The organism is Agrobacterium sp. ST15.13.015 (genome assembly GCF_027871645.1).
Classification (GTDB): Bacteria; Pseudomonadota; Alphaproteobacteria; order Rhizobiales; family Rhizobiaceae; genus Agrobacterium; species Agrobacterium leguminum.
Genome location: NZ_JAQAHF010000003.1, coordinates 1 through 57,671, shown reverse-complemented (window position 1 = coordinate 57,671; position 57,671 = coordinate 1). Strand labels below are relative to the sequence as shown.

The following is a 57,671-nucleotide window of genomic DNA, read 5'->3' as shown; positions in this document are numbered from 1 at the left end:
TTCATCGGCCTTATCGAAACCCAGCAAACGGCTGCCGAACATCGTCACACACAGGACAAGCGCCAGCAGCAGGATATTGATGACGATGACCACACCGATATCCCTGAGCGAAAACGTGTGCCAGATGCCTTCGATGACCGCATCGGAAAAAGCGAGATAAACGACCATCAGGATGGAGCCGCGATCGACCGGAGCCAGCAGTTTCTTGCGCGCCCTGATCCAGTCGCCGATCCACGGCTGCAGCACCTGACCGACGATGAAGGGCAAAAGCAGCTGCAGGAAGATCTGCAGGAACGCATCCAGCGAAAATCCACCGCCATGGCCCCCCACCGTAAACAGCAGACCGACCAGCAGCGGGGTCAGGAACATGCCGAAAATATTCGAAGCGGAGGCCGAACAGATCGCAGCCGGCACGTTTCCGCCCGCCATGGAGGTGAAGGCAATGGAGGACTGCACGGTGGATGGCAGGACGCAGAGGAACAACACGCCCATATAAAGCGGCGCAGGCAGAATATTCTCGGGAATGAAGCCGATTGCCACACCGAGCAGCGGGAACAGGCCGAAGGTCACGAGAAGGATCGCCAGATGCAGGCGCCAGTGCAGGATACCGGCAATCACCACATCCCGGGAAAGCCGCGCGCCGTGGAGGAAGAACAACAAAGCGATCGCGAGTTTTGTCGCCAGCCCGAAGTACTCCGCCGGCTCACCGCTGATCGGCAAAATGGAGGCCAAAATCACGGTGGCCACCAGCATCATGGTGAAGCGATCAGGTAGGAAGCGGGTCATGGGAGATCTTTCCGGCATCGGTTTTGCTTGAAACGCGCGCTACTATCGCTCATCATGAATTCCGATGCAAAGATTAACAGTTATCGCGATTCAGGATAATGCTGAACCTTCAACATCTTGCGAGCTTCGTGATGCTTCAGCAGACCGGCAGCTTCACGCTGGCGGCCGAACGGCTGGGGATTGGCCAGTCCACTGTCAGCCAGCATATTCAAAGGCTTGAGGCCGTACTTGGCCGCCGGCTGATTGCCCGCAGCACCCATCAGGTGAAACTGACGGGCGAAGGTGAGGCGCTGCTGGGTTACGCCCGCAACATGCTGGAAATCGACAGCAAGGTGTCATCGCTATTCAGCGAGAACCGTCTGCGCGGACGGCTGAGGCTTGGCGTTTCGGAAGATTTCGTCGCCAGCCGGCTGACCGCCATTCTGGAAGAGTTCATCCGGCTTTATCCCCTCGTCGATCTGGAACTGACGGTTTCGCTGAGCGGCGTGCTTTACCAGATGCAGGACAATGGCGAACTGGATGTGGTGCTTGCCAAACGCCGTCTCGGCGACAAGCTCGGGCACTTTCTCTACCGCGAACCGCTCGTGTGGCTAGCGCGCGACCCGGAGCGAATGCTGAACCAGCCGGACGCCCTGCCCCTGATTGCCTTTCCGCCGCCGAGCATCACCCGAAAGGCGGCGCAGGAGGCGCTAGACCGGGCCGGCCTCGCCTGGCGGATCGTCTGCACCTGCGGCAGTCTCAGCGGACTGACCGCTGCGGCAAGAGCGGGCATGGGCATTCTGGTGCAGCCGCGCAGCATGGCGCCGGCAGGTCTGAAGGAGATTGCCGCAGGCGTGCTACCACCGCTGGAGGACGTGGAATTTGTGCTTCAGCCGAGCAAGGGCGCGGATGCGAAGCTGGTGCGCGCCCTTTCCGATCTCGTTTCCAGCAAGAGCATCGCACCCGGCAGTTTCGTATAGCCTGTTCAATTCTCCCGCCGCGACAGGCAGCGGCCGACACTGTCACGCCAGCCGGCAATGGCGTCTTTCCGTTTAGCCTCTTCCATTGCGGGGCTGAAACGGCGGTCACGCCGCCAATGTTCAGCAAAGGCCTTGCGATCCGGCCAGATGCCGGCGCGTGAGGCGGCAAGCCAGGCCGCTCCGAGAATGGTCGTTTCCAGGAAGACCGGCCGGTCGACGGGTGCCGCAAGAATATCCGCCAGCCGTTGCATGGTCCAATCGGAAGCGACCATGCCACCATCGACCCGGAGCACCGTCTTGCCATTGTCACCCGCCCAGTCCTTGCGCATGGCGTCCAGCAGATCGAAGGTCTGATAGGCGACGCTTTCCAGCGCCGCGCGGGCGAATTCCGCCGGACCGGTGCCACGCGTCAGCCCGAAAATAGCGCCACGCGCCTCCGCGTCCCAGTAGGGTGCACCAAGGCCGGTGAAGGCCGGAACCAGATAAACACGCTGATTGGCGTCGGCCTTTTCCGCAAGCGCGCTGACCTCGGAAGCGACCGAGATGAAACCAAGCTCATCGCGCAGCCATTGCACGGCGGCACCGGCAATGAAGATGGAGCCTTCCAGCGCATAGGTGGTGACGCCGTCGAGACGGTAAGCGATGGTCGTCAGCAGCCGGTTGGTGGAGGCGACGCGATCCGTGCCGGTGTTGAGCAATGCAAAGCAGCCCGTGCCGTAGGTGGATTTCATCATGCCCGGCTCGAAGCAGGCATTGCCGATCACGGCTGCCTGCTGGTCGCCGGCGACGCCAAGGATCGGAATTTCCGCGCCCAGAAGCGATTTATCCGTCACGCCGAAATCGGCGGCGCAATCCAGCACCTCCGGCAGCATGGCGCGGGGGATATCGAGGATCGACAGGAGTTCATCGTCCCATGCATTTTCCTCGATATTGTAGATCAGCGTTCGCGAGGCATTGGTGGCGTCGGTCACATGGCGGCGGCCGCCGGTGAGACGGTAGATCAGGAAACTATCGACCGTGCCGAAGCAGATTTCGCCCTTGACGGCTTTTTCGCGAAGGCCGCTGACACTATCGAGAAGCCATTTCAGCTTCGTGCCGGAAAAATAGGGATCGAGCAGCAGACCGGTCTTTTTCGAAAAAAGCGGCTCCAGCCCCCTTCTTTTCAGCTCCTCGCAGACGGGAGCAGCGCGGCGATCCTGCCAAACCACGGCCCGATGCACGGCCTCGCCCGTGTTCCGGTCCCACAGCACGGTCGTTTCGCGCTGGTTGGTAATGCCGATGGCCTCGATATCGGAGGCGGCGATGCCGGCATCGGCAAGCGCCAGCCGGATGGTTTCGAGCACGCTTTTCCAGATATCCTCGGCATCGTGTTCGACCCAGCCGGAGGCCGGAAAATGCTGCGGAAATTCTCGCTGTCCGACACCGATGACCCGCATGTCGCGATCAAAGACCATCGACCGTGTCGATGTCGTTCCCTGATCGATCGCCAGAATATAACCGCCCATCATGCTACTCCCTTTCAGACGCAATGACCGGGGCGGCAAGCCGCCCCGGTTTCAGATTTTACGCAGACATCACTTCTGCCAGCTTTTGACCAGTTCGTCGTAATTGACGGTGACCGGCTTTTCCTTTTCGTTGGCAATCTTCAGCTGCGGCGCCAGATTGCCCTTCGAAACGGCATCCTTGTTCCAGTATTCGATATCGTGCTCTTCCGCCAGTTTCGGGCCGATATCGCCCTGCACGCCAGCGCGTTCCAGACGGCTCATGACCTTTTCCTGCTCGGCGCAGAGAGAGTCCATCGCCGCTTGCGCGGTTTTCGCACCCGACGAAGCATCGCCGATCGCCTGCCACCAAAGCTGCGCCAGCTTCGGATAATCTGGAACGTTGGTGCCGGTCGGCGACCACTGCACGCGGGCTGGCGAACGATAGAACTCGATGAGACCGCCGAGTTTGGACGCCCGGTCCGTGAAGCTCTTGTGGTGGATGGTGGTGTCGCGAATGAAGGTCAGGCCCACATGGCTCTTCTTCACATCCACGGTCTTGGAGGTCACGAACTGCGCATAGAGCCAGGCGGCCTTGGCGCGGTCGTCGGGGGTGGATTTCATCAGCGTCCACGAACCCACGTCCTGATAACCGAGCTTCATACCGTCCTTCCAGTAGACGCCGTGCGGCGAAGGTGCGACGCGCCATTTCGGCGAACCGTCCTCGTTCACGACTGGCAGGCCGGGCTTGGCCATATCGGCGGTAAACGCCGTGTACCAGAAGATCTGCTGGGCGATGTTGCCCTGCGCCGGCACCGGACCGGATTCGGAGAAGGTCATGCCCTGCGCTTCCGGCGGCGCATATTTCTTCAGCCATTCGAGGTATTTCTCGATGGAATAGACCGAAGCCGGACCGTTGGTATCGCCGCCGCGCGCCACGCAGGAGCCGACCGGCTGCGACTTGTCGTTGACCTTGATGCCCCATTCATCGACCGGCAGACCGTTCGGCAGGCCCTTGTCGCCGTTGCCGGCCATGGAGAGCCAGGCATCGGTGAAGCGCCAGCCGAGCGACGGATCCTTCTTACCGTAATCCATATGGCCGAAGACCTTCTTGCCGTCGACATCGCGGCCGGTGAAGAATTCGGCAATATCCTCATAGGCCGACCAGTTGACCGGCACGCCGAGGTCATAACCATATTTGGTCTTGAAATCGGCCTTGTTCTTTTCGTTGTTGAACCAGTCGTAACGGAACCAGTAGAGGTTCGCGAACTGCTGGTCGGGAAGCTGGTAGAGCTTCTTGTCCGGCGCCGTCGTAAAGGCGCTGCCGATGAAGTCCTTGAGGTCGAGGCCGGGATTGGTGACGTCCTTGCCTTCATTGGCCATGAAGTCGGTCAGGTTGCGCACCTGCTGGTAGCGCCAATGCGTGCCGATAAGGTCGCTGTCGTTGACCCAGCCGTCATAAAGGTTCTGGCCGGTCTGCATCTGGGTCTGGATTTTTTCGACGACGTCGCCTTCCTGGATCAGGTCGTGCGTGACCTTGATGCCGGTAATGGCGGTGAAGGCCGGAGCCAGAACCTTGGATTCATATTCATGGGTCGTCAGAGATTCGGAAACGACCTTGATTTCCATGCCCGCGAAGGGTTTCGCGGCATCGACAAACCATTGCAGCTCCTTTTCCTGATCGCCACGCGAAAGCGACGAAAGATCGCCGATTTCCTTGTCCAGAAACTGCTTTGCTTCCTCCATTCCGGCGAAAGCGGAACCCGTCATTGCCAGCAGCATGGCCGCCGTCGTCGTCATCAAATGCCGTCGCATATCAGTCCTCCCAGGGGTTTGCGATTGCATGAAGTCTGCGGGTGCGGTTTTCCTCCGCCGCACCGTTTTCCTGCTCTAGACAAAACGGAAAACGCCGATGGCGTAAACCAAGGATAGAGCGAGAGCCCACCACAGGTTCGGGCCGACCAGCCCGAGCCATGCGAGATGAATGAAGGCGCTGCCGAGCAGCGAGATAAACAGCCTGTCGCCGCGCGTGGTCTCGAAGCGCAAAAGGCCGAAGCGGGGATTACCGCCGGGCGAGAGATATTCCCAGAACCACATGCCGACGAGCAGCAGCGCGATGGCGCCAAAAAAGGCCGCCGTCTGCCAAGTCCACGCCATCCAGGTAAAATCGGGCATCTTCGTCATGGTCAAACCCTCCCGAGCGCGAAGCCCTTGGCGATGTAATTGCGCACGAACCAGATCACCAGCGCGCCGGGTATCAGTGTCAGCACGCCGGCGGCGGCAAGCAGGCCCCAATCCATGCCGGCGGCAGAGACCGTCCGCGTCATGGTCGCGGCAATCGGCTTGGCGTCCGTCGTCGTCAGCGTGCGGGCGATCAGAAGCTCGACCCACGAGAACATGAAGCTGAAGAAGCAGGCGACACCGATGCCGGAAGCGATGAGCGGCATGAAGATCTTCACGAAGAATTTCGGGAAGGAGTAGCCGTCAATATAAGCGGTCTCGTCGATTTCCTTCGGCACGCCGGACATGAAACCTTCGAGAATCCACACCGCCAGCGGCACGTTGAACAGGCAATGCGCCAGCGCCACGGCGATATGCGTATCGATCAGGCCAAAAGCCGAATAAAGCTGGAAGAACGGCAGCGCGAAGACGGCGGGCGGCGCCATGCGGTTGGTCAAAAGCCAGAAGAACAGGTGCTTGTCGCCGAGAAAGCGATAACGCGAGAAGGCGTAAGCCGCCGGCAACGCCACCGCGACCGAGATCACCATGTTCATGACGACATAGATGATCGAATTGATATAGCCCGAATACCAGGATGAATCCGTGAAGATCGTCCGGTAGTTCTGCAACGTCGGCTGATGCGGATAAAGCGTCATGGAGGAGACGATTTCCGTGTTCGTCTTGAAGCTCATATTGACGAGCCAGTAGATGGGAACCAGCAGCAGCAGGATATAGATCGTCGGCACCAGCCAGGAAAAACGCGACGGCCCATGGTGGCGACGCCGTGCATTGACGGCAAGGCCGGATCGTCCCGTAGCAGTGGCTCTCACCGGCGAACTGCCGATGCCGTTGCGCTCCACGCTGGTGGTGACATTCGAGGCGCTCATGTCTCAAGTCTCCGCGTCGTGGCTGGTCATGACGGTGTAGAACACCCAGGACAGCAGCAGGATGATGAGGAAGTAGATCAGCGACATGGCCGCCGCCGGCCCGAGGTCGAACTGGCCGAGCGCCATCTTCACGAGATCGATGGACAGGAAGGTGGTGGAATTGCCCGGCCCGCCGCCGGTGACGACGAAAGGCTCCGTATAGATCATGAAACTGTCCATGAAGCGCAGCAGGAAAGCAATCAGCAGCACCCGCTTCATCTTCGGCAGCTGGATGAACCGGAACACCGCGAAACGCGAGGCGCCGTCGATCCTTGCCGCCTGATAATAGGCATCCGGAATGGAAACGAGGCTGGCATAACACAGAAGGACGACAAGGCTCGTCCAGTGCCAGACATCCATGATGACCACGGTGATCCAAGCATCGACCGGATCGTTGACATAGTTGTAATCGAGCCCGAGCTGATTGGCGTAATAACCGAGCAGGCCGATATCGCTGCGGCCGAAAACCTGCCAGATGGTGCCGACGACATTCCACGGCACCAGCAGCGGCAGCGCCATGGTGACGAGGCAGACCGGCACGCCGATGCCGGATTTCGGCATCTTGAGCGCGATGAAGATGCCGAGCGGAATTTCAATCGCCAGGATGATGCCGGAGAACAGCAGGTTGCGCCCCAGCGCATCCCAGAAACGGTCCGAGGCCAGAATTTCCTCGAACCATTGCGTTCCGGCCCAGAAGAACTGGTTATTGCCGAACGTATCCTGCACCGAATAATTCACGACGGTCATCAGCGGAATGACGGCGGAAAAGGCGACCAGCACCAGCACCGGCAGCACCATGAACCATGCCTTGTTGTTCCAGCTCTTTTCCATGGTCAGGCCCCCATCTTTACACGCCACGAGTCGGCAAAGACGCCGATGGCGGCCGGATCGAAGCGAACACCCGCTTCCGCCGGGATTTCCTCGTCTTCGGCAACGACGATCGCGAGTTTCTGGCCGGCGAACCGGGCGCGCACGATCTTCTGCCGGCCGATATCCTCGACCTTGTCGACAGTGATGGGCATGCCGCCCCGCTCCAGCCGGACGAATTCCGGGCGGATGCCGATCTCGATGCGTTGCGCTCCGTCAACCTTTGGCGCACCGGCGAGCGGCACACCAAGCCCGCCGACCATTGCGGTCGCGCCGTCGATACTGGCGGGCAGCACATTCATGCCCGGCGAGCCGATGAAATAACCGACGAAGGTATGTCCCGGCCGTTCGAAAAGCTCAGCCGGCGTGCCGATCTGGACGATCTGCCCGTCATACATGACCACAACCTTATCGGCGAAGGTCAGCGCTTCGGTCTGGTCATGGGTCACATAGACCATGGTGAAACCGGACTGGCGATGCAGCCGTTTCAGCTGCGAGCGCAGCACCCATTTCATATGCGGATCGATCACCGTCAGCGGCTCGTCGAAGAGGATGGCGTTGACATCGGACCGCACCAGCCCCCGCGCCAGCGAAATCTTCTGTTTTTGATCCGCCGTCAAACCACGCGCATGGCGTTTGGCCATGCCGGAAAGATCGGTCATTTCGAGGATTTCCCGCACCCGACGGTCCACCTCGGCCTCCGGCACATGCCGGTTGCGCAGCGGAAAGGCCAGATTGTCATAGACCGTCATCGTGTCGTAGACGACCGGGAACTGGAATACCTGCGCGATATTGCGGTCTTCCGTGGCGAAATCCGTCACGTCGGTTCCGTCAAAGGCGATGCGGCCTTCGGAGGGGCGCAGCAGCCCGGAAATGATGTTGAGCAGCGTGGTTTTGCCGCAGCCGGAAGGGCCGAGCAGAGCATAGGCGCCGCCGTCCTCCCATTCATGATGGACTTCCTTCAGCGCATAGTCGCCGGCAGCCTGCGCCTTTGCGTTATAGGCGTGGCGGATGTGATCGAGCGTGATGCGTGCCATGACCGATCTCCCTCAAGCCGCTTCGCCGATGGCGCGGCCATTCGCGTCAAAGGCCATCAGGTGTTTTGTATCGAGAAACAGCTCTATGTCCCTGTCCGGCTCGATGTCGTGAATGCCATGCGCGAGCATGACCCAGCGCCGACCCGAAAATTCCACATGCACGAAGCTTTCCGATCCGGCGATTTCCGAAATCAGCGTCCGCGCCCGGATTGACTGGCGGGCCTCACCCTTCGCCTGCGGGAAAAGATGATGCGGTTGGAACGCAATGGTCAAAGGTCCATCCGGCACGGCGGCAAGATGCGCCGGCACCGCAATCACCGTCTGGTCGGCACGGGTGAATGCACCGCCCGCCTTGATGACCTCGATGGTGTTGAGCGGCGGGTCTGCAAAAATTTCCGCGGTGACGATATCCACCGGACGCCGGTAAACCTCGATGGTACGGCTGAACTGCGTTACCCTGCCCTCGTTGAGCGTTGCGGTATTGCCGCCCAAAAGCAGCGCCTCGGAAGGTTCGGTGGTGGCATAAACGAAGATGGCCCCGGATTCGGCGAAAATGCGCGGCAGTTCCTCGCGCAGCTCTTCGCGCAGCTTGTAATCGAGATTGGCCAGCGGCTCATCGAGCAGCACCAGATTGGCGTTCTTGACGATGGCGCGGGCGAGTGCCGTTCGCTGCTGCTGGCCGCCGGAAAGATTGAGCGGCGTACGGTCGAGATAGGGCGTCAGCTTCAAAAGCTCGGCGGCCTTCCTCACTTCCCTGTCGATGGTCGCCTGATCCTTGCCGGCAACGCGCATGGGCGAAGCGATGTTTTCGTAAACGCTGAGCGCCGGATAGTTGATGAACTGCTGATAGACCATGGCGACGTTGCGCTTCTGCACCGGCCATCCCGTCACATCTTCGCCATTGAAAAAGATCGAGCCGGCGCTCGGCTTGTCCAGCCCGGCCATCAGCCGCATTAGCGTCGTCTTGCCCGAAAGTGTCGGTCCAAGCAGGACGTTCAGGCTTCCGCGCTGCAACGTCAGATCGGTCGGGTGAATATGATATTCACCGCCAACCATCTTAGAGACGTTTCGCAATTCAAGCATGGTGATCCAAAGCCTCCTCCGCTTTTATCCGGATCGTCAGATTGCCCTTAAGCGCCCACCTGCAATGTCTTCGACATAATGCTCCAGCCCACGCACCTCTTCCGGGGTAAAAAAGAGCCCCTGCTTGGTGCGGCGCCACAGAATATCCTCCGCCGTCAGCGCCCATTCCCGCGCCATCAGCCAGCGAACCTCAGCCTCGTACAGCGTACCGCCGAAATACCGCCCGAGCGCCGCCGCCTCCGTGGCATTGCCGATCAGCACCGCCGCATCCGTTCCGTAGCAGCGCACAAGCCGCTCCGCATGACGCTCTTCAAGAAAGGGGTAACGCGACCGCAGCGCCGAAACTTCCGCGGTGTAGGCCTCGGCGCCGAAATTTCCACCCGGCAAATGCGAGCCCGCCGTCCATGGCGCACCCTTTTCACCCAGCGCATCGCCGATTTTTTCAAGAGCATGTTCGGCAAGCCGCCGATAGGTGGTGAGCTTGCCGCCGAAAATATTGAGAAGCGGCGCTTCACCTTCCGCCCCTTCGGTTTTCAGCACATAATCGCGGGTCGCTTCCTGCGCTTTCGATGCTCCGTCATCGAACAGCGGGCGCACGCCGGAATAGGTCCAGACGATATCCGCCGGCTCCACCGGCTCAGCGAAATATTCGCTCGCCGCATTGCAAAGATAGCTGATCTCCTCGTCGCTGATCTTAACAGCCCGGGGGTCGGCGGTATAGTCGCGATCCGTCGTGCCGATCAGCGTAAAGTCCTGTTCATAGGGAATGGCGAAGATGATCCGCCCGTCCGGATTCTGGAAAAAATAGGCACGCGGATCGGAAAATTTCTTGCGCACGATGATGTGGCTGCCCTGCACCAGGCGGACATTATGGACATTGTTTTTGCCGAACGCCGAGGACAGCACCTTGTCCACCCAGGGACCCGCGGCATTCACCAGCATGCGCGCCCGGTAGGTTTTGGCCTCTCCGGCCGCATTTTTCGTTTCGACATGCCAGAAGGTGCCTTCGCGTCGGGCCGAAACCACCTGCGTGCGGTTGAGGATGAGCGCGCCGCGATTGGCAGCGTCGCGGGCATTCAGCACCACCAGGCGGGCATCGTCCACCCAGCCATCCGAATATTCGAAGGCGCGGGCAAAAATCGGTTTCAAAGGTTTCCCGGCGGGATCGCGGCGCAGATCGAGCGAGCGGGTCGCGGGCAGAAGCTTGCGGCCGCCGAGATGGTCGTACAGAAACAGCCCGAGACGCACGAGCCAGGCCGGGCGCACGCCACCTTTCTGGAACGGCAATACGAAGCGCATGGGCCAGATGATGTGCGGCGCCATGGCCCACAGCACCTCACGTTCCATCAGCGCTTCGCGCACCAGACGAAACTCGTAATGTTCGAGATAACGCAAACCGCCATGGATAAGCTTGGTAGCGGCGGACGAGGTGCCGGAGGCGAAATCGTTCATTTCCGCAAGCGCGACGGAGTAGCCCCTGCCGACGGCGTCACGCGCGATGCCGCAGCCATTGATACCGCCGCCGATCACGAAAATATCGTGGATTGCCTCGTCAGACATGGACCCTCCCGCGCTTTCATCGACGCTCTCCTCATCGATATACTGAAAGCACGAACATCTAATTCGAAGACAAAACGAATGTCAAACGAAATTCATGGGCTATCCCGATCAGGACTCGACCATCTCGGTTTCGATCAACCGGACGTCATGATCGGCACAGATGGACCGGATCGAATCCACCGGACAATGATCGGTGATGAAAGTATGCACCTGGGAAAGATGGCCGATACGAACCGGAGCCGTGCGCTCGAATTTGAGCGAATCCGACACCAGAATGACATGGCGCGCATTGGAGATGATTGCCTGCGCGACCTTGACCTCACGAAAGTCGAAATCCAGCAAAGCGCCATCCTCATCGATGGCCGAAACGCCGATGACCGCAAAATCCACCTTGAACTGGCGAATGAAATCCACCGCCGCCTCGCCGACGATACCGCCATCGGAACCGCGCACGACACCGCCGGCAATCACCACCTCGATACCGGGGAAGACACGCAACCTGTTGGCAACATTGATGTTGTTGGTAATGACCATCAACTCGTGATGATCCGCCAGCGCTTCGCCCACGGCTTCGGTCGTCGTGCCGATATTGATGAAGAGTGACGAGTTGTTCGGGATAAGGGCGGCGGCGGCGGCGCCTATCGCCTGCTTTTCGGAAGAGGCTATCGCCCGACGCGCCTCGTATTTGACGTTTTCATTGCCGCTTGGAAAAAGCGCGCCGCCGTGGATGCGGGTCAAAACCCGCGTATCGCAGAGATCGTTCAGATCCTTACGGATCGTCTGGGGAGTGACGGAGAACCGCGCCGCCAGCTCGTCGACCAGCACCCGCCCGTTCGCTTTCGCCAGCGCAACGATTTCATCCTGACGCGGTGTGAGCAGCATTTCACCCTCCCTCCTCTTTCAATTTTTTCGTTTTATTGAAGAGCGAACGAAAAACCAATGTCAAGGGACGGTTTTGCAGCAGCGATAGTGGCGGGATGAAAACAGGTCGTGAACCCCACGACGCCATTTGACGATATTATTTAGCCGACTTTCTGAATGAGCGGGCTGGAACGGGACATCGCCGAGGACGCGGCACCAAATGCATCGCCGATGCCGATTAGCACCGGTTCGTTTACACCCAGCCTCTCAACGGCCGCAGCCAGTTGCGTAAGCGAACCGCACCAACGCTGTTCGTTTGAGCGACTGACGGAAATCATGATGGCAACGGGCGTCAAGGCAGGCATGCCATGGGCAAGCAGGGCAGCTTCGATCTCGGCTGCGGTGCGCCCACCCATGTAAAAGACCGTGGTTACGGAAGGGTCAGACAGCGATTTCCAGTCGATATTCTCCGGCAGCCTTCCCTGCCGGGAATGGCCGGTGATGAAGCGTACCGACTGGGCATGGTCGCGATGGGTCAGGGACACACCCAGACGCGAGGCCATGGCGCTTGCGGCAGTGATGCCGGGAACGATCTCAACCGGGATATTTTCAGCCTCAAGCGCAGCGATTTCCTCGCCGGCGCGCCCGAAAATCATTGGATCGCCGGATTTCAACCGCACCACCCGTTTGCCTGCCTTGGCGAGACGGATCATCATGTCATTGATGTCTTCCTGCCTGCAGCTTTCCCGGCCGCCACGCTTGCCGACCAGCATGCGTTTCGCCTCCCGCCGCGCCAGTTCCAGCACTTCCGCCGAAACGAGATCGTCGAACAGGATGACATCGGCCGCCTGCAGAGCGCGCACCGCTTTCAGTGTCAGCAGTTCGGCATCGCCCGGTCCGGCGCCCACAAGCGTCACAAGGCCCCGCCCCGATCCTGCCCGCGCAGCCTGCATTCCGATATCCGCAAGCAGCCTTTCCTCGCTGCGCTCATCCAGCCTTTCGGTAAAAGCCCGATCGACGAATTTTTCCCAGAAAGAGCGCCGCGACGCACCGGGAGCGAGCCGCAGATTGACGCGCTCGCGGATTGTCTGGGCAAGCGCGCCCCAATCCTTCAGCGAAAGCGGCAGCAATGTCTCAATGCGCCGGCGGATAGCCTGCGCCAGAATGGGTGCTGCGCCATCGGTAGAGATCGACACCACCACGGGCGAGCGATTGACGATGGAGCCAAACTGGAACTGGCAGAATTCCGGCTTGTCGATGACATTGACGGGAACGCCGGTCGCGCGCGCGGCAGCGTAGAAGCTCGCGGCTTCCGCATCGGTTTCGCAATCCGCCAGCGCCAGTTCCGCGCCGCCGAAGATATCCGAACCCCACGGACGGTCATGCCATCTCAGCATCTGGCTTTTTGCGACAAGCACTGCAAAGCTTTCCGAAAGCTCGCTTGCCTCGCAATAAAGATGCAATTCCGCCCCGCAGGCCAGCAGCAGTTCCGCCTTCCAGGCGGCCCCGTCCGATCCGCCCGCCAGCACCACGCGCTTGCCCTCAAGCCCCCAGAAGACCGGCAACTTGGCTAATCTTTCCATGCGGGCCGGTTCATTCCGCTGCGGTTTTAAGGCATCCATCGATGATCCCCCTGATTTCGGCGCGGCAGGAGCCGCAATTGGTTCCGGCATTCAACGCCTTGCCGATGGCTTCGACGCTGCGGCAGCCTTCGCGGATGGCCGCGGTAATCTGGTTCACTCCGACGTTAAAGCAGGAGCAGACGGTGGCGCCCGGATCGGCGCGGCCGGCACCGGGGCGACCAGCGACCAGCGCAAAACGCATGCGCAGATCCTCATGACGCTCGGCAAGTTGCGAGATGGCCCAGTTGCGGGCAACGGCCACCGGCTGCCTGGCGACGAACAGCGCCGCCAGCAGGATATCGCGGTCGAAGAAGGCGAGGCGCAGGTCACCCGTCTGCCGGTCACTATAACCCAGCGGCTCGACCCTGGCCTCGATGCCGAAGACCTGTCGCGCCCAGAGTGTCCAGTCCTGCGGCTCCTCGGCAAAGGCAAGCTCCATGCGATAGCCGCCATCCGCTTTGGCCGTGGCCCAGTACGCACAATCCGGCGCATCCGGCCGGATGCGGGAGATGGCGAAACCATAGGCTTTAGCTTCGAAGCGCCTTGCCCTTACTGCCACGTTTTTCGAGGCGGGCTGGCCGGAATAGGGGTCCGTCACCGGCGCAACCACAACATCGATGCGCGCCTGCGAGGCGAACTGGTCGTTCCAGTGCATCGGCGCAAACACCGAGCCGCGCGCCTGCCTTTCGCTCACCAGCGCCCGCAGCAGAACCTTGCCATGAGGGCTTTCCAGTTCCACCAGATCGGCACTTTCGATTCCCAGCGCCTGCGCATCGCGCGGATGAAGCTCGGCGAAGGGCTCGGCGATATGGGCGGTCAGGCGCGCACTTTTGCCGGTGCGGGTCATGGTGTGCCATTGATCGCGGATACGGCCGGTATTCAGTGTCAGCGGGTAATCCGCCGATGTCCTGCCTGTCTCCGGCAAAGCGGTGGCGATGAACCGCGCCTTGCCATCGGCATGGTAAAACCGCCCATCCGAAAAAAAGCGGGTAACGACGGCATCGCCCTGCCCGGCCTTCGGCCATTGAAACGGCGTCATCGCATCATAGGAATTCCGCTCGACGCCGCTGATATCGAAATCGCGACTGCCGGCATTCTCGAAACCTGAAAGAGCGGCATGTTCGGCAAAAATATCCGATGGCTGGCCGTAGGCGAAGGCCGTGCCGAAACCCATGCGCCGGCCCACTTCCGCCATTTGCCACCAGTCCGATTTCGCTTCACCGGGCGCATCGAGAAAACCGCGCTGGCGGGAAATGCGCCGCTCGGAATTGGTGACGGTGCCGTCCTTTTCACCCCAGCCACGCGATGGCAGAAGCACATGCGCATGGCGGGCCGTATCGGTACTCGCCATGACATCGGACACCACGACGAAAGGACACGCCTTGATGGCCGCCTCGACGGCACCGGCATCCGGCATGGAAACCACCGGGTTGGTCGCCATGATCCACAGCGCCTTGATGCGGCCATCGGCCACGGCCCTGAACATGTCCACCGCCTTCAGTCCGGGTTTTTCCGCAATGGCGGGCGAGGCCCAGAAGCGCCGCACACGGTCGCGATCCTCGGCATTTTCGATGGCCATATGGGCGGCCAGCATGTTGGCGAGCCCGCCGACCTCACGCCCACCCATGGCGTTCGGCTGGCCGGTGAGCGAAAAGGGACCCATGCCCGGCCTGCCGATGCGGCCGGTGGCAAGGTGGCAATTGATGATCGCGTTGACCTTGTCGGTGCCGCTTTCAGACTGGTTGACACCCTGACTGTAGCAGGTGACGGTTTTTTCGGTGCGTTCGAACAATTCGTAAAAGGAAATCAGTTCGGCAATCGTCAGGCCGGTGGCTTCGGCGATCTCCGGCAGGCTATGCTCGTTTGCTGCCTGCATCGCTGCATCAAAACCGACCGTGTGATTTTCCACATAACCGCGATCGACTGCAGGACTATCTGAAAGATGCGCCAGCAAACCGGTAAACAGCGCCACATCTCCATCCGGGCGGATGGCGAGGTGCATATCGGCAATATCGGCGCTCATCGTCCGGCGCGGATCGATGACAACGACTTTCATGTCCGGCCGCGCCGCCTTTGCCGCCGCAAGCCTTTGGTAAAGCACTGGATGGCACCAGGCGAGATTGGAACCGGTGAGGATCACCAGATCGGCAAGCTCCATATCCTCATAGGTGCCCGGCACCGTATCGGCACCGAAGGCGCGGCGATGGCCGGCGACGGACGACGACATGCACAGCCTTGAATTGGTATCGATATTGGCCGAGCCGATGAAACCCTTCATCAGCTTGTTGGCGAGGTAATAATCTTCTGTCAGCAATTGGCCGGAGACGTAAAAGGCGACGGAGTCCGGGCCGTGTTCGGCGATGGCTTGAGAAAACCGGGAAGCGACGAGGTCAAGCGCTTCGTCCCATGACGCCCACCTGCCGGCGATTTCCGGGTGGAGCAGGCGACCGTCGAGGTCGATGGTTTCGGCCAAAGCCGAACCTTTGGAGCACAGCCGTCCGAAATTGGCGGGGTGATCCTGATCGCCTTTGACGGAAACGGCACCGTTATCGTTGATGGTGGCGATGACGCCGCAGCCGACGCCGCAATAGGGACAGGTGGTTTTGGTTTCAACGGGCATGGGTTTGCCCTCTCGGTGCGCGGCGTTTACCCCCCTCTGTCCTGCCGGACATCTCCCCCTCAAGGGGGGAGATCGACAAGCGGAAGGCTTGCCGCTTCATCTCTGCGACCGGCGACGCAAGCCGTGAATGGAAATTCGTGCCGCAAATGATCTCCCCCCCTGAGGGGGAGATGTCCGGCAGGACAGAGGGGGGTAATGCCACCGCCATCGCAATTCACTCCGCCGCAATCATCAGGGTTTCGAGCGCTATCGAAAGCCTCCCATCCAGATTACGCACTGGAATGGTCCGCACCTCGCCCTCATCCGCCCCCAGCGCCTTGCCAGTTTCCAGCGAAATGACCCAATTATGCAAAGGACATGTCACCGAAGCGCCATGCACGATGCCCTGGCTCAGCGGCCCGCCCTTGTGCGGGCAGTGGTCCTCGATGGCGAAGACCTGATTTTCCGCCGTGCGGAACACGGCGATCTTGCCCATCGGCGTTTTGACGCAACGCGCGCCGCGCAGGGGAATGTCGGAGATATCGCCAATATCGATCCAGTTGCTGTCCATCGTTCTCACTCCGCCGCCTGATTGAAACCGATCGCCGCCATGGGCCTGAATTCGTGCTTGTCGTGGCCGGATACGCGTTCCGACCAGGGATCGACCTGCGCGAATTTTTGGCTGAAGACGAAGCGATCGAAATAGGCCTTGCGCTTTTCCGCATCGTCCATGATCTGGCGGCGGATTTCGTCATAACCGATGCGCTTGGCCCATTTGTAAATGCGCTCAAGATAGCGGGCCTGTTCGCGATACATCTGCGTCAGCGCCACGATATGCTCCAGCGCCTCATCCTCGGTTTTGACGAGACCCAGAACTTCCGTGCCCTTGATATCGAGGCCGGCGGCACCGGCGAAATGGATCTCGAAACCGGAATCGACGCAGATCACGCCGATATCCTTGCAGGTCGCCTCCGCGCAGTTGCGCGGACAGCCTGAGACCGCAAGTTTCAGCTTGGCGGGTGTCCACGAGCCCCACATGAATTTTTCGATGCGGATGCCAAGGCCGGTGGAATCCTGCGTGCCGAAGCGGCACCATTGCTGGCCGACGCAGGTTTTGACCGTGCGCAAACCTTTGGCGTAAGCCTGGCCGGAAATGAAACCAGCCTTGCCGAGATCGGCCCAGACCGCCGGCAGATCCTCCTTCTCGATGCCGAGAAGATCGATGCGCTGGCCGCCCGTCACCTTCACCATCGGGATTTCGAACTTGTCGACCACATCCGCAATCGCCCGGAGCTCGGAGGAAGAGGTGACGCCGCCCCACATGCGCGGAACGACGGAATAGGTACCGTCCTTCTGGATATTGGCGTGGACGCGCTCATTGATGAAACGCGACTGGTAATCGTCGGCATATTCATCCGGCCAGTCGCAGACGAGGTAATAATTGAGCGCCGGCCGGCATTTGGCGCAGCCGCAGGAGGTCTTCCATTCCAGCTCCTGCATCACGGCCGGGATGGTCTTCAGCCCCTTGGCCTTGATGAGACGGCGCACATCGTCGTGGCCGAGATCGGTGCATTTGCACATGGGCTGCACGGCAGCGGGATTATAGCTGTCGCCGAGCGTTATCGTCATCAGCTGCTCGACAAGGCCGGTGCAATTGCCGCAGGAGGCGGATGCCTTCGTGTGGGCGCGCACATCGTCCAGCGATGTCAGCCCCTTGGAGGTGATGGCCGATGTGATCTTGCCCTTGCAGACGCCGTTGCAGCCGCAGATTTCCGCATCATCCGGCAAGGCTGCAACGGCCGCCATAGGGTCCAGCGGCGACCCTCCCTGATAGGCCTGACCGAAAATCAGGGTTTCGCGCATGGCGGAAATATCGGTCGATTTCTTCATCAGATCGAAGAACCACGAACCATCAGCCGTCTCGCCGTAAAGCACCGCGCCGATGATGCGGTTTTCCTTGAGGATCAGGCGCTTATAGACACCGGCGGTGGCATCGCGCAGCACGATTTCCTCGCGGTCGTCGCCTTCTGCAAAATCACCGGCGGAAAACAGGTTGATGCCGGTGACCTTCAGCTTGGTATTGGTGACAGAGCCGTGATATTCGGCCGAGCCGCCACACAGCCGGTCCGCCAGCACCCGCGCCGATTCATAAAGCGGCGCAACGAGGCCATAACACATGCCACGATGCTCGGCGCATTCGCCAAGCGCATAGATCGAGGCGTCCGACGTCATCATGCCGTCATCCACCACGATGCCGCGATTGACGGCTATACCCGCCTCCTTGGCGAGACCCGAGGCAGGACGGATGCCGACCGCCATCACCACCATGTCGCCCTTGATGACCCGGCCGTCTTCCAGCTCGATGCCTTCGACCTTCTCCTCACCGAGAATGCATTTGGTATTGGCCTTGGTGATGATGTCGATGCCGCGCTCATTGAGCGCCTTTTCGAGAAGATAGGCCGCTGCTGGATCGAGCTGGCGCTCCATGATCGTCGGCATCAGGTGGATGACGGTAACGTCCATGCCCTGGCGCTTGAGGCCATAGGCGGCTTCCAGCCCTAGAAGACCGGCGCCGATGACGATGGCGCGGCCCTTGCCCTCGGCGATTTCCAGCATCTTAGTCACATCGTCGAGATCGCGGTAGGCGAGCACGCCCGGCAATTGGTGGCCGGGAACCGGAATGATGAAAGGCAACGAACCGGTGGCGATCACCAGCTTGTCGTAGGAAACCGTGATGCCGTTTTCGCTGGTCACGGTCTTTCTGTCGCGGTCGATGCCGGTGACCTTCGCGCCCTTGTGCAGCGTGACATTGTTAGCCGCATACCATTCGTCATTATGAATGACGATGTCTTCATAGCTCTTTTCGCCAGAAAGCACCGGCGAGAGCATGATGCGGTCGTAATTGACGCGCGGTTCGGCGTTGAAAATGGTGACGTCGTAAAGGCCGGGAGCGGTTTCGAACAGGTTTTCCAGCATGCGTCCCGGCGCCATGCCATTGCCGATGATGACGAGTTTTTGCGTCATGGGCGTTACTCCGCAGCTTCGACGAAGCGGTGACGTTCGTAAAGGAACTTCAGCACGGCCTCGCGGCATTTGAGGTAGGTCTTGTCGGATGCGAGCTCGATGCGGTTGCGCGGGCGTGCCAGCGGCACCTCCAGCACTTCGCCGATGTGGGCTGCCGGACCGTTGGTCATCATCACGATACGGTCGGAAAGCAGCACCGCCTCGTCGACATCATGAGTGATCATGACCATGGTGTTGCCAAGCCGGGCGTGGATTTCCATCACCGCGTCCTGGAGATGGGCGCGGGTCAGCGCGTCCAGCGCACCGAAAGGCTCGTCGAGCAGCAGGATCTTCGGCTCCATGGCGAGCGCGCGGGCAATGCCGACGCGCTGTTTCATGCCGCCGGAAATTTCAGACGGTTTCTTGTCCCTGGCATGGGCCATCTGCACGAGATCGAGATTACGCATGACCCAGTCATGCCGCTCGGCCCGGGTCTTGGTATTGCGGAAGACCTTCTCGACAGCAAGGTTGACGTTTTCATAAACCGAAAGCCATGGCAGCAGGCTGTGGTTCTGAAACACGACGGCGCGTTCCGGGCCGGGCTCGTTGACCTCGCGGTTTTCGAGCAGAACGGCACCGGCAGACACTTTCGTCAGTCCGGCGATGAGATTGAGCATGGTGGATTTGCCGCAACCGGAATGGCCGATGACGGAGACGAATTCGCCTTTTTCGATGGTGAGATTGATGCCTTTCAGCACCTCGGCGCGCGAACCGCCCTTGTCGAAATATTTGTCGATGTGATCGAGCTTCAGATAAGCGTTCATGATCGTCGCCCTCTTAATTTGCCGCAGCGCCGCGGGTGATGACCTTGCCGAGCGCCGCCACCAGCTTGTCGAGCACGAAGCCGACGACGCCGATGTAGACGAGCGCCACGATGATGTCGGGCAGGCGCGAGGAATTCCACGCATCCCAGATGAAGAAACCGATGCCGACGCCGCCGGTCAGCATTTCCGCCGCGACGATTGCGAGCCACGAAAGGCCGACACCGATACGCAGGCCGGTGAAGATGTAGGGTGCCGCCGAAGGCAGCATGATCTTGAAGAAGAATTCCAGCTGGTTGAGCCGCAGCACCTGCGCCACGTTGCGGTAGTCCTGCGGAATATTGCGCACGCCGACTGCGGTATTGATGATGACCGGCCAGATGGAGGTGATGAAGATCACGAAAATGGCCGAAGGATTGCTGTCCTGAAAGGCGGCCAGCGAAAGCGGCAGCCAGGCAAGCGGCGGCACGGTGCGCAGCACCTGGAAGATCGGATCGAGACCGCGCATGGCCCAGACCGACTGACCGATCACCGCACCGAGAATGATACCGGCAATGGCGGCGAGGCCGAAACCGTAAGCCACACGCTCCAGCGAGACCAGCACGCGCCAGCCAAGGCCGATATCCTGCGAACCATTATGGAAGAACGGCGATACGATGAGATCGTAGCTCTCCTCGAAAACCTGGCTCGGGGGCGGCAGCGATGAGCCGGGGGCGGAACAGAGCAATTGCCAGACGCCCAGCAGAATGGCGAGGACGATGAACGGCGGTACGATGTTGCGGGCAGCGGCCGCACCCCATTTGCGCAGATCGATCCGCGGCGACTGTTTCGGCGCAAGCGACACGACGTTTGCCTTCTGCGCTATCGGCTGCTGCGGCTCTTCGTTGAATTTTCGGGCCAATGCGGACATGGGCGTTTCCTCTTGATTTCGGTTGCGGTCTGGGGCTCGCCCCTCATCCGGTCTTCACTCGCGCCGGTTGGGCAGCGCATCTGGCGGATGAGGGGCGATACCCCCGGGTCTCCTCCTCAGGAGGCCGCCTTGATGGACAGGCTTTCGAGATAGGCCGACGGATTTTCCGGGTCGAAGACCTTGCCGTCGAAGAAGGTTTCCTTGCCGCGCGAGGTGGAGGCGGGAAGATCGGCAACGCCGAGATCCTTGGCCGCCGCGCGCCAGATATCATCTCGGTTCACCTTCTCCACCAGCGCTTTCACATCCGTATCGGGTGCGAATTTGCCCCAGCGGATGTTTTCCGCGATGAACCAGCTGTCGTGGCTGCGGAAGGGATAGGAGGCATGGTCCTGCCAGAACTTCATCTGCAGGCCGGTATTTTCGAGCACGCGGCCGTTGCCGTAATTGATATTGCCCTTCAGGCGGCCAAGCACATCCTTCGGCGGCACGTTGAACCATTGGCGTTTGCCGAGGATGGTGGACATTTCCTCCTTGTTCGCCATTTCATCGCACCATTGCTGCGCTTCCATCACGGCCATCAGCAGCGCCTTGGTGGCGTTGGGGTTCTTTTCCACCCAGTCGGCGCGCATGCCGAGCGCCTTTTCCGGATGGCCCTTCCAGAGTTCGCCGGTGGTACAGGCGGTGAAACCGATGCCCTGATTGACAAGCTGCTCGTTCCAGGGTTCGCCCACACAGAAGACGTCCATATTGCCGACCTTCATATTGGCGACCATCTGCGGCGGCGGAACGACGATGGTGGAGACGTCCTTGTCCGGATCGATGCCGCCGGCGGCCAGCCAGTAGCGGATCCAGAGATCATGCGTGCCGCCGGGGAAGGTCATGGCGGCCTTGATTTCCTTGCCTTCGGCCTTCTTTTTCTCGAAAGCCGCCTTGAGCTTGGAGGCATCCAGCTGAACGCCGGTTTCTGCATATTCCCTGGCGACGGAAATGCCCTGGCTGTCGAGGTTGAGGCGGGCGAGGATGGCCATCGGCACCGGCACATTATTCTGGGTCACCTTGCCGGTATGCATGAGATAGGGCATGGGCGTCAGGATGTGTGCGCCATCGATGCCGTTCGATACGCCGCCGAGCACGAGATTGTCGCGCGTCGCACCCCAGGAGGCCTGTTTCAGAACCTCGACATCCGGCATGCCGTGTTTGGCGAACAGACCCTTTTCCGCCGCAATGATGAGCGGAGCGGCATCGGTGAGCGCGATGAAGCCGATTTTCGCGCCTTTCACCTCGGGCTCAGCGGTGGCTGCGAAAGCACCGGACGGAAAGGCCACGCGCACGGCGCTGACAAGGGCGGCGGCGGCTGTCGTCTTCAGTATCGTGCGGCGGCTGACATCGCCGGAGAATATCTTTTTCATTCGCATGTTCCCCTTATTGGGCCACCTCTGCGGGTGACGCTTTCGCTTGCGAAAAAACCTGAAAATAAAAAAACGCCGCTCGGTGTTTGCGCCTGCGGAACGGGAGGTGTTCCGGGCAGCAAAACCTTGCGACGTCTGTGTCTTGTGAAAGCGCCTATGCCGCGCCTTGCTTGCCCCGATCGCCGTTGACCGGTGCAAAAAACAAGAAGCAAGAGGCGTGCCAATTTATAAAATGTAGATTATATTATTGAAAATAAAGGATTATTTTTAAAATCGATCTACTGATTAAATTTTAATCAGCGCGTTTTCTGTCTTCCATTTGTGCAAAGAGAAGAATCCTGCGCTTGAAATTTGCGCAGCCCGCAAGGCAAGACGACGCTTACGTCTCGCCTGAAGTCGGAGAAAACGGTGCGGCGGTGCGCACGGAAAAGGCGTTCACGTAGCCGGTAATGTCGGCGGGATCGAATACGAGGCCATCCACGAAACGGTCCTGCTCTTCCTGCCCTTCGATGCGGATATCGGCATCGTCAGGTGCATTGGCGTCGCCCAGCGCCGCCCGATAAATATCCGGCCGGTAGGCAGACAGGGCGGCCTCCACACCGGCCTGGGAAAACTCGGCCTGCCCCCAGCGGATCATCTGGCTGTAGATCCACAATGCCTGGCTCTGGCGCGGATAATTGGCGTGACCATCGTGGAAGATGAAATAATTGTCGATCACCCGGCGGTTGCCCTGGCTGTCGATACTGAATTCACCGGCAAGCACACGGCGAATGATACCTTCCGGTGCGCCGATATAACGGGGATCGGCAAGGGCAGCGCTGAGATCATCGTGATTTTCGGCTAGGTCGCACCAGCGCGCGGCGGCATCGAGCGCCTTCAGCAACCGTCCGACCGTTTCCTGCTGGTTTTCCGCCCATTCGGGTCGCATGCCGATGACTTTTTCCGGTGCGGAAGGCCACAAATCCTGCTTGGCCGCAACGATGCGACCGACACCGCGCTCGGCGGCGACGATGTTCCACGGCGCTCCGACGCAGAAACCGTCAATGGCCCCTGCGGCAAGCGCATCCGAGGTCAATGGCGGCGGCACGACCACAAGCTTGACATCGTGATCGGGGTGAATGCCGCCGGCGGCAAGCCAGTAGCGAAACTCGTAATTATGCGATGAAAATGGATAGGTCATGCCAAGCGTCGGCGGCGGTTCGCCGCGGGCGCGCATATCATCGAGCACCCGCTTCAACGCCTCGGCATTTTCGAGCGCTCCGGCCGTTTCGGAAAGCCCGGTCAAAGTCTTCATCCGTGCAAACAGCCGGGTCGAAAGCGTGATCGCATTGCCGCCGCGCCCGAGTGAAAAGGGCGTGATCGTCGGCGACGGATTTGAGCCAAGCCCGAGCATGGAGGCGACGGGCATCGGCGACAGCATGTGGGCGATATCGAATTGCCGAAACGCCAGCCGGTCGCGCACATTCGCCCAGGAAACATCCTTGACGAGATCGAGCGAAAGGCCTTCGCGTTCTGCGAAACCGAATTCGGCCGCAGCAATCAGGACGGATGCGTCGACAAGCGGAATAAAGCCGGCACGCAGAATTTTCTGCCGGTCGCTGCCGACGATTGCCGGTGCTTGCGTTACGCCGCTGTCTGATCCGGCCGTTTTTTCCGGTGCCGCCATATCATTCACTCCACACTGTCCGACCGGCGGTTCGTTACATCAACAGACCGGCCGCGGTGACCACGCTTTGCGCGATCTCGGAAATCTTCTTCTTCTCGTTCATTGCGGTTTGCCGCAAAAGGGCAAAGGCCTCCTCTTCGGAAAGGCCGCGCATCTTCATCAGAATGCCCTTGGCGCGCTCGATGACCTTGCGTTCCTCAAGCGCCGATTTCGCTTCGGCAAGTTCCCGCTGAAGACGGCTGAAGGCATTGAAGCGGCTGACCGCCATATCGAGAATGGGCTTGACCCGCTCCTTCTTCAGCCCGTCCACCACATAGGCGGAAACGCCCGCCTCGACGGCCGCCTCAATGGACGCGGTGTCGGAGCGATCGACAAACATGGCGATCGGCCGGCCGACCGTGCGGGTAAGCTGGAACAGATGCTCCATCATGTCACGATTGGGATTTTCGAGATCGATGAAGATGACATCGGGCTGCAGCGTCTCGATGGTGCGCGCCACCCCGTTCACCTCGTGGATGACGGTGACGCGATGATAGCCGGCCTCGCGCAGCCCCTCCTCGATGATGGAGGCGCGGATCGCGTTTTCGTCGATAACGAGAATGGTCAGGTCGCGAAGCGTCATGTCAGCATTGATGACGCAGCGCAGCAAACTTGGCAATCGGCTGCGGCTGCAAAAAATGGCGGGAGCGGCAAGGGTCATTTTCTCCACTGCCGCCCGTCATGTCAGGAAGCGTGTTCGACGGCGCGTTCAAGCGCCTTCAGAACCGTCCGCTCGGACAGATTGAGATAGATTTCCATCTCGTCGCCGGCCTCTTGCGCCTTGCCCTCTTCCATCAGCGACAGGATCTTGCTGTTCATGTCCACGAAGGGGGAATGAAGCTGTTCGGGATCTTTCAGCAAACCGAAACAAAGCCTGAGTTCAGCGGCGATACGCTCGTAAAAATCGCTGAGGCGAGCGCTGTCGAGAAGATCGACGACGGCGGCGTGAAATTTCATGTTGGCGCTGCCCACACCCAGCCAGTCTGCATCTTCACGCTTGACCTTGGCGTCCTCGACCGCTGCCCGCATCGTCTTGATTGCGGGATGCTTGTGCCAGGCCTGGCGAAGTGCGCCGCATTCCACCATGCGTCGCACCCTATAAATATCGATGACCGAGGACATGGTGGGAACGGCGACGAACACGCCGCGATTTGCCTCGTGGCGCAGAAGCCCGTCCTTGGTCAGCAACCGGAAAGCTTCGCGCAGCGAATTGCGCGAGACGTCGAAACGTTCACTGAAGGCTGCCTCTGATAGGCGCTGTCCCGGCATCAACTCGCCGGAGATCAGCAGGGTGCGAATACCCTTGGCCAATCGATCCGCAAGCGGCAGACCCTCTATCGTTTCGGTCATGGCGCTCCTTTCCTTAAGAGCAATGCAGCATCGGGAATTCCGTGACAGGCATGTTCGGACACGGCATGATTGCCCATAGCACAAAGCATTAGCAAAGCACGAAAAAAACGTGATTAAATCCTGCCCATTACGTCCAACAAATGGACAAAATGAAAGAACGATAACTTTATATTGTTGAACAAAGTTGACAATTTCGCAGAACAGGACAAGATCGTCCGCATAAAGCATCCGCGAGGGGCGGATTGCGACAGGAGCGGAGAAAATCCATGGAGCAGAAAAAGCTCACCCCGACTGCCGATATGAAAATGTCAAAACGCGCATCCCTGATGGGGGCGATCTTCCTGATGGCGACATCCGCCATCGGTCCCGGCTTCATCACGCAGACGGCGACATTCACGACCCAGCTCGGTGCCGCCTTCGCCTTCGGCATCCTCGCCTCCATCCTCATCGACTTCGTCGTCCAGCTCAACATCTGGCGTATCGTGACGCTGACGCGCATGCGCGCATCCGATATTGCCAATGCCGCCATTCCCGGTTCGGGTTATCTTCTGGCCATTCTCGTCATTATCGGCGGCCTGTTCTTCAACATCGGTAATATTGGCGGCACCGGCCTTGGCCTGAATGCCATTTTCGGGCTGGACCCGAAAATCGGCGGCGCCATCAGCGCGGTCTTTTCCATCGCCATCTTCGTTTCCAAACGCGCAGGCCTTGCCGTCGACCGGTTCATCATTTTCGCCGGCATCCTGATGATCGTGCTGACACTTTATGTGGCCTTCGTTTCCGCACCGCCGGTGGGTGACGCCTTCCGCCAGACCTTCCTGCCGGATACGATCAATTTCGCAACCATCACCACCATCGTCGGCGGCACCGTCGGCGGCTACATCACCTATTCCGGCGCGCACCGGCTGCTGGACCGGGGCATGGTCGGCATCGAAAACCTGCCGGCCGTCAACCGCGCGGCGCTGACCGGCATCGCCGTCACCGGCGTCATGCGCTATGTGCTGTTCCTCGCCATTCTCGGCGTCGTCGCCAGCGGCGTCATCATCGATACGTCGGGCCAGGCCGCCAATCCGGCCGCACAGGCCTTCCGTTCGGCTGCAGGCGATCTCGGCTTCCGGCTCTTCGGCATCATCTTCTGGGCAGCGGCCATCACCAGCGTCATCGGCGCGGCCTATACCTCAGTTTCATTCCTGCCCGTCTTCAAGCAGGACATGACCGAACGTGCCCGCAACATGGCGACAGTCGTTTTCATCGCCGTCTCACTCGTCTGCTACCTGCTGATCACCACGCCGCCCGCCGCCATGCTGGTCTTCGTCGGCGGCCTGAACGGCCTCATCCTGCCCATCGGCCTCAGCATCTTCCTGTTCGCCGCATGGAAACGCGAAGACCTGATGGGCGGCTATCGTTACCCGCGCATCCTGCTTGTGCTTGGCGTTCTGACCTGCGCATTGACATGGTACATGGGCTACAAGTCCGCCGGCACCATCTTCGGCCTGCTCGGCCTGTAATAAACTAGTGTTTTACGCATTTTCCGGACGCAAAACCGCTACGCACTTTTGCTGGAAATGCTCTGAAGGGAGGCAAACATGGCCGCTATCGATCTCAACAGCGATCTTGGCGAAAGTTACGGCGCATGGCGCATGGGAGACGACGAAGCGATGCTCGCTATCGTTTCAAGCGCCAACATCGCCTGCGGATTTCATGCCGGCGATCCGGCCGGTATCTACCGCACCGTCAAGGCCGCCGCCGAAAAAGGCGTGGTCGTCGGCGCCCATGTCTCCTATCCGGACCGCGTCGGCTTCGGCCGCCGCGATCTGGACGCGACCTCGGAAGAACTGATCGCCGATGTCATCTACCAGATCGGGGCACTGAAAGGCGTCGCCGCCGCTGCCGGCACAACGGTGCGTTACGTGAAACCGCATGGCGCGCTTTACAACCGCATCGCCAACGATGCGAAACAGGGGCAGGCCGTCATTGACGGCATCAAGGCCATCGATCCTTCGCTGGTGCTGATGGGTCTTGCGAACGCGCCCATCCTCGATCTTGCCCGCAAGGCAGGTCTTGCCGTCGTCGCCGAAGCTTTCGCGGATCGCGCCTATACGCCTCAGGGCCAACTCGTCTCCCGCCGCGAAGCCGGTGCCGTGCTGCATGACGCGGCCAAAATCGCCGACCGCATGGTGCAGCTTGCCCGCGAAGGCACGCTGGAGGCCATCGATGGCAGCATCATAAAAATCGAAGCGCAATCCATCTGCGTGCACGGCGACAGCCCCGGTGCCGTCGCCATCGCCCAGGAAATCCGCCGCCGTTTCGAGGCTGATGGCATCGACATCCGCTCTTTCGCATCCAATCGTTGAAAGGATAGCCGATGACGATACCGACATCCTATCTCAACCACACCAACGCGGACGCCGCACGAAAGGCCCGTGCGACCTATCGCGACGGCCTCGTCGCCCCAACTTCCGGCATTGCACCCGGCTTCACGCAGGCGAACATGATCGTGCTGCCGCGCGACTGGGCCTTCGATTTCCTGCTTTACGCGCAGCGCAATCCCAAACCCTGCCCGGTGCTGGACGTGTCCGATCCCGGTTCGCCGACAACGCTGCTCGCGCCCGGCGCAGATCTGAGAACCGACCTGCCGCTCTACCGCATCTGGCGGGACGGCAAGCTCGTCGAGGAAACAGCGGATGCAACCGCCGCCTGGGCGGAGCGCGATGATCTCGTCGCCTTCCTGATCGGCTGCAGCTTCACCTTCGAAACGCCGATGGTGGAAGCGGGCATCGAAATCCGCCATATGACCGACAAGAGCAATGTGCCGATGTATCTCACCAACCGACCCTGCCGCCCGGCCGGTCGGCTGAAGGGCAATATGGTCGTTTCCATGCGGCCGATCCCGGCCTCCCGGGTCGCCGATGCTGCGACCATTTCGGGACGTTTTCCGGCCGTACACGGGTCGCCCGTGCATGTCGGCGCACCGGAAGAGATCGGCATCACCGATCTTGCAAAGCCTGATTTCGGCGATGCGGTGCGGATCGAGCCGGGCGAAGTTCCGGTGTTCTGGGCCTGCGGCGTCACACCCCAGGCCGCCGTGATGGCGTCGGGCGTACCCTTTGCGATCACCCATGCGCCGGGGCACATGTTCATCACCGACATTCCCGATTCAGCCTATCACGCGTGAGGACATGATGCGTTTTCTCCCCGTCAGCCTCACCACCATTCTTGTCGAACTTGCCGATCTCGATGAAACGCTGGCGCTTTTCGCCTCGCTTCAGAACGATCCGGTCGAAGGTATCGAAGAGACCGTGCCGGCTGCCCGCACCCTGATGATCCGCTTTCGCCCTGAGAAGATCGGTGCCGAAGCGCTGGTCGCGCGACTGGCAAGCCGCGATCTCTCGGCAAAAATCGCGCCTTCGGACAATCTCGTGGAAATCCCCGTCCACTATAATGGTGAGGACCTTGCCGATGTTGCCGAACTGACCGGCATGAGCATCGAAGAGGTCATCCGCCGCCACACCGAAAGCGAATTCACTGTGGCCTTTTGCGGGTTCGCTCCCGGCTTCGGTTATCTGGTCGGCGGCGATCCGGCGCTGCATGTGCCACGCCGGCAAAGCCCGCGCACCCGCATTCCGGCAGGTTCGGTGGCGCTGGCCGGCGCCTTCAGCGGCGTCTACCCGCAAAACAGCCCCGGCGGCTGGCAGATCATCGGCACCACGCCGGTGAAGATGTGGGATATAGACCGCGATCCCGGCGCGCTTTTCCAGCCGGGTTACCGCGTGCGTTTCTTCGACATGGACAAGGCCGGCAAAACGGTCGACATCCCCGTCTCGGAACCGCGCAGCGCCGGGAAAGACCGGGCAAAAGCAGGCCCGCATTTCGAGGTGCTCGCAGCCCCCATGCCCGCCATCTTTCAGGATCTCGGCCGCTTCGGCCAGACCGGACAGGGCGTTTCGGCCTCCGGCGCACTGGATCGTGGCGCGTTCAATGCCGCAAACCGCATCGTTGGTAACCCCGTCAACACGCCCTGTCTCGAACTGACGCTCGGTGGATTTTCCTTTAAAAGCACGAGCCGCGCCGTCATCGGCATTGCAGGCGCCCCCTGCCCCGTCACCATCACCACGGCAGATCGCAGCTTCGCGGCAAAGACCCATGGCCCGGTGCCGCTCGAACCCGGTGATGTGGTCACTTTCGGCCAGCCGCCAAAGGGCATGCGCTGTTATCTTGCGGTGCGCGGCGGCTTCGATGTCGAGCCGGTGCTCGGCAGTTTCGCAACGGATACGCTGGCTGTCGTCGGCCCAGAGCCGGTGGGTACAGGCGCCACCCTGCCGCTTAAGGGAGAGAAGACCGGCCTTTCCAGCGTATCGATCGACGAGGTTCCGGCCTTCGAACCGCCGGCAACGGGTGAGGTCGTCACGCTGGACGTCGTTCTCGGCCCCCGCACCGACTGGTTCACCCAGGAGGGCATCGACACGCTGACCGGCCAGCTCTGGCAGGTCACGCCGCAATCGAACCGCGTCGGCATCCGCCTTGCCGGCGACGTGCCGGTGGAGCGCAAGGACAGCGCCGAATTGCCGAGCGAAGGCACGGCGACGGGAGCGATCCAGATTCCCCATAGCGGCCAGCCGGTTCTCTTCCTTGCCGATCACCCCCTGACGGGCGGTTATCCCGTCATCGGCGCGGTCGCCGAATATCATCTCGATCTTGCGGGACAAATCCCCGTCAACGCCAAAATCAAATTCCGCCCGATCGGCCCCTTCGCCGAAATCGCGGCCAAGAACACAGAATTCCGAGGAGAAGAGCGATGAAAAAAGTGCTGATTGCCAATCGCGGCGAGATCGCGGTCCGCATCATCCGCGCATGTCGCGATTACGGCCTGCAATCGGTCGCCGTTTATGCCGATCCCGATCAGGATGCGCTCTTCGTCCGGCTGGCGGATGAGGCCTATGCGCTGGAGGGCGTGCGGCCGGCCGAGACCTATCTCGATATCGCCAAGCTGATTGCGATTGCCAAACGCGCCGGCGCGGATGCCATTCATCCCGGTTACGGTTTCCTGTCCGAACGCGCCGAATTTGCGCGTGCCGTTCTCGATGCCGGCCTCATCTGGATTGGCCCCGACCCGCATGTCATCGAGGCACTGGGCGACAAGGTAGAGGCACGGCGCATTGCCACCGGCGTCGGCGCACCGCTGGTCGCCGGCAGTGACGGTCCGGTGTCTTCCGCTGCCGAAGTCACGGCCTTCGCCGAAGAACACGGCTTGCCCGTCGCCATCAAGGCGGCCCATGGCGGCGGTGGTCGCGGCCTGAAGGTTGCGTGGAAGATGGAAGAGATCGCCGATCTCTACGAATCCGCGGTGCGCGAGGCAACGGCCGCCTTTGGCCGCGGCGAGTGTTTCCTTGAGCGCTTCCTTGACCGGCCGCGCCATATCGAGGCGCAGGTTCTGGCCGACAAGCATGGCAATGTGCTCGTCCTTGGCACCCGCGATTGTTCGCTGCAGCGCCGGAACCAGAAGCTGATCGAAGAGGCTCCCGCCCCGTTCCTCTCCGCCGAACAGCGGCAGAAAATCCATGCGGCTGCAAAAGCTATCTGCGCCGCTGCCGGTTATTCCGGCGCCGGCACGGTCGAATTCCTGCTCGGCGTCGATGGCACGATTTCTTTCCTCGAGGTCAATACGCGCCTGCAGGTGGAACATCCCGTTACCGAAGAAACCACCGGTATCGATCTCGTCATCGAGCAGTTCCGTATTGCTGAAGGCCAAAAGCTGCGGGTTCTCGAAACGCCGGAACCGCGTGGCCATTCGATGGAATTCCGCATCAATGCCGAAGATCCCGGCCGGGGCTTCCTGCCGACCCCCGGGTCGATCTCGGTTTTCAACGCCCCCTCCGGTCCCGGCATTCGCGTGGATAGCGGCGTCGTCAGCGGCTCCAGCGTGCCGGGCGTATTCGACTCGCTTATGGCGAAGCTGATCGTCACCGGTGCCGACCGCGATCAGGTTCTGCGCCGCGCCCGCCGCGCGCTCAAAGAATTCCGCATCGAAGGCATCGCCACCGTCCTGCCGTTCCATCGGGCCGCAATCGAAACCGAAGACTTCGTCGGAACTGACGGTTTCAAGGTTCACACCCGCTGGATCGAGACCGATTTCGCCGCCATGCCGGATGCCATGGAGCGCCCGGCACCGGCCGACGACCCTTCCGTCACCCGCACTTTTCTGGAAATCGACGGCAAGCGTGTATCGGTAGGTCTGCCCAGCCTGCTGCTCTCCAGCCTCGGTGCGGTTAGCGGCAACAGCGGGGCCGTTCCCGGCACCGCCGCCCCCAAGGAAAAGGAGGGCGAAATCACCGCCCCGGTTTCCGGCACGCTGCAGTCCTTCAAGGTAAAAGACGGTGATACGGTGTCGCAAGGCGATCTTCTGGCCGTCATGGAAGCCATGAAGATGGAGACGCAGATTATCGCCACCAAGGCCGGCAAAGTTCGCCTCATTGTCAAGGAAGGCGACTATCTGCAGGCGGGCGCAGCCCTTCTCGAGATAGCCGGCTAATATACGGACAGGCCACCGGCCTCACAATTGCAGATCGCGCATGGCTGGCGGCGGAACCCTTTCGCCGCCGGGCCGTTTATGGCGCGACCTGCTAACGACTGTGAGGGAAATATGGCCGGACGCACCTTGCTTCAGTTCTTCCATTGGTATTATCCGGACGGAGGGAAATTATGGAGCGAGGTGGCCGAAAAGGCCGAAAGCCTTGCCAAAATGGGCATCACCGATATCTGGCTGCCGCCCGCCTATAAGGGTGCTGCCGGCGGTTATTCGGTCGGTTACGATACCTACGATCTCTTCGACCTCGGTGAATTCGACCAGAAGGGCACCGTCGCCACCAAATATGGCGATCGCGCCGCCCTCGAACATGCGGGCCGGACGCTGAAGGAAAACGGCATCCGCGTCATTCATGACGTGGTTCTCAATCACAAGATGGGTGCGGATGAAAAGGAAAAGGTACGGGTTCGCCGCGTCAATCCCGAAGACCGTACCGAAATCGATGATGAAGACTTTCAGGCGCTGGCCTTTACCCGCTTCACCTTTCCCGGCCGCAACGGCAAACACTCCAAATTCATCTGGGACCTGAAGTGCTTCAGCGGTGTCGATCACATCGAAGAGCCGACCGAAGACGGTATATTCCGCCTCGTCAATGAGTATGGCGATGGGGAATGGAATGAGGAAGTCGATCAGGAAAACGGCAATTTCGATTATCTGATGGGTGCCGATGTCGAGTTCAGGAACCGGGCGGTTTACGAAGAGCTCAAATATTGGGGCCGCTGGCTCTCCGAGCAGGTGCAGGTCGATGGCTTCCGTCTCGATGCCGCCAAACATATTCCGGCCTGGTTCTTCCGCGACTGGGTCGACCATATGCGCGAAACGGTCGATCCCGATCTTTTCGTCGTGGCGGAATATTGGCACCCCGATCTCGAGGCGTTGAAAAGCTATCTGGAACTCGTCGACAAGCAGCTGATGCTTTTCGATGTCGCCCTTCACCACAGCTTCCACGATGCCTCGAAACAGGGCGGCGATTTCGATATGCGCAGCATCTTCGATGGTTCGCTTGTCTCCGCCGTTCCCGACCATGCAGTCACGCTGGTCGACAATCACGACACGCAGCCGCTGCAATCGCTGGAAGCGCCGGTGGAGCCCTGGTTCAAGCCTCTTGCCTATGCGATCATCCTGCTGCGCGAAGAGGGTGTGCCCTGCGTCTTTTATCCCGATCTGTTCGGCACGAGCTATACCGACACCGGCAATGACGGCAACGAGTATAAAATCGATATGCCCGCCATTGAATGCCTGCCGAAACTCATCGAGGCCCGCAGCCGTTTCGCCAACGGAGCCCAGACGGATATTCTCGACGATGCAAGCTGCATCGCCTTTATTCGCCACGGCGCCGCCGATGCGCCGGGCTGCGTGGTGGTGATGTCGAATGGCGAGCCCGCAGAAAAGCAGATCGATCTCGGTCCCGATCACGCCGGGGCGGTCTGGCGCGACTTTCTCGGGCACCGTGAAGAACGGATTACCCTCGATGAGAGCGGCAAGGGCGTCTTTCCCACCAATGGCGGCAGCGTCAGCGTCTGGGTTGCCGCCGATTCCGAGTGAGAAACAAGCGTTCCGGTTCGGAAATCCCGTTCATTCCGCAGAAACGAGGCGGCGCGGACCTGCGCCGTCATCGGCCAGAACATCGTTCGGATTGCGCAACGGACAATCATCCAGCGAAAGGCACCCGCAACCGATACAGCCGGTAAGCTGATCGCGCAGCATGATCAGGCTGTTGATGCGAAGCTGCAGCATTTCCCGCCAGGATTGGGAAAACCTGCGCCAATCGGCCGTCGTTGCCACCCGATCCTGCGGCAGATCGGCCATCGCATCCCGGATGATGCTGAGCTGTATACCCGCTCGTTGCGCGATGCGGATGATGGCGATACGCCGCAGGACGGCGCGATGATAACGACGCTGGTTACCGGCAGTTCGCCAACCTTCAATCAGCCCCTTCGCCTCATAAAAATGGATGGTGGACACGGCGATGCCGCTGCGGCGGGCAACCTCCCCAACCGTCAGGCTGTGCTTGAATACGGTATTTTCCATTCTGGCTCCTGCTTCCGTAACGATTTCCGCTCGGAAAACGCGGAAACATAGTGAAGAGCAGCCGGTATAATTCCTCAACCATAGTTGAGGTCAATAGGCGATAGCCCAAAAAAAGAGGCGCCCAAAGGCGCCTCCAAATTTCGTGAATGTGGCCACGGATCAGAACTTCGCTGTCATGCTGATCCAGAAATGGCGGCCTTCCATGACGGTGTTGAAATCGTCGGTGCCGACATCCTTGTCGAAGACATTATAAATGGCGGCATTGAGATCGACATTTTCGGCAACCGCATATTTCGCGCCGATATCGAGGGTCGTGTAGGCGTCATATTTACGCCCGGCCTTGCCGTTGATCGTCACAGGCGTGCCGTTGGTGCCGATGCGTGGGCCGGCATTGATTTCCGATCCGTGGTAATTCAGCGAGGCCCAGGCTTCCAGACCGTCGATTGGGGTCACCCAGTCGCCGCGCAGATTGGCCATATGTTCCGGCGTGCGCGCCAGCGGGAAGCCTTCATAATCGCCGGTTTTCTGTTCGGAATGGGTATAGGTATAGTTGCCGCGCAGCGTCAGGTCCGGCGTCGCATACCATGTCGCCGTCAGTTCCACGCCCTGAATGACCGCATCATCGATGTTGTAATTGTACCAGAGACGATAGTTGCGGTCTTCGCTCCAGCGGGCAGGCGTTCCATCCGGATTGAGCACCAGCGCGTTGGAAATCTTGTCCTTGAAATCGGTATAGAAATAGGTAGCGCCGAGAGCGACGTCGCCATTGTCCCAAAGCGCAGCCACTTCATAGCTCGTGCTCTTTTCCGCTTCGAGGCTAGGATCGCCGATGATCACGCCGCAGGTGCCGCTCGGGCCATAGGTGCAACCGCCACCACCCGTCGTATAGGCGTAACCCGGTGCGATCTGGCGGATTTCCGGGGCGCGGAAACCGGTAGAGATGCCGCCCTTGATGGTCAGTTCCTCGGTCGCGCTCCAGACGCCATAAAGGCGCGGGCTGAAATGATTGCCGTATTTCTCGTGATTATCGAGACGAAGACCGCCCGTCAGCGCAAAATTATCGACAATGCGCCATTCATCCTCAAGGAAGAGCGCCCATTGCGTCGCCGAAAATGTCTCGTCGCGGCCGGTGCGGCGTCCCGGGTTCTGGTCGGTCAGCCGCGCCTCGAAATATTGTCCGCCTGTGACCAGCGTGTGGTTGCCGAACAATTCGAACGGCGTCGTGAACTTGCCATCGAGAACGGTGTTGCGCACTTCCGGCGAGCGCGGGTTTTCTGTCACGCGGCCGGTGCGGATATTTCTGGTGAAGTTGGTACGCTCCGCCCATTCCTGCTGGAACGAGAATTCGGATGTGGTCGGCCCCCAGCGGCCGGTATGCGACAATGACCAATGGTCGCGCGTGTTGGTATTGTAGGTGCCGTTGGCGTCGGTTGCCGCCAGCGTGTCGCCGGGCTCGGCGCTGCGGCGCAGCCGCGTCTTGCCGCCTTCGAGATAGATGTCGTGATCCTCGTTCGGCGTAAACGTCAGACGACCGTTGAAATCATATTCCTTGGCGCCCGTGGTGCCGCTCAGAATACGGTCTTCGCCGCGTGTGAAACCCCTGCCCCAGAGCTGCAGACCGAGCTGGTCCTTCAGGATCGGTCCGTTGGCGTACCAGGAGACCTGGCCGCTATTGCCGAATTTGGAATGCTGCTGAACCGTGCCTTCGGTGGTGACGGAACCTGACCAGACATCGCCGACCTTGCGGGTGATGATGTTGATGACACCGCCCATGGCATCCGAACCATAAAGCGAGGACATCGGCCCGCGCACCACTTCGATGCGCTCGATCGCCGAAACCGGCGGCACGAAACTCTGTTCGAAGCCGGAATTGCCGTTGGTGCGGGCATCGCGCGTGCTCTGCCGCTTGCCGTCAACCAGAACCAGCGTGTAAGCACCGGGCAGACCGCGAATGAAAATATCCTTTTCATTGGCAATGCCGGTGACGGATACGCCCTGAACTTCCCGCAGGGCATCGGTCAGATCGCGATAGGACCCCTTTTCCAGATCTTCCCGCGTCACAACCGTGATGCTGGCCGGAGCGTCCTTCACATTCTGCTCGAAACCGGATGCGGTGACGACGATCTGCTGAAGAACCGTGTTCCCCTCAGACGCCTGCTGCGCAAAAACGGGCAGAGCAATGCTAAGGGCCGTTCCCGCCATTGCTGCCGAAAGACCGGCCTTTATTATCGTCGCGGACTTTTCGCGGCCGCGGTACTTCAATTCCATGTTATGCCCCCGCATTTAACTTGAGAATTTAACCCCACTTATTTAGGAGGGGGTGCGGGCGCAACGCGTTTGTTTTCGAACAGTTCTAAATTCCAGAAATTGCAAAAAGGGCTCCCCGGACAAGCGGTGGAGTAAAAAAATCGCAAGATGACAACCGGCAAGAGAAAAGATGAACCAGCCTCCACGACAAAGCCCGACAGGCTTGGGCAGCTGAAACTACTTGTCGCTTTCGATGCGTTGTTGCGGGAAGGCAGCGTCAGCCGCGCGGCGGCGGGCATGGGACTGCCGACATCTTCCATGAGCCGCATCTTGCAGCAGCTGCGCGAAAGATACGGCGACCAGCTTTTTCTGCGCACCGGTCAGGGCCTGCGTCCCACCCCCTTTGCTGAAAACATGCGGCTGCGAATTCGCTCGCTGGCGGCGGAGGCCGAGAACCTGATCGACTATTCGCAGGAAAAACCCGCCGCCCCGGCCAACGCCAGTGCAAGCGGCTGGGAGCGGCCCGTGCTGATGAAGGCGCCGCCGCTTTCGCTTCGCCCCAGCGTTCTTCTGGAAGGTCAGCCAACACCGGAAAACATCGCCGACCGTCTTGCGCGCATCGGCCACAATGCCGATCCGCAGCAGAGGCTTGCCAAATACATCGCAACCTGCGCGATGGGCATCGGCAACAGCCGCCCGCTCAGCCATGTGGAAGCGATGGACGCGCTCTCTATCATTCTCGATGGCGATGCCGACCCGATACAGATAGGCGCGCTGCTTGCAACCATGAATTATCGCGGCGTGACCGCGGCGGAGCTTGCCGGTTTCATCGAAGCCATGTGGCGACATATAGAGAGGGATCAGCAAGCTCCTGCATCGGCGGATCTCGACTGGCCCGCTTATATGTCGCCGAAACATCGCGATGCGCCGTGGTTCCTCCATTCCGCGCGTCTTGTCGCCATGGCGGGATACAGCGTCCTGCTGCACGGGCATGTGGGGCAGGGAGAAAACGGCGGCAAGCTTGAACTTGCAGCACAGGCCTGCGGCATTCCCCTTTGCCACTCGCTTTCGCAGGCGGCGAAAGCCACAGCCTCGGAGCGCATCGCCTACCTGCCGATCGGTGGTCTGTCCCTGCAGTTTCAAAGCCTGCTCGGCCTGTACGGCATTCTGGAGATGCGCCTGCCGCTCAACACGGTCGTGCATCTTCTCAATCCGCTTCGCGCCAGAAGCACGATCATCGGCGTCGCCCGCCCGTCCTATCAGGAACTTCATCGGGACACGGCGCGACTGCTTTCGGTGGAAAACCTCGCCATTCTCGGCAATACGCGGGATTTTGCGCAATTCACGCCGTTTCGCAGCACCCGGATTTTCGGTCTTTCGAAGGGCAGGGATGTGGAATTCATCGTTCCTGCACGCGAAACGCCGCCCGCCGAAATGCCGACCATGTTCACAACCTTCGAATATTGGCGGGCGGTATGGACGGGTGCCGCAAGGGACGAAAGGGCAGAAACCATTATCATCTCGACGGCAGCCATCGCGCTGATGCTGGTCAACGATATGGCGCTGCCCTTCGAGGAAGCCTATGCCCGCAGCCTTCGGCTCTGGAACGACAGGGCGCGCAATCTGGTCAACGCCTGATCAGCGATCAGGCATTGGCGACCGCCCTTTTCAGCGCCAGATATTCCCAAAGGGCGACAAGCAGAAGAATTGCCGTGCTCACCAGTTGCAGCACGAAAAGCGGAATACCCGGCACCGGCAAAAGCAGGCAGAGCGCCGCCACGCCGGCAAAATGCGAAACCGGTCGCTGATAGGCGGCGGCGATCTTGACGCCGATATTGCCGGCCAGAAACAGGACCGGACCGCCGAGAATGGCGAGCGCCTCACGCATCGTTGCGCCATCCCGCGCATGGGAGAGGCTGAAATCTTCACCCACCGCCGTCAGGATGATACCCGCCACGATGGGCAAATGCCCGTAGTTAAAAAGATTATGGGCGATCTTCGCCTTTTCTTCGGCATTCTCGGCTTTTCTCGACGCCTCTTCCTGCCCGTGATGGAAATAAATCCACCACATCGCCACGGTACTGACGAAAGCGGAGCAGAAGACGATAAACGTCAGGCCCGAATTCATATATTCGGTGGCCGTGCGTCCCGTGGTCAGGATCGTTTCGCCAAGGCAGATGATGACGAAGAGCGCACATCGCTCCGCCAGATGCTCGCCGGAAAGATGCAGCCTGTCCTCGTCGCTCGAGGCTACGCCCGGCACGACATAACGGCAGGCGGGGCCGGCATATTCAATTGCAAGTGCGATGCCCCACAGGAGAATGCGATCGGCCAGATCGACGAGCCCACCGGCCAGCCAGAACAGGCTCGATACCACGAGCCAGATCGTCACGCGCACGAAGACCAGATAAGACTGCCGGTCTTCACCCCTGAACGCATAGAGGGCGAACAGGCTTCGACCGACCTGCATCACGCTGTAGATCAGGGCGAAGACGAGGCCCTGTTCCGCAAAAGCCTCCGGCAGCGCGATGGCCAGCAGAACGCCGCCGAACATCAGCACGAACAGCAGGATCCTGACTGGCTCCTTTTCCGTGTTCAGCAGGTTTGTGATCCAGGTGGTGTGTATCCATAGCCACCAGAGCGACAATATCAGGATGCCAGCCTCAAGCGCAGCCGTCGGCCCAAAATCCTTGGCCAGAGCGTGGGAGAGTTGGATCAGCGCGAAAACAAAAACCAGATCGAAGAACAGTTCGGGGAAGCTGGCCTTGCCGGCGTCCTGGCCCTCCTGCCTTATCCAGCTTTCCGCATCCGCTTTGCGTTCTTGAAGCTCACCCCCGGTTCTCATTCCACCTCCGCCGCAAGATTTCGACCGGTCTTCTCACCACGCCCCCTCACCGTTGCGACAAAGCCTCTTCGCTCCCCGATACAACGGGGTTCGACCTTCGGCCGGGAAACTCCAGCGCCCGCGCATTGTCGGGATAAAAGCGCGGCCCAACCAGACGGACTTTCTTCCCAGAGACGTCGGTAATGTAGTTCGGGGTCGCAGCCTTGGGCGAAAGTGGAATGCTGTCGGCGCTGGAAACCGCAAGCGTGCTGACCTCGAGAGGCTGGGCAATTGCAGGCAGGCTCGCCATCGCGGTGAGTGCGGCTGAGAGAATAAATGATCTTGGAAACATGGGACGCATATCCTGGCACAATTGGTTGCGCCATAAACAGCCCTCGCCCGCTTTGGTTCCGCCGCTCGTCAGCGATCCCCATCAAGGTAGGAGCTATATTGAACATAGTCGGCGCTCGGTTGCCCACCGACAATCTCCGGCGGTCGACCTTCACCACCGGGCAGATGGCCAGTGTTTTCGAGCTCCGCTCTCAGGAGCTTTTCGATAGCCCTTTCCCGCGGCAAGGCGTTATCCGCCATGTAGAGGGCGACGGCCAGTTCCATGTCATCCGGAAAATTCATCAGCTCAGCCATCCGTTCAAGCAATCAAGCCCAAACGCAGGACCTTGTAGAAAGTTCAACTTCGCCGCCCTCGGCGCGGGGCTTTGTCAATCCCCCGTCCAGTCACTTCCGATGGGGCCATATCCCGGTTTTGTGGCGCTCGGGCATGGACTTCCATTCAGTACCCAACACGTGTTTTGCCACGTGCTTCTTGCATACAGATTGCACTTTTCCGCTCTTCTCGTCGCCATTTCGACGAAAAACAGCCTCGACTCAAGCGATTGAAACCAATCAGGGAAAAACGCAAACGAAAGCTAAATAGAACTTAGTTTTCATTACTTTGCATTAACCATAGAAATCCACCGGCTGCACTGTTGCTACAGCACCCTCATGCGAATCTCTTTCTACTTGCGGAAACGGCGTTAATGTAACTTCCGTCTGCTTTTTCCGCAAGCGATGACCATTTCGCGCGGCCCGTGAGAACTCACGAAAGCATGTTCGCCTCCATGGTGTCCTTACGCCCTCGCAACTGCGCCAGAAGCATTGTCTGCACATCGAAGCCGCCTTCCTGCGCCTTACGGGTCAGATTACGCAGATATCCGCCGAGCGAGCTTATCTGGTCCGCTTTCTGCAAAAGGCATGCGAGAATGGCTGCCGTTCCCTGTCGGCCGAATGTGAGGAGGGCATCCTGATACGCTGACTGGCTGATGTTGAACATTGTTTTGATGACGGATGTCGCCACTTCAAGATCGCGCCATCCGGTAACCGCTCCGCCTGGGGCATAGAGCGAGATATCCGGGCAAGCCTTCAAAACCAAAACAATATCAGGAACAAAAAATTGCTTATGAAGAACAGGCTTTGCTGACTGCGGCGAAGCTTTTGCACTGACGGGCGCCACATATGCCGGCTGGGTGCTTGCCGTGCTGGCAGGTGCAACGGTTGCCGGTTCGCGCAAATCTTGCCGTTCAGATATGGATTCGGATTCTGAATTCTTTATGAGGCGCTCATTTTGGCAGTCATTGCCGCCCGTTTTTTCCGATTTTTCAATATTTTCCAGATAGTTGGTCACTTCCGCGCGCAAAGAGGCCAAAAATCCGGCGATTTCCCGAAGCTCCGCAGGCTTGGAATTGCGGCCGAGAGAGCGGGCAATGGCATTGTAGCGGGTCTGAAACCCTTCGAAGGTTTCGACTTCTCCGCTTGCGGCAATCATCTCGCAGAGTTTCTGGATATCGCGGCGGCTAAGGCTGATATTTTCACGAAGCCGCTGAAGATCGAGCCGCTCGCTGACGATGCGTTCGGCCAGTTCCTCGATTTCCGCTTTGCGGGCAAGAAGCGGCGCCAGCGAAAAACCGTAAGCCTCGCTGATTTCCCCTCCCCTGTGCTTGCGGGCGTATCGTTTTCCGTTCGGGCTGTCCTTGCGAATTATAAGACCGGCCTCGACAAGAGCCGAAAGATGCCGGCGCAATGTCTGCTCGGCCATGCCATGGGCCCTGAGTGACAATTGCGTATTCGACGGGAAGACGACCAATCCGGCTTCGCTGGAAAGCTCGTTCTTCGGATAAAAACTCAAAAGCGCGTTCAGAACCGCGAGCGAGCGATCAGTCACGCGGAGCAATGGCCTGGCTTCGCAGACCGAACGATAGAGTTTCCATTTATCGACCGCTTCGATTTTCTTGTTTTTCTGCGCGGCAAACTGGGTTGCGAGGACGCCAAACGACATCGCTCGCCGCCCAAAGGGCGTCGTTACACATGTGCTGTCCATGTCTTTCACCTTTCACAAGGCAAAAGAAAATCGCTCACCGAAAAATTCGATGCCAAGACTCTTGACTATGATTCGCGGAAATGAGATTCTTCGGGTGCTTAAATCAAAGAAAGGCTTCCGCGCGGCAACGTTCGGGGGCTTTTTTCTTTTGTGATGCGTCTCCTGTTAGTCGTTCGAGTTAAAAATCACTGCTTGGACCGGTATTCGGCAAACAGCGTCTGAAGATGTTCGAGAACGAACTCGGCAAATTCCGGGGCTTCGTTCTTGTCGATGGAGATATCCAGCTTGCGGTCGCTTTCGACCACCTTTGCCAGTCGACCGCCGGTTTGCGATGACCAGACGCCGGTTTTTTTCGCCTGCGCCTTGGGCTTCAGAAAATCCAGAAGCGACTTGAAACGTTCTTCCGATGGCAGGGCGGCAACCGATGCGTCCTTGACATAGGCGCGGGCTGCTTCCTTGACCTGAGAGGAGGAAAGCTGATCGGCAAGATCCATCCAGTTACGACGGCCGACAGTCGGGGCCGGGCCAATCAGATCGACCAAATCTTCGGGAATACGGCCGACAACCGAAAGCATGTTGGAGAGATCGCCCTTGTGCAGCGACATGGCGGCCATGATCGTATCGCGAGGAAACCGCATTTGCAGTTTCTGGGCAAAACGCGCCTTTTCGATATAGGTGAGGTCGCGGCGCTCGTTGTTTTCCTGTCCCTGGGCAACGACAAGCTGCTCGTCGCTGAGATCACGAACGACCGCCTTGACCGGAATACCGAGGCTGGAAACGGCGCGCAGGCGACGATGGCCGAAGGCGACCTGATAACGGCCGGGGAATTCGGGATGCGGGCGCACCAGAATGGGAACCTGCTGGCCCTGTTCACGAATGGCCTCTATCAGGCCAGCATCCGCCTCTTCCGAGGCTGGCATGCGATCCGGTATGAAAGAGGGATCGATGTCGGCAGGGTTGAGCGAAACGATCGTAAGACCTTCGGCGAGCTGCTTTTCGATCTCTTCTGCCCGCTTGGCGCGTTCCGATACTTCGTTGAGCGACTGGCCGATCATGCCGACCGGGGAATTCAGAACATCCGTCACGAGTTCAGGAGAACCGAGGATGGGCCGGATACGCGGACGCGACCGCTCGGTGGCAGCCTCGTTGCTGTCGGCGCCCGGCGTACCGAGATTGGCGAAAATCTGTTTTCTGCTCATGCTGCCCTACCCCACGCTTTTTTAATCAGTCCTTCGATTTCAGCGTTTACGTTGTTCATGGCTTCCAGTGCGCGGTCATAGGTGGACCGGGTGAACTGGGTTCTTTCCACTTCAAAAAGTGTCTGGTTGGTCAGTCCGGCATCCGAGACGGCCGTGCTCTTCAGCATCGGGTGGATGAGGACGTTTTCACCGAAAATCGAGCGCAGGAACGCGACCATCTGGTTTTGCGGCCCATCGCTCGGTTCAAAACGGGTGATCAGGTAACGCATCCAGTTGTAGTCGGAACGCGCGCCCGCCCTGCCGATTTCAGCGAGAAGATCGCCGGTCATGGCAAGGAACTGGTTCATCGACATCACATCGAGCATTTGCGGATGAACGGTGACAAGAACCGATGTGGCAGCCGTCAGCGCCGAAAGTGTCAGATAACCGAGCTGTGGCGGGCAATCGATGACCACAACGTCATAGAAGTTCTGCGCCTGGGCTATTGCCTGGCCGATGCGGGCAAAAAACAAGGTATCTCCCGGTGCGCGACGCATCAGCGCGCGGGGCGTGTCGTGTTCGAATTCCATAAGTTCCAGATTGCCCGGAACGATATGGAGATTGGGAATATAGGTACCACGAACGATCTCCGCGATCGGTCGGCGTTCATCGTCGTAGCGGATCGCGCCGTAAAGCGTTTCATTCGGACCGACATCGATCTCCGGCTGATGACCGAAGAGAGCGGACAGACTGGCCTGCGGATCGAGATCGATGGCAAGTACCCGGTAACCGCGCAGCGCCAGATATTGCGCCAGATGCGCAGATGTCGTGGTTTTGCCCGAACCGCCCTTGAAGTTCATGACCGCAATGACCTGCAACTCTTCACCGTCACGGCGATGCGGCAGATAACGGCGTGTGCCACGCGCGCCCTGATCGAGGAATTTTCTGATCTCGTCCATATCCTCGACGGAATAGGAACGACGGCCGGAAGCCTGCGCCGCATCGAGCTCCGGACGCTCGGCGGCGATCTGGCGAAGATAGGCTTCGCCGATGCCGATCAACCGTGCGGTTTCCGCCGGTGAAAAATGGCGCATGCTCTTTTCGGTGTGCGGTGAAAATGTATTTGCATTATGAGCCTGCAATTGGGCTGACAACGCAGCCGAATGCTGTTGTATAAGACTCGTCAGGTCGGGTGCTCCTGCGGCACGTCTTAAATCGGCACTCTGTGTCATCGGTCTTCTTTCGCTCGAAATTGCAGTAGCGGTTTTTTTCGAAAAAGGCGGTTTTTTCCGCAACTGAGATATAAGCGCCGATTCTCTTTTTGGCGCAATAGGCTTTTTTCTCAGGTTGGAAAGTGCCGCTAAAGCATTGTGGAAGAATCACATTTGCTTTTTGTGACCGTTTGACGGTTAGCCGCGGCTAACTTCTCGTTGTTGATCATAAAGAAGGGCATTGTCGCGTCGTTTGGTGCCCGAATATCCGCCCCCGTGCGGAAGTTTGCCGCGGCTAACTTTTGGGTTTGATCTTCTATGCCTCCGATAATCCCGGCGCCAGAAAGTGAAGGGTGGACATTCGCATCTGTTTAATCTCTACTCGTTGACTAGAGTATCATTGGGTTCGGCACCCGTCGTCTGGCTGTTCAAGCTGTCGCAGGTTGGAGGAATGAATGTCCTATGATGTCGCTCTCGTCGGGTCGGGTTTTTCGGCAATCTGTACCGCTGCCCATCTTCTATCGTCACTGCCCGCGGAAGCCTCTATCGCTATCGTCGGCGATGAGTCGGATTTCGGGCGCGGCACCGCCTATCGCACGGAGCTGCCCTATCATCGTCTGAATGTGCCGGCCGGGCGAATGAGTGTCTTCCCTGACAAGCCTGATGACTTTGTCGACTGGTTGGCGGAAAACGGGATCGCGGACAATCCCCTGCTGTTCGCCTCGCGCGGTGATTACGGTCTTTATCTTCGCGACAGGTTGGCCGGCCTGCTCAGAAGCAGGGAGCAACGGGCCCGGGTGGACTTCGTTCGGGCCAAGGCTTCTGCCTGTCGGCCGGATGGTGCAGGCGGGTTTTCTTTTGCGCTGGAAAATGGTGAGCAGCTGCGCGCGCAGAATGTCGTTCTGTGTCTGGGTGTCGGCGCGGCGAGTTTGCCGGTGCAAACTGTCGCAAGGGAAGAAGAGGGGCCGCAACGTATCATTGGCCACTGCTGGCAGCCGGGATGGTTGTCCAAAATCAAAGCCGGGGATCGCATTTGTATTCTGGGGTCGGGCCTGACGATGATCGATCAGGTTTTGACTTTGCGGGGAAAAGGACATCAAGGGCCAATCCATGTCCTGTCCCGTCGTGGTCTGGTGCCGCATCCGCATGTCAGCCCTCCGTCACCGCCTGTGGAGCCGAATTTACCCGAAGGCTCGACGGAGATTAGCTGGTTGCTGCACGCTCTGCGCAAGCAGGTGCGCGATGGTGCGCCATGGCGCACGGTCATGGATGGCTTGCGGCCGCAAACCCAATCGCTTTGGCAACGTCTTACACCTGCGCAACGCGGCCGGTTCCTTCGGCATGCCTTGCCGTGGTGGAACATCCATCGGCACCGTATCGCGCCGGAAGTGTCTCGCGCCTTCGGGAAGTTGCTTTCAGATGGTGTTCTTGAAATTCATGCAGGTTACCTTCGCTCCATGGAAGAAGGGGAGGAGGGGATCGCCGTGCGTTACCGCCGCAGGCATACGCAGATATTGAAGGAGCTGCAGGTCGATTGGGTCGTCAATTGCACGGGAATGGAGCGGGCCGGCATCCGCCATTCGCGGCTTCTTGAAACGATGCGTGGGGACGGTGTTATTTTGCTCGATCCCTTCGGGCTCGGTGTAGAAGTCGATCGCCAGTCTCGTTTGCTGCGGACTGACGGACGAAGCTGGCCCGGTCTTTTCGCCGCCGGTGCGTTGACGGCGGGCCGCTTCTGGGAAATTACCGCCGTTCCGGATATTCGTGTGCAGGCGCAGAAGATCGCGCAAGAGATCACGGACAGAGTGACAGCGAGCGATCGGCTTTCCGCACGGGGATGAGCTGGTGAAGGGCCGGCCGCAGTCAGACGTGCCTAGTACCTGTCCTAAGAGGTTAGCCGCGGCAAACTTGTTCTCTGAATAATGTGCTGGAAATTCCATGGATGCCCAATTGGCGAGTGGAACGCAGCGCGAATGCCGATGGGAACCGCAGGATAAGCGCGCTGTTCTTACTTGAATCATGGCATATATCGACCATAAGCCGTATATTTCCCTGTAATCAACAGCAGAAAGCGTGGCGGCGGATTTCGCACGTAATGTGCCCGATTGCTAAATAATTTACATTGCTTATGGAAATGCGCCATGAAATCGGCTACAAATCGCGAAAATTTCTGAAATTATGAAAATAATTTGCGAGGACTTATGCAAAAGCCGAAACTGATACGATATGAGGCGGCGGACAATCAGGCTGGTGGACAGCGGCGACCATTTGCCAAGGCCGTCCGGGCCGGCGATTTCGTTTATGTTTCCGGGCAGGTGCCGACCGTCGATGGCGAGGTGGTGACCGGCGGAATCGTGGCGCAGACCGAGCAGGTGGTTGCGAATATCAAGGATGTTCTGGCGCTTGCCGATTGTACGCTTGCGGATGTGGTCAAGGTCAATGTCTGGCTGGACGATGCCCGGGATTTTTCGAGCTTTAACGCTGTCTTCCAGAAATATTTCATCGATCATCCGCCCGCACGCTCCACCGTGCAATCTCCGTTGATGGTCGATGCCAAGGTGGAAATGGACGTTATCGCCTATAAGCCGCTGACCTGAAGCCCAATTTGCCGATGTTTGAGAGTAGATGATGACCTATCCCTGGCCTGATGCGGGCACACCCCTCAATGCGATTTCGACGCCGATGCCTGTCATCGACGAGGACAGGCTCGCCGCCAATATCCTCAGGGCGCAATCTTATCTGGATGACCACGGCAAGGCCTTTCGGCCGCATATCAAGACGCACAAGATACCCGCCGTCGCAAAGCAGCAGCTTCAGGCCGGTGCCATCGGCATTAATTGCCAGAAAGTCAGTGAGGCGGAGGTTTTTGCGGATGCCGGTTTTGATGACATTCTGATTACCTATAATATTCTCGGTGCAGCAAAGCTGTCGCGGCTGAAGGCGCTGAATGCGCGCATCGGCCGGTTGAGCGTGGTTGCCGATAGCGTGGTCACGATTGCCGGCCTTGCCGATACATTCGATGCGGCAAGGCCGCTTGCCGTACTGATCGAATGCGACACGGGCGGTAAGCGCTGCGGTGTGCAGACGCCGGAAGCGGCACTGGCGCTTGCGGCAAAGATCGCGGCGGCACCGGGCCTCACATTCAAGGGCATTTTGACCTATCCGGCACCGGGAGGCGCCGCGACGGTGGAAAATTTCCTTCGCGAGACCATGGCATTGCTGGCGGCAAAGGGCATGGATTGCCCGGTGCGATCCAGCGGCGGTTCTCCGGATTTTTACGCCGCGCATCTCGTTCCTTCCGCCACCGAACATCGGGCCGGCACCTATGTTTATAATGATCGCGCCATGCTGCGCGCCGGACATTGCACAGCGGGCGATCTCGCCATGCATGTTCTTGCCACCGTCGTATCGCGACCGACAGCCGATCGGGCTGTGCTGGATTGCGGCTCCAAGGCCCTGACCTCGGATCTTCTGGGTTTCAGCGATTACGGGCTGCTCGAAGGCTATGACGGTGCGAAAATCATCTCGCTTTCGGAAGAACATGCGGTCGTCGATCTATCCGGCTGCGCCTCGGGCCGGCCTGAAATCGGCGATGTGGTCAAGGTCGTTCCGAACCACACCTGCGTTGTCAGCAATCTTTTCGACAGGATGGTTTTCCATCGAAACGGTGTCGTGACGCGGGTTGAGCAGGTCGCGGCGCGCGGTACAGTCTGGTAAAATTACCCGGCTAATTAAATCCTGAAATAAAGCTGCCGAAGGGCAGATTGCGGTAACGAGAATCTAGAGACATGCGCATCTTCACGGCGTCACTCGCCACCGAAACCAACACGTTTTCACCTGTCCCGACGGATATGGATGCCTTTCGCGCGGCTTTTTATGCCGGGCCAGGGGAGCATCCCGAAACACCGACGCTCTGCTCGTCGCCAGTTCCGATCTTGCGCCGTCGCGGCAAGGCGGAAGGGTTCATGGTAATAGAGGGTACCTCCTGCTGGGCGGAACCGGCGGGTCTTATCCAGCGCCAGACCTATGAAACGCTGCGGGATACGATTCTCGCCGAACTCAGTGCCGCCCTGCCGGTCGATGCCGTGGTGCTCGGTCTGCACGGCGCCATGGTGGCACAGGGTTATGACGATCCGGAAGGGGATTTCCTGTCGCGCGTCCGCGCATTGGTCGGACCGGATGTGCTGGTTGCGGCGGAATTCGATCCGCACAGCCATCTGACGGCGCTCCGGGTCAAAAATCTCGATATTATGGCAACGTTTCTGGAGTTTCCGCATACGGATTTCGAAGAGCGCGGCGAGCATGTCGTGGAAATGGCGCTGCGCACGCTTCGGGGGGAGATAAAGCCAGTCATCTCCACTTTCGATTGCCGCATGATCACCATTTATCCCACCAGCCGCGAGCCGATGCGCTCTTACGTCGACCGGCTGAAGGCGATGGAAGGCAAGGATGGCATCCTGTCGATTTCCGTCATTCACGGTTTCATGGCGGGTGACGTGCCGGATATGGGAACGCGCATCGTTGTCGTAACCGATAATGACAGGGCAAAGGGCGATGCGCTGGCCGAAAAGCTCGGCCATGAACTTTATGCCATGCGGAAACTGACCGCCATGCCGATGCAGGATACGGAATCCGGTCTCGACCAGGTTCTTGCCATTCGCAGCAACAATCCGGACAGGCCGGTCGTCGTATCGGATATCTGGGACAATCCGGGCGGCGGTGTCGCCGGTGACGCCACCCATATTCTGCGGCGCATGGTGGAGCGCGGCATGGACAATATCGCCGTCGCGACGATCTGGGACCCGATTGCGGTGTCTTTCTGTCACGCGGCGGGCGAGGGGGCCGAGATCGATCTGCGCATCGGCGGCAAATCCAGCCCGGAAGGCGGCGAGCCGCTCGATTTCCGCATAAAGGTGATGCGCACGGCCGAGGCCGGCTGGCAGAGTTTCCGCAACAGCCGCGTAACGCTCGGCCGTGCCGCCGTCGTCCGGCCGCTCGGTACGCAGACCGATATCATCCTCATCACCAGCCGCACACAAACTTATGAGCCGGATATCTTTTCCAATCTCGACGTCGATTTCGCGAAAAAAGACGTGCTGCTGGTCAAGTCCACCAACCATTTTCATGCGGGGTTTGCGCCGGTTGCCTCCGAGATCGTTTATATCGCGGCCCCGACATCTTATCCGACCGATCCGGCGAAAACGCCCTATCGCAAGGCGAGCCTGGAGCTTTGGCCACGGGTGGCCGATCCGCTGGGCCTGGACTGAGGCGGAAGCGGTTTGAGCATTATCTGGACGGAATTTGTGAAGCCTTTTCCGGAAGGCTTCAGAGACGCTCGAGGGTGATCAGGAAAAACGCGCTTTCGCTTCGATCTCCTTCGACGGTGAACGGTAAACCGCCTTCGATCAGCAGACCATCCAGCTTCCCCAATCGTTTCTCGCCTTCACCGGTTGAAATCGTCAGCGGGTCGAGCGCCAGAACAAGCGTCGTGTTTCCGGCGGCTTTTCCCGAAAACGGGCCGGAATGTCTTTTAACGACATGACGAAAGCGCGAGCGGCGGGTCATGACGTTCAGATCGGTGATCGCGCCATCGGGTAGGGTCGCATTCACGGGAACATCGGCCGGAAAGGGCAGGGGTGGGCTTTCCATTGTCAGCAACAGCGGATCGCCCGCCGCAATTGCCAGCGCCATGCCGTTTCCCTCAAGAATGGAGAGGGTGCGGTCTATGCCGGGGAAGATCGAAAACGGCCCGTCGCTCGTCACCGTCGCCATGCTGATGCGCCAGTCGAAATTCTCGACGGAAGAGGCGGGTGGAAAGATGGCGATTTCCACCGTTTCGCCGCCGCCGTTTTTCCAGAGCATTCGCTTGTAATCGCTTGCGCGCAGCAGGGTCATGGTTTTCCACTTTTAAGAGGGATCGGCCGGAAAGGTGTTTCTCTTTCCGGCCGAAAGAGGATCAATTGCCGAGAATGCCGGGCAGGCGCAGGCCCTGTTCCTTGGCGCATTCCACGGCGATATCGTAACCGGCATCGGCATGGCGCATGACGCCGGTTGCCGGGTCATTCCACAGCACGCGCTCCAGCCGGCGAGCGGCATCGTCGGTGCCATCGGCGCAGATGACCATGCCGGAATGTTGCGAGAAGCCCATGCCGACGCCGCCGCCGTGGTGCAACGACACCCAGGTCGCGCCGGATGCGGTGTTGAGCAGCGCGTTCAGGAGCGGCCAGTCGGAAACGGCGTCCGAGCCATCCTTCATGGCCTCGGTCTCGCGGTTGGGCGAGGCGACGGAGCCGGAATCCAGATGGTCGCGTCCGATGACGATCGGCGCCTTCAGCTCACCGTTCCTCACCATTTCGTTGAAGGCGAGGCCGAGACGGTGGCGGTCGCCAAGGCCGACCCAGCAAATGCGCGCCGGCAGGCCCTGAAAAGCGATGCGCTCGCGCGCCATGTCCAGCCAGTTGTGCAGGTGCTTGTTGTCAGGCAGCAGTTCCTTCACCTTGGCGTCGGTCTTGTAGATGTCTTCCGGATCGCCGGAAAGGGCCGCCCAGCGGGACGGGCCGATGCCGCGGCAAAACAGCGGGCGGATATAGGCCGGCACGAAGCCCGGAAAGGCGAAGGCGTTTTCGAGGCCCTCATCCTTGGCGACCTGGCGGATATTGTTGCCGTAATCGAGCGTCGGAACGCCGGCGTTCCAGAAATCGACCATGGCCTGCACATGCACCTTCATCGAGGCGCGAGCGGCAGCCGCAACGGCCTTCGGGTCGCTTTCCTGCTTGGCGCGCCATTCGGCAACGGTCCATCCGGCCGGAAGGTAACCATGGACGGGATCGTGCGCCGAGGTCTGGTCGGTAACGATATCGGGGCGAACGCCACGACGGACGAGTTCCGGGAAGATTTCCGCCGCATTGCCGATCAGGCCGACGGATTTCGCCTCGCCCGCCTTGGTCCACTGGTCGATCAGGGCCAGTGCCTCATCGAGCGTATGCGCCTTCGCATCGACATAACGGGTGCGCAGGCGGAAATCGACGCGGGTTTCATCGCATTCGACGGCAAGGCAGCAGGCGCCGGCCATGACGGCAGCCAGCGGCTGTGCGCCACCCATGCCGCCGAGACCGCCGGTCAGGATCCATTTGCCCTTCAGGTTGCCGTCATAATGCTGGCGGCCGGCTTCCACGAAGGTTTCATAGGTGCCCTGCACGATGCCCTGCGTGCCGATATAGATCCACGAACCGGCCGTCATCTGGCCGTACATGGCAAGGCCCTTCTTATCCAGCTCGTTGAAATGATCCCAGTTCGCCCAATGCGGCACCAGGTTGGAATTGGCGATCAGCACGCGCGGCGCATCCTTGTGGGTGCGGAACACGCCGACCGGCTTGCCGGACTGAACGACGAGGGTTTCGTCCTCGTTCAAATCCTTCAGCGTCGCGACGATGCGGTCGAAATCGTCCCAGGTGCGGGCGGCGCGGCCGATGCCGCCATAAACCACCAGCTCATGCGGGCGCTCGGCCACGTCAGGGTCGAGATTGTTCATCAGCATGCGCAGCGGCGCTTCCGTCATCCAGCTTTTGGCATTGAGGTCAGTGCCCTGCGGCGAGCGGACATCGCGAATATTGTGGCGTGGATTGTTCATGTGTTTTCCCCTTATCGTTTCGTGTCGAGCGCAAATTTTTCCATGCGCGTGAGAATGGTTTTGAGATGAGAGCGAAGCCGTTCGGCCTTGCCCGTGTCATAGGCAAAAGGCGGCGTCTCGCTTTGAAGATGGGTGGATTGCGCCAGCTCCATCTGAATGGCGTGCACGCCGCTCTGCGGTTTTCCGTAATGGCGCGTCGTCCAGCCGCCCTTGAAACGACCGTTCAGAATGCTGTCGTAGCCGTCCGCTGCGGCGGTCACCTCGACGGCGATCTTCTCGATGGTCGGATCGCAGGTCTTGCCCATATCCGTGCCGATGTTGAAATCCGGCAGCTTGCCTTCGAACAGGAAGGGAATATGCGAACGGATCGAATGGCAATCATAGAGAATCGCGATGCCGTGGATGGATTTGACCCGCTCGATTTCCGCCGCAAGGGCCGCGTGATAGGGCGCGTGGAAGTTTTCCAGACGGTAGGCGATATCGTCCGCTGCGGGTTCCTGTCCTTCATTCCAGATCGGCTCGCCGTCGAAATCGGTCTCCGGAACAAGCCCGGTTGTGTTCTGGCCCGGATAAAGGCTTACCCCGGCCGGATCGCGGTTGGCGTCGATCACATAACGATGGAAGGTCGCCCTTACGGTTGTCGCGCTTTCGAGAAGGCTGGCATAGAGCTCATGGATATGCCAGTCCGTATCGGCGAGAATCTTGCCGTTATCGTTCAGGCGTTGCCAGATATCCGCCGGGACATCCGTGCCGGTGTGGGGCAAGCCGAGAATGATCGGCGATGAACCTTCCTTGACGTCGAAGACACGCATCTCAAACCTCCAGCTTCGGCAGAATGCCGTCCGAAATCGTCGCGACCAGCGCGCCGGAGGCAATCAATTCCGCCGCAGCCTTCAGGTCCGGCGCCATATAGCGGTCTTCCTCCAGCGAAGGGACCGCCGCGCGCAACGCCGCAATCGCCTTTTGCAGTTCGGGGCTCGTTTTCAGCGGCCCGCGCAGTTCCACGCCCTGCACGGCCGAAAGCGCCTCGATGCCGAGAATGGCGAAGAGATTGTCCGTCATCGGCAGCAGGCGGCGCGCGCCATGGCAGGCCATGGAGACATGGTCTTCCTGATTGGCGGAGGTCGGCGTGGAATCCACCGACGCCGGATGCGCCATCTGCTTGTTCTCGCTCATCAGCGCGGCGGAGGTGACTTCCGCGATCATCAGGCCGGAATTCAGCCCGGGCTTCCTGGAAAGAAAGGCCGGCAGACCATAGGAGAGGGCCGGATCGACCAGCAGCGCCACGCGTCGCTGGGCGATTGCGCCGATCTCGCAAATGGCGAGCGCCGTCTGGTCGGCGGCAAAGGCCACCGGTTCGGCGTGGAAATTGCCGCCGGAGACGACGGAATTGTCTGAAAGCACCAGCGGATTGTCGGTCACGGCATTGGCTTCGATTTCCAGCGTGCGGGCCACCTGCCGCAGAAGATCGAGGCAGGCGCCATCCACCTGCGGCTGGCAGCGAATGCAATAGGGATCCTGCACCCGCTCATCGCCCTCGATATGGCTGACGCGGATTTCCGAACCCTCCAGCAGATTACGAAGCGCCGCTCCCGCGTCGATCTGGCCCTTATGACCCCGCAGGCTGTGAATATCGGGATGGAAAGGTGCAGATGAGCCCATGGCGGCATCGGTGGAAAGCGCACCGGTAATAAGTGCCGCCTGTGCTGCGCGATGGGCACGGAAAAGACCGGCAAGCGCCAGCGCCGTCGAAGTCTGCGTGCCGTTGATCAGCGCCAGCCCTTCCTTGGCGGCAAGCACCACCGGGGTCAGTCCGGCTTTCGCAAGCGCTTCGCTGGCCGGCAGAAGCGCGCCCGCATAAAAGGCTTCGCCTTCGCCCATCATCACCGCCGCCATATGGGCAAGCGGCGCGAGATCACCTGATGCCCCAACCGAACCCTTTTCGGGAATGACGGGGATGACGCCTTTCTCCAGCATGGCTTCGATCAGCCGCACAAGTTGCAGCCGCACGCCGGATGCGCCGCGACCGAGCGAAACCAGCTTCAGCGCCATGATCAGCCGCACGACATTTTCAGGAAGCGGCGCGCCGACCCCGCAGCAATGCGACAGGATGAGATTGCGCTGCAGCGTCGCCACATCGGCCGCGTCGATCTTGATGGAAGCGAGTTTGCCGAAACCGGTATTGATGCCATAGACCGGCGCATTGCCGGCAGCGATCTCCGCAATGCGGGCCGCCGCCTTTTCAATGCCTGCATCAAAGCTGCGGTCGAGTTTGGCGCTGCCGTTCTCCCAATATATCGCGGCGAGATCGGCTAAGGTCACATTGCCGGGGTGAAGCGTGATGGTCTTCATGGTCATGGGCAAACCTTCTGTCCCTTGAAAATGCGGGCGTGGAGCGGATTGAAACCGATGCGGTAGACGAGTTCTGCCGGACGCTCGATCTCCCAGATGGCGAAATCAGCGGATTTTCCAGCCTCCAGCGTGCCGGTTTCCGTAAGCAGGCCGAGCGCCTTTGCCGCGTTGCGTGTCGTCGCGGTCAGGCACTCTTCCACGGTCATGCGGAAAAGCGTTGCGCCCATATTCATGGTCAGCAGCAGGGAGGTGAGCGGCGAAGTGCCGGGGTTGCAGTCCGTTGCCAGCGCAATGTCGGCCCCGGCATCGCGCAGGGCCTGCACCGGCGGCAATTGTTTTTCCCTGAGCGCGTAGAAAGCGCCGGGAAGAAAAACGGCCACGGTTCCCGCTTTCGCCAGCGCCTTAGCACCGGCCCCATCAAGATATTCGAGGTGATCGGCCGAAAGCGCGTTATAGGATGCCGCAAGCTCGGAACCGCCAAGGTTGGAAAGCTGCTCGGCATGCAGTTTGACCGGAAGGCCATATTGTTTTGCAGCCTTGAAAACCCGGTCGATCTCCTCGACGGAAAAGGCGATGCCTTCGCAAAAACCGTCAACCGCATCCGCCAGTCCTTCCGCATGGGCTTTTTCCAGCCCAGGCAGAACGACATCGCCAATATAATCGGCGTTGCGCCCCTTATAGTCTGCAGGTGTCGCATGCGCGGCGAGATAGCTGGTGACGATGCGCACCGGCCGCAATGTCTCGAGCCTGCGGGCGACGCGCAGCATTTTCAGCTCGGTTTCAATGTCGAGACCGTAACCGGATTTGATTTCGACCGTGGAAACGCCTTCGGAAAGAAGCGTGTCGAGGCGCGGCAAAGCCTGCGCCACCAGAGCATCTTCCGAAAGCGCGCGCGTGTCGCGCACTGAAGAAACAATGCCGCCGCCCGCCTTGGCGATCTCTTCATAGGTCGCCCCATTCAGCCGCATCTCGAATTCCATGGCGCGGTTGCCGCCGAAGACAAGATGGGTGTGGCAGTCGATCAGGGCAGGGGTGATCCAGCGGCCGCCGCAATCATTGGTCTCATCGGCCGTTGCCAGATCGGCGGGCAGATCGATTTCGGGGCCGGCAAAGGCGATGCGGCCGTTACGCACGGCAATGGCGGCATTTTCGACAGCGCCGATGCCTTCCATGGCGGGATTGAAGGTTGCCAGCCGGGCGTTGCGCCACAAAGCCGTGGCGTTCCCCGTCGCCGTTCCGTTTGCAGATTTGTTCCCTGGCATTTGCTTTTCGCCTTTCCTTTGTGCGCTAAATGTATATACATAATAATCGGCTTGGCAAGCTGCAATTTCGTGTTTGAAATGGCCTTGCCGGACAGGACCAAAGGAGAGGGTGGCATGACGGCAATTCACGCGGGCGCAGCGCTTCTGGCGGATGGATGGGCGAAGGGTGTTCGCATCGTCTGCGACGAAGGTGCTATTTTATCCGTGGAAACCGGTGTTTCGCCGCAGCCGCAGGATGAGCGACATGCCGTCATCGTCCCGGCCATGCCAAATCTTCACAGCCACGCCTTTCAGCGGGCCATGGCCGGGCTTGCCGAAATCCGTGGTCCCGGCGATGACAGTTTCTGGAGCTGGCGCACCGTCATGTATAAATTCGCGCTCTCCATGACGCCTGACCATGTCGAGGCGGTTGCCGCCCAGCTTTATATGGAAATGCTCGAGGCCGGTTTCGGGCGGGTTGGAGAATTTCACTATTTGCATAATGACAGGGATGGCTCGCATTACGGCAATATCGCCGAAATGGCCGAACGTATCGGCGCGGCCGCCTCGCAGACGGGTATCGGCCTCACCTTGTTGCCGGTCTTTTATGCCCATTCCGGTTTCGGCGGCCAGGCGCCAATCGACGGGCAGAAGCGTTTCATTCATTCGCTCGACAGTTACGGAAAGCTGATGCAGGGCGCGCAGGCCGTGGTGGACAGGCTGCCGGGTGCCACGCTCGGGATCGCGCCGCACAGCCTGCGTGCGGTGACCGGCGACGAGCTGGCAGCCATCGAGCCGCTGGCAAAAGGCGGGCCGATCCATATTCATGTGGCGGAACAGACGAAAGAAGTGGAAGATTCGCTCGCCTTTTCCGGTGCGAGACCGGTGGAATGGCTGCTTGAAAACGCGCCGGTCGATGGCCGCTGGTGCCTTATTCATGCGACGCACATGACGGAAACCGAAACGCGAGGCATGGCAAAAAGCGGTGCTGTTGCCGGTCTTTGCCCTATCACGGAAGCCAATCTCGGCGACGGCATCTTTCCGGCTCCGGCGTTTCTCGCTGAAAACGGCCATTATGGCGTCGGATCGGATTCCAACATTCTGATTTCCGTGCCGGAAGAATTGCGAACGCTCGAATATTCGCAACGCCTCTCGCATCGGGCACGCAATGTCATTGCCGATGCCGGCCATTCCACGGGCGAAAAACTCTTCCGGCAGGCTCTTGAGGGCGGCGGCAGGGCTCTGGCGTCGCGAAATGGTCTGGAAAATGGAAAAAGCGCCGATTTCGTCTCTCTTGATGTTTCGGCCGTTTCTTATCTTCCGACATCCCAGATTCTCGATCAGTGGATATTCGCGGGCGGCATTTCTGTCGATTCCGTTTGGGTGCGCGGCGAAAAGCGCGTGCAGGCCGGCCGGCATATCCACCGCCGCGAAATATCCGATCGTTTCAACAAGGTCATGGCTGAACTTCTCGATAGCTGATATGGGCTCGGCGGAAACAGGAAAAAGCCAGCGGGGAAAGGCATTGCGGACGTGACGAAAGCATCAGCCGGGCAGACCCTGCACCAGCGTATCCTCACTGAGATCGAGGGCCGGATCGTTTCGGGAGAATGGCCGCCGGGCCACCGGTTGCCTTTCGAGGTCGACCTAGCCGATCAATATCACTGTTCGCGCATGACCGTGAACAAGGTCATGGGCCAGCTCGCCAAGGCCGGTTTGATCGAACGCCGCAAGAAATCCGGCAGTTTCGTTCGCCAGCCGCAGATCCAGTCCGCCGTTCTTCAAATTCACGATATCGGGGCGGAGGTCGAATCCCTTGGCCTCGACTATGGCTTCAAAATACTGAAGCGCGAAAGGCGTAGCGCGAAAAGCGCTGATCGTGAGCGGCTCGACGTTTCCGTCGGGACACCCTTGCTCGACATTCTCTGCATCCATTTCGCCGGTGCACGCGAATTCTGTGTCGAACAGCGCCTCATCAGTCTGACGGCAGTGCCGGACGCGGCTGAAACCGACTTCACCGAAATTGCGCCCGGCCCCTGGCTGCTCGGCCATGTTCCCTGGAGCACTGCCGAACACCGGATCAGCGCCGAAACGCCGTCGAAGGAGATCGCACGTCTGCTCGGTATTTCTGACAGGCAGGCGTGTCTCGTCGTGGAGCGCCGTACCTGGAGCAATTCGGGCGCTGTCACCTATGTACGCTTCACCTATCCCGGCAATGCGCATGCGCTGGTCGCCCGCTTCAGCCCGTCTTCCGACTGACATCCGCAAGGCCTTCGCCCCTGTTATTGCGATATCGAGCCCCTATATAGGGGAAGTCCCATCAAGCTTGGCGGGCACCGACGGGAAAACCGTTAAAAGTCGTTAATTTATACGATAATTTTCAAATTCCCTTTTACAATCAGTTAGATATCACATTTCTGATTTTTTTTGATATTGCTGTGTTGACTTGTTTGGTTGGGTGGATTTATAAGTCCGCTCACTGAACGAGGGCGGCGGCGCTGCTGGCGACGGCGACTTTCGTTCTTAAGAAATCAAGTTGATGAGCGGATTGCTTGTTGGGTTTCGGGGCTTATGGCTTTGGGGCGATTGATTTTGTGACTGCTTGATGCGGTCTGTTATTTGACAATTGAATATGAGAAGAAAGAGAAACGTGGGCGGCGAAGCTTGCGGGGTCTGAAGAGATTTGGACTTCTGGAATAGACTTTGACGGTCACGTTTGGATAAGAGAATACACTTCATCTTTTTGGCTTCGATACCTTTCGCCATTGCTTTTGCAATGACGGGACCGAAGCTGGCCATAC

At 59.7% G+C, this 57,671-nt stretch carries 48 protein-coding genes (1 of these 48 running past the window's edge); 14 read left to right on the top strand and 34 right to left on the bottom strand.

The genetic code is table 11. The features are described 5' to 3' along the window. Positions 1 to 786, bottom strand: partial view of a bile acid:sodium symporter family protein gene (locus PIB16_RS05510; RefSeq protein WP_078052179.1) — the 5' portion only. Its footprint begins 234 nt before the window's first position; only the first 786 of its 1,020 coding nucleotides appear in the window; the start codon lies at positions 784 to 786; its stop codon lies beyond the left edge, outside the window. Between the two features lie 98 nt (positions 787 to 884). Between PIB16_RS05510 and PIB16_RS05505 the strand changes: the two genes are divergently transcribed. Beyond that, the gene (locus tag PIB16_RS05505; RefSeq protein WP_142845571.1) at positions 885 to 1,745 is read left to right on the top strand and encodes a LysR family transcriptional regulator; all 861 of its coding nucleotides are present in this window, start codon (positions 885 to 887) and stop codon (positions 1,743 to 1,745) included. A 5-nt stretch (positions 1,746 to 1,750) separates the two neighbouring features. Here PIB16_RS05505 and glpK read toward each other — a convergent pair whose 3' ends face one another. The 19 genes from glpK to PIB16_RS05410 form a co-directional block, all read right to left on the bottom strand. After that, the gene (glpK, locus tag PIB16_RS05500; RefSeq protein WP_142845572.1) at positions 1,751 to 3,250 is read right to left on the bottom strand and encodes a glycerol kinase GlpK; all 1,500 of its coding nucleotides are present in this window, start codon (positions 3,248 to 3,250) and stop codon (positions 1,751 to 1,753) included. Positions 3,251 to 3,319: 69 nt separating this feature from the next. Continuing rightward, positions 3,320 to 5,041, bottom strand: coding sequence for an ABC transporter substrate-binding protein (locus PIB16_RS05495; protein WP_271045135.1), 1,722 nt, complete (start codon positions 5,039 to 5,041; stop codon positions 3,320 to 3,322). 75 nt (positions 5,042 to 5,116) lie between these two features. After that, positions 5,117 to 5,410 carry a DUF2160 domain-containing protein gene (locus PIB16_RS05490; RefSeq protein WP_003519736.1) on the bottom strand — a complete coding sequence of 98 codons (294 nt, stop codon included), beginning with the start codon at positions 5,408 to 5,410 and terminating at the stop codon, positions 5,117 to 5,119. Positions 5,411 to 5,412: 2 nt separating this feature from the next. Continuing rightward, complete coding sequence (locus tag PIB16_RS05485; RefSeq protein ID WP_035261093.1) at positions 5,413 to 6,333, bottom strand: carbohydrate ABC transporter permease; 921 nt, start codon at positions 6,331 to 6,333, stop codon at positions 5,413 to 5,415. 3 nt (positions 6,334 to 6,336) lie between these two features. Then, positions 6,337 to 7,203 carry a carbohydrate ABC transporter permease gene (locus PIB16_RS05480; protein ID WP_065117167.1) on the bottom strand — a complete coding sequence of 289 codons (867 nt, stop codon included), beginning with the start codon at positions 7,201 to 7,203 and terminating at the stop codon, positions 6,337 to 6,339. A 2-nt stretch (positions 7,204 to 7,205) separates the two neighbouring features. Continuing rightward, a complete protein-coding gene (locus PIB16_RS05475; protein ID WP_059758107.1) occupies positions 7,206 to 8,276 on the bottom strand; it encodes an ABC transporter ATP-binding protein in 1,071 nt (356 codons plus the stop codon). Positions 8,277 to 8,288: 12 nt separating this feature from the next. Then, a complete protein-coding gene (locus PIB16_RS05470) occupies positions 8,289 to 9,359 on the bottom strand; it encodes an ABC transporter ATP-binding protein (RefSeq protein ID WP_220319132.1) in 1,071 nt (356 codons plus the stop codon). Positions 9,360 to 9,395: 36 nt separating this feature from the next. Further along, positions 9,396 to 10,919, bottom strand: a complete 1,524-nt coding sequence (locus PIB16_RS05465) for a glycerol-3-phosphate dehydrogenase (protein WP_271045134.1) — start codon at positions 10,917 to 10,919, stop codon at positions 9,396 to 9,398. A gap of 108 nt (positions 10,920 to 11,027) precedes the next feature. Continuing rightward, entirely contained in the window at positions 11,028 to 11,801 is a 774-nt protein-coding gene (locus tag PIB16_RS05460) for a DeoR/GlpR family DNA-binding transcription regulator (protein WP_020812079.1), read from the bottom strand. A gap of 140 nt (positions 11,802 to 11,941) precedes the next feature. Next, entirely contained in the window at positions 11,942 to 13,402 is a 1,461-nt protein-coding gene (gene cysG / locus PIB16_RS05455) for a siroheme synthase CysG (protein ID WP_271045133.1), read from the bottom strand. Next, a complete protein-coding gene (locus PIB16_RS05450) occupies positions 13,374 to 16,022 on the bottom strand; it encodes a nitrate reductase (RefSeq protein ID WP_271045132.1) in 2,649 nt (882 codons plus the stop codon). The genes cysG and PIB16_RS05450 overlap by 29 nt, the downstream gene beginning before the upstream one ends. Positions 16,023 to 16,236: 214 nt before the next feature. Then, complete coding sequence (gene nirD, locus PIB16_RS05445; RefSeq protein WP_003519747.1) at positions 16,237 to 16,572, bottom strand: nitrite reductase small subunit NirD; 336 nt, start codon at positions 16,570 to 16,572, stop codon at positions 16,237 to 16,239. 5 nt (positions 16,573 to 16,577) lie between these two features. Beyond that, complete coding sequence (nirB, locus tag PIB16_RS05440; protein WP_142845578.1) at positions 16,578 to 19,025, bottom strand: nitrite reductase large subunit NirB; 2,448 nt, start codon at positions 19,023 to 19,025, stop codon at positions 16,578 to 16,580. 5 nt (positions 19,026 to 19,030) lie between these two features. Then, complete coding sequence (locus PIB16_RS05435) at positions 19,031 to 19,828, bottom strand: ABC transporter ATP-binding protein (RefSeq protein WP_078052189.1); 798 nt, start codon at positions 19,826 to 19,828, stop codon at positions 19,031 to 19,033. Positions 19,829 to 19,841: 13 nt separating this feature from the next. Next, positions 19,842 to 20,735: a nitrate ABC transporter permease gene (gene ntrB, locus PIB16_RS05430; protein WP_104679804.1), complete on the bottom strand. Its 894-nt coding sequence runs from the start codon at positions 20,733 to 20,735 to the stop codon at positions 19,842 to 19,844. Between the two features lie 116 nt (positions 20,736 to 20,851). Next, on the bottom strand, positions 20,852 to 22,144 hold the full coding sequence (locus PIB16_RS05425; RefSeq protein ID WP_271045131.1) for a CmpA/NrtA family ABC transporter substrate-binding protein: 1,293 nt from the start codon (positions 22,142 to 22,144) through the stop codon (positions 20,852 to 20,854). 379 nt (positions 22,145 to 22,523) lie between these two features. After that, complete coding sequence (locus PIB16_RS05420) at positions 22,524 to 23,810, bottom strand: CmpA/NrtA family ABC transporter substrate-binding protein (RefSeq protein WP_104679806.1); 1,287 nt, start codon at positions 23,808 to 23,810, stop codon at positions 22,524 to 22,526. 34 nt (positions 23,811 to 23,844) lie between these two features. After that, entirely contained in the window at positions 23,845 to 24,432 is a 588-nt protein-coding gene (locus PIB16_RS05415) for an ANTAR domain-containing response regulator (protein ID WP_003519752.1), read from the bottom strand. A 101-nt stretch (positions 24,433 to 24,533) separates the two neighbouring features. Further along, positions 24,534 to 25,199 (bottom strand): GntR family transcriptional regulator, encoded by a 666-nt coding sequence (locus tag PIB16_RS05410; protein ID WP_065656665.1) that lies wholly within the window; start codon positions 25,197 to 25,199, stop codon positions 24,534 to 24,536. 266 nt (positions 25,200 to 25,465) lie between these two features. Between PIB16_RS05410 and PIB16_RS05405 the strand changes: the two genes are divergently transcribed. The 6 genes from PIB16_RS05405 (at position 25,466) to amyA (ending at position 33,327) form a co-directional block, all read left to right on the top strand. Then, on the top strand, positions 25,466 to 26,707 hold the full coding sequence (locus PIB16_RS05405) for an NRAMP family divalent metal transporter (protein ID WP_065656666.1): 1,242 nt from the start codon (positions 25,466 to 25,468) through the stop codon (positions 26,705 to 26,707). Between the two features lie 78 nt (positions 26,708 to 26,785). Continuing rightward, on the top strand, positions 26,786 to 27,553 hold the full coding sequence (locus tag PIB16_RS05400) for a LamB/YcsF family protein (RefSeq protein WP_059758319.1): 768 nt from the start codon (positions 26,786 to 26,788) through the stop codon (positions 27,551 to 27,553). A gap of 11 nt (positions 27,554 to 27,564) precedes the next feature. Beyond that, positions 27,565 to 28,374 (top strand): putative hydro-lyase, encoded by an 810-nt coding sequence (locus tag PIB16_RS05395; RefSeq protein WP_080857581.1) that lies wholly within the window; start codon positions 27,565 to 27,567, stop codon positions 28,372 to 28,374. 7 nt (positions 28,375 to 28,381) lie between these two features. Then, positions 28,382 to 29,998, top strand: coding sequence for a 5-oxoprolinase/urea amidolyase family protein (locus PIB16_RS05390; RefSeq protein WP_065656706.1), 1,617 nt, complete (start codon positions 28,382 to 28,384; stop codon positions 29,996 to 29,998). Continuing rightward, positions 29,995 to 31,728, top strand: coding sequence for an acetyl/propionyl/methylcrotonyl-CoA carboxylase subunit alpha (locus PIB16_RS05385; RefSeq protein ID WP_065656668.1), 1,734 nt, complete (start codon positions 29,995 to 29,997; stop codon positions 31,726 to 31,728). The genes PIB16_RS05390 and PIB16_RS05385 overlap by 4 nt, the downstream gene beginning before the upstream one ends. A gap of 111 nt (positions 31,729 to 31,839) precedes the next feature. Further along, positions 31,840 to 33,327 (top strand): alpha-amylase, encoded by a 1,488-nt coding sequence (gene amyA / locus PIB16_RS05380; RefSeq protein WP_271045130.1) that lies wholly within the window; start codon positions 31,840 to 31,842, stop codon positions 33,325 to 33,327. 30 nt (positions 33,328 to 33,357) lie between these two features. Here the strand turns inward: amyA and soxR are convergent, their stop codons facing one another. Then, positions 33,358 to 33,813, bottom strand: a complete 456-nt coding sequence (soxR, locus tag PIB16_RS05375; protein ID WP_003519761.1) for a redox-sensitive transcriptional activator SoxR — start codon at positions 33,811 to 33,813, stop codon at positions 33,358 to 33,360. Between the two features lie 159 nt (positions 33,814 to 33,972). Further along, positions 33,973 to 36,081, bottom strand: coding sequence for a TonB-dependent receptor plug domain-containing protein (locus PIB16_RS05370; protein WP_065656670.1), 2,109 nt, complete (start codon positions 36,079 to 36,081; stop codon positions 33,973 to 33,975). A 147-nt stretch (positions 36,082 to 36,228) separates the two neighbouring features. On the opposite strand from PIB16_RS05370, the gene PIB16_RS05365 reads away from it, so the two are divergent. After that, positions 36,229 to 37,698, top strand: a complete 1,470-nt coding sequence (locus PIB16_RS05365; RefSeq protein ID WP_065656671.1) for a glycosyl transferase family protein — start codon at positions 36,229 to 36,231, stop codon at positions 37,696 to 37,698. Between the two features lie 7 nt (positions 37,699 to 37,705). Here the strand turns inward: PIB16_RS05365 and PIB16_RS05360 are convergent, their stop codons facing one another. The 6 genes from PIB16_RS05360 to repA form a co-directional block, all read right to left on the bottom strand. Then, a complete protein-coding gene (locus tag PIB16_RS05360) occupies positions 37,706 to 38,905 on the bottom strand; it encodes a low temperature requirement protein A (RefSeq protein ID WP_065656672.1) in 1,200 nt (399 codons plus the stop codon). A 46-nt stretch (positions 38,906 to 38,951) separates the two neighbouring features. Beyond that, positions 38,952 to 39,236, bottom strand: coding sequence for a hypothetical protein (locus PIB16_RS05355; RefSeq protein ID WP_065656673.1), 285 nt, complete (start codon positions 39,234 to 39,236; stop codon positions 38,952 to 38,954). A 68-nt stretch (positions 39,237 to 39,304) separates the two neighbouring features. Then, positions 39,305 to 39,517, bottom strand: a complete 213-nt coding sequence (locus tag PIB16_RS05350) for a hypothetical protein (protein WP_065656707.1) — start codon at positions 39,515 to 39,517, stop codon at positions 39,305 to 39,307. Positions 39,518 to 39,980: 463 nt separating this feature from the next. Then, a complete protein-coding gene (repC, locus tag PIB16_RS05345; RefSeq protein ID WP_081307944.1) occupies positions 39,981 to 41,258 on the bottom strand; it encodes a plasmid replication protein RepC in 1,278 nt (425 codons plus the stop codon). Positions 41,259 to 41,443: 185 nt separating this feature from the next. Continuing rightward, the gene (repB, locus tag PIB16_RS05340) at positions 41,444 to 42,457 is read right to left on the bottom strand and encodes a plasmid partitioning protein RepB (protein WP_065656675.1); all 1,014 of its coding nucleotides are present in this window, start codon (positions 42,455 to 42,457) and stop codon (positions 41,444 to 41,446) included. Continuing rightward, positions 42,454 to 43,668: a plasmid partitioning protein RepA gene (gene repA, locus PIB16_RS05335; RefSeq protein WP_026363408.1), complete on the bottom strand. Its 1,215-nt coding sequence runs from the start codon at positions 43,666 to 43,668 to the stop codon at positions 42,454 to 42,456. Before repA ends, repB begins: the two co-directional genes overlap by 4 nt. A 434-nt stretch (positions 43,669 to 44,102) precedes the next feature. Here repA and PIB16_RS05330 point away from each other — a divergent pair, with 434 nt between their 5' ends. The 4 genes from PIB16_RS05330 (at position 44,103) to PIB16_RS05315 (ending at position 48,914) form a co-directional block, all read left to right on the top strand. Further along, positions 44,103 to 45,488, top strand: coding sequence for an FAD/NAD(P)-binding protein (locus PIB16_RS05330; protein WP_065656676.1), 1,386 nt, complete (start codon positions 44,103 to 44,105; stop codon positions 45,486 to 45,488). A 360-nt stretch (positions 45,489 to 45,848) separates the two neighbouring features. After that, on the top strand, positions 45,849 to 46,244 hold the full coding sequence (locus PIB16_RS05325; RefSeq protein WP_065656677.1) for a RidA family protein: 396 nt from the start codon (positions 45,849 to 45,851) through the stop codon (positions 46,242 to 46,244). A 31-nt stretch (positions 46,245 to 46,275) separates the two neighbouring features. Then, complete coding sequence (locus PIB16_RS05320) at positions 46,276 to 47,364, top strand: D-TA family PLP-dependent enzyme (protein WP_271045301.1); 1,089 nt, start codon at positions 46,276 to 46,278, stop codon at positions 47,362 to 47,364. Between the two features lie 71 nt (positions 47,365 to 47,435). Continuing rightward, positions 47,436 to 48,914, top strand: coding sequence for a M81 family metallopeptidase (locus PIB16_RS05315; RefSeq protein ID WP_065656678.1), 1,479 nt, complete (start codon positions 47,436 to 47,438; stop codon positions 48,912 to 48,914). Positions 48,915 to 48,972: 58 nt separating this feature from the next. Here PIB16_RS05315 and PIB16_RS05310 read toward each other — a convergent pair whose 3' ends face one another. From PIB16_RS05310 to hutI, 5 genes are all read right to left on the bottom strand, one after another. Next, complete coding sequence (locus tag PIB16_RS05310; RefSeq protein WP_065656679.1) at positions 48,973 to 49,542, bottom strand: HutD/Ves family protein; 570 nt, start codon at positions 49,540 to 49,542, stop codon at positions 48,973 to 48,975. A 61-nt stretch (positions 49,543 to 49,603) separates the two neighbouring features. Beyond that, positions 49,604 to 51,277 carry a urocanate hydratase gene (gene hutU, locus PIB16_RS05305; RefSeq protein WP_271045129.1) on the bottom strand — a complete coding sequence of 558 codons (1,674 nt, stop codon included), beginning with the start codon at positions 51,275 to 51,277 and terminating at the stop codon, positions 49,604 to 49,606. A gap of 11 nt (positions 51,278 to 51,288) precedes the next feature. Further along, positions 51,289 to 52,089 (bottom strand): N-formylglutamate deformylase, encoded by an 801-nt coding sequence (gene hutG, locus PIB16_RS05300; protein ID WP_065656681.1) that lies wholly within the window; start codon positions 52,087 to 52,089, stop codon positions 51,289 to 51,291. Position 52,090: 1 nt separating this feature from the next. Then, on the bottom strand, positions 52,091 to 53,635 hold the full coding sequence (hutH, locus tag PIB16_RS05295; protein ID WP_065656682.1) for a histidine ammonia-lyase: 1,545 nt from the start codon (positions 53,633 to 53,635) through the stop codon (positions 52,091 to 52,093). Further along, positions 53,632 to 54,891, bottom strand: coding sequence for an imidazolonepropionase (gene hutI, locus PIB16_RS05290; RefSeq protein WP_065656683.1), 1,260 nt, complete (start codon positions 54,889 to 54,891; stop codon positions 53,632 to 53,634). Before hutI ends, hutH begins: the two co-directional genes overlap by 4 nt. Before the next feature lie 114 nt (positions 54,892 to 55,005). On the opposite strand from hutI, the gene PIB16_RS05285 reads away from it, so the two are divergent. Beyond that, positions 55,006 to 56,352: a formimidoylglutamate deiminase gene (locus tag PIB16_RS05285; protein WP_065656684.1), complete on the top strand. Its 1,347-nt coding sequence runs from the start codon at positions 55,006 to 55,008 to the stop codon at positions 56,350 to 56,352. A 51-nt stretch (positions 56,353 to 56,403) separates the two neighbouring features. Then, entirely contained in the window at positions 56,404 to 57,129 is a 726-nt protein-coding gene (hutC, locus tag PIB16_RS05280) for a histidine utilization repressor (RefSeq protein ID WP_065656685.1), read from the top strand. A 264-nt stretch (positions 57,130 to 57,393) separates the two neighbouring features. Here the strand turns inward: hutC and PIB16_RS05275 are convergent. Further along, the coding region (locus tag PIB16_RS05275; protein WP_271045128.1) for a hypothetical protein at positions 57,394 to 57,671 on the bottom strand (278 nt) is incomplete at its 5' end.

What these genes read in the sequence shown, in the direction of transcription:
- repB (WP_065656675.1), bottom strand. Translation starts at nt 42,457, where the DNA reads ATGAGCAGAAAACAGATTTTCGCCAATCTCGGTACGCCGGGCGCCGAC.
- PIB16_RS05315 (WP_065656678.1), top strand. Translation starts at nt 47,436, where the DNA reads ATGCGCATCTTCACGGCGTCACTCGCCACCGAAACCAACACGTTTTCA.
- PIB16_RS05370 (WP_065656670.1), bottom strand. Translation starts at nt 36,081, where the DNA reads ATGGAATTGAAGTACCGCGGCCGCGAAAAGTCCGCGACGATAATAAAG.
- cysG (WP_271045133.1), bottom strand. Translation starts at nt 13,402, where the DNA reads ATGGATGCCTTAAAACCGCAGCGGAATGAACCGGCCCGCATGGAAAGA.
- PIB16_RS05360 (WP_065656672.1), bottom strand. Translation starts at nt 38,905, where the DNA reads ATGAGAACCGGGGGTGAGCTTCAAGAACGCAAAGCGGATGCGGAAAGC.
- PIB16_RS05390 (WP_065656706.1), top strand. Translation starts at nt 28,382, where the DNA reads ATGCGTTTTCTCCCCGTCAGCCTCACCACCATTCTTGTCGAACTTGCC.
- PIB16_RS05475 (WP_059758107.1), bottom strand. Translation starts at nt 8,276, where the DNA reads ATGGCACGCATCACGCTCGATCACATCCGCCACGCCTATAACGCAAAG.
- PIB16_RS05420 (WP_104679806.1), bottom strand. Translation starts at nt 23,810, where the DNA reads ATGGCGGCACCGGAAAAAACGGCCGGATCAGACAGCGGCGTAACGCAA.
- PIB16_RS05365 (WP_065656671.1), top strand. Translation starts at nt 36,229, where the DNA reads ATGACAACCGGCAAGAGAAAAGATGAACCAGCCTCCACGACAAAGCCC.
- soxR (WP_003519761.1), bottom strand. Translation starts at nt 33,813, where the DNA reads ATGGAAAATACCGTATTCAAGCACAGCCTGACGGTTGGGGAGGTTGCC.
- PIB16_RS05320 (WP_271045301.1), top strand. Translation starts at nt 46,276, where the DNA reads ATGACCTATCCCTGGCCTGATGCGGGCACACCCCTCAATGCGATTTCG.
- PIB16_RS05355 (WP_065656673.1), bottom strand. Translation starts at nt 39,236, where the DNA reads ATGTTTCCAAGATCATTTATTCTCTCAGCCGCACTCACCGCGATGGCG.
- PIB16_RS05330 (WP_065656676.1), top strand. Translation starts at nt 44,103, where the DNA reads ATGTCCTATGATGTCGCTCTCGTCGGGTCGGGTTTTTCGGCAATCTGT.
- PIB16_RS05310 (WP_065656679.1), bottom strand. Translation starts at nt 49,542, where the DNA reads ATGACCCTGCTGCGCGCAAGCGATTACAAGCGAATGCTCTGGAAAAAC.
- PIB16_RS05395 (WP_080857581.1), top strand. Translation starts at nt 27,565, where the DNA reads ATGACGATACCGACATCCTATCTCAACCACACCAACGCGGACGCCGCA.
- PIB16_RS05425 (WP_271045131.1), bottom strand. Translation starts at nt 22,144, where the DNA reads ATGAAAAAGATATTCTCCGGCGATGTCAGCCGCCGCACGATACTGAAG.
- PIB16_RS05410 (WP_065656665.1), bottom strand. Translation starts at nt 25,199, where the DNA reads ATGACCGAAACGATAGAGGGTCTGCCGCTTGCGGATCGATTGGCCAAG.
- nirD (WP_003519747.1), bottom strand. Translation starts at nt 16,572, where the DNA reads ATGGACAGCAACTGGATCGATATTGGCGATATCTCCGACATTCCCCTG.
- PIB16_RS05465 (WP_271045134.1), bottom strand. Translation starts at nt 10,919, where the DNA reads ATGTCTGACGAGGCAATCCACGATATTTTCGTGATCGGCGGCGGTATC.
- hutU (WP_271045129.1), bottom strand. Translation starts at nt 51,277, where the DNA reads ATGAACAATCCACGCCACAATATTCGCGATGTCCGCTCGCCGCAGGGC.
- PIB16_RS05480 (WP_065117167.1), bottom strand. Translation starts at nt 7,203, where the DNA reads ATGGAAAAGAGCTGGAACAACAAGGCATGGTTCATGGTGCTGCCGGTG.
- PIB16_RS05405 (WP_065656666.1), top strand. Translation starts at nt 25,466, where the DNA reads ATGGAGCAGAAAAAGCTCACCCCGACTGCCGATATGAAAATGTCAAAA.
- ntrB (WP_104679804.1), bottom strand. Translation starts at nt 20,735, where the DNA reads ATGTCCGCATTGGCCCGAAAATTCAACGAAGAGCCGCAGCAGCCGATA.
- repA (WP_026363408.1), bottom strand. Translation starts at nt 43,668, where the DNA reads ATGACACAGAGTGCCGATTTAAGACGTGCCGCAGGAGCACCCGACCTG.
- PIB16_RS05505 (WP_142845571.1), top strand. Translation starts at nt 885, where the DNA reads ATGCTGAACCTTCAACATCTTGCGAGCTTCGTGATGCTTCAGCAGACC.
- PIB16_RS05435 (WP_078052189.1), bottom strand. Translation starts at nt 19,828, where the DNA reads ATGAACGCTTATCTGAAGCTCGATCACATCGACAAATATTTCGACAAG.
- PIB16_RS05495 (WP_271045135.1), bottom strand. Translation starts at nt 5,041, where the DNA reads ATGCGACGGCATTTGATGACGACGACGGCGGCCATGCTGCTGGCAATG.
- PIB16_RS05485 (WP_035261093.1), bottom strand. Translation starts at nt 6,333, where the DNA reads ATGAGCGCCTCGAATGTCACCACCAGCGTGGAGCGCAACGGCATCGGC.
- hutH (WP_065656682.1), bottom strand. Translation starts at nt 53,635, where the DNA reads ATGACCATGAAGACCATCACGCTTCACCCCGGCAATGTGACCTTAGCC.
- glpK (WP_142845572.1), bottom strand. Translation starts at nt 3,250, where the DNA reads ATGGGCGGTTATATTCTGGCGATCGATCAGGGAACGACATCGACACGG.
- PIB16_RS05460 (WP_020812079.1), bottom strand. Translation starts at nt 11,801, where the DNA reads ATGCTGCTCACACCGCGTCAGGATGAAATCGTTGCGCTGGCGAAAGCG.
- hutG (WP_065656681.1), bottom strand. Translation starts at nt 52,089, where the DNA reads ATGCGTGTCTTCGACGTCAAGGAAGGTTCATCGCCGATCATTCTCGGC.
- amyA (WP_271045130.1), top strand. Translation starts at nt 31,840, where the DNA reads ATGGCCGGACGCACCTTGCTTCAGTTCTTCCATTGGTATTATCCGGAC.
- PIB16_RS05385 (WP_065656668.1), top strand. Translation starts at nt 29,995, where the DNA reads ATGAAAAAAGTGCTGATTGCCAATCGCGGCGAGATCGCGGTCCGCATC.
- repC (WP_081307944.1), bottom strand. Translation starts at nt 41,258, where the DNA reads ATGGACAGCACATGTGTAACGACGCCCTTTGGGCGGCGAGCGATGTCG.
- PIB16_RS05350 (WP_065656707.1), bottom strand. Translation starts at nt 39,517, where the DNA reads ATGAATTTTCCGGATGACATGGAACTGGCCGTCGCCCTCTACATGGCG.
- PIB16_RS05490 (WP_003519736.1), bottom strand. Translation starts at nt 5,410, where the DNA reads ATGACGAAGATGCCCGATTTTACCTGGATGGCGTGGACTTGGCAGACG.
- nirB (WP_142845578.1), bottom strand. Translation starts at nt 19,025, where the DNA reads ATGACGCAAAAACTCGTCATCATCGGCAATGGCATGGCGCCGGGACGC.
- PIB16_RS05400 (WP_059758319.1), top strand. Translation starts at nt 26,786, where the DNA reads ATGGCCGCTATCGATCTCAACAGCGATCTTGGCGAAAGTTACGGCGCA.
- hutI (WP_065656683.1), bottom strand. Translation starts at nt 54,891, where the DNA reads ATGCCAGGGAACAAATCTGCAAACGGAACGGCGACGGGGAACGCCACG.
- PIB16_RS05285 (WP_065656684.1), top strand. Translation starts at nt 55,006, where the DNA reads ATGACGGCAATTCACGCGGGCGCAGCGCTTCTGGCGGATGGATGGGCG.
- PIB16_RS05470 (WP_220319132.1), bottom strand. Translation starts at nt 9,359, where the DNA reads ATGCTTGAATTGCGAAACGTCTCTAAGATGGTTGGCGGTGAATATCAT.
- PIB16_RS05450 (WP_271045132.1), bottom strand. Translation starts at nt 16,022, where the DNA reads ATGCCCGTTGAAACCAAAACCACCTGTCCCTATTGCGGCGTCGGCTGC.
- PIB16_RS05415 (WP_003519752.1), bottom strand. Translation starts at nt 24,432, where the DNA reads ATGACGCTTCGCGACCTGACCATTCTCGTTATCGACGAAAACGCGATC.
- PIB16_RS05325 (WP_065656677.1), top strand. Translation starts at nt 45,849, where the DNA reads ATGCAAAAGCCGAAACTGATACGATATGAGGCGGCGGACAATCAGGCT.